The following is a 53,422-nucleotide window of genomic DNA, read 5'->3' on the forward strand; positions in this document are numbered from 1 at the left end:
TCATGGTGTGGTGGCTCTTGTGGCAGTGAAAAGCCCAGTCGCCCTCCTCATCGGCAAGGAACTCAACCTGACGCATCTGCCCCACCGCAATATCCGTGGTCACCTCCGGCCAGCGCGAGCCCACCGGCGTCGGCCCGCCATCGGTACCGGTCACCTCGAACTCGTGGCCATGCAGATGTATCGGGTGATTGGTCATGGTCAGGTTGCCGACGCGCAGGCGCACGCGGTCATTCTGGCGCACCACCAGCGGGTCGATACCGGGGAAGATGCGGCTGTTGAAGGTCCACAGATTGAAGTCGAGCATGGTCATGATCTTCGGCGTGGCTGCGCCGGGTTCGATGTCATAGGCGTTAAGCAGAAAGCAGAAATCCCGATCCACTTCGCTGATTAGCGGGTGGTGTTCCTTGGGATGAGTAACCCAAAAGCCCATCATGCCCATGGCCATCTGGGTCATCTCATCGGCATGCGGGTGGTACATAAAGGTGCCGGGGCGGCGCGCGACGAACTCGTAGACAAAGGTTTTGCCCACTGGAATAGCCGGCTGGGTCAGCCCGGCGACGCCGTCCATGCCATTGGGCAGACGTTGGCCGTGCCAGTGGATGCTGGTGTGCTCGGGCAGCTTGTTGGTGACGAAGATGCGCACCCGGTCGCCCTCCACCACCTCTATGGTCGGCCCCGGCGATTGGCCGTTATAGCCCCACAGATGAGCCTTGTAGCCAGGCGCCAGCTCGCGCACCACCGGCTCTGCGACCAGGTGGAACTCCTTGACCCCGTTGTTCATCCGCCACGGCAGGGTCCAGCCGTTGAGGGTGACCACCGGGTTATAGGGCCGGCCGTTCTGTGGTTGCAGCGGCGGCTGGGTATCGGCGCTGCCCTGGGACATCGCCTCCGGTATGCCGGCCAGGGATACCCGGCTGACCGCCGAGGTGGCGACAGCTGCAGTAATCGCGCTGGCACCGAGAAAGAAATCACGTCGTGAAACCATGGGAAAATATCCTTGATCAGTGCCCGGCGGGCTCGTCGGTGGCGGCCATAGCCGGTGTGCTTGCTGACAGACTGGGCGCGCCCAACAGGGCCATATCCAGATCCGCCTTGGCGACCCAGAAGTCGCGCTGCGCCTGCAGATAGCCGTCGACCGCGAGGATTTGTTTGCGTGCATCGGCCAGCAGCTCGAAGGTGCTGATAAACATGCCGTTGTACTGCAGGACATTTTCCTCGGCGATGCGTGCGCGCAGCGGCAGCACCTCGTCGCGGTAATGCCGGGCAATGTCATGGCTGGCCTGATAACCCAGGTAGGCCTCACGCACCTGGGAGCGCACATTGACCGCCGTGGCGGCGGCGCGATTGAGCATCTGCCGGTACTGCGCCTCGGCCTTGGCCACCTTGGCGCCACTCCAGTCGAACAGCGGCAACTCGACGCTGATCTCGTAACCGCGCTGAGTCGGCTCCTCATTGGAGCGGTTGTTCACCACGCCCAGTTCCAGCACGTTGATAAAGCGTGTGGTCTTGCTCAGCCCCAGGTTGCTGGCCAGTCGCTCGGCGTCCAGGCGCACAGCCTGGATATCCAGACGCTGAGCCATGGCCAAACGCTCGACATCCGGCAACTGCTCAGGCTTAGCCGGCAACTCGGGCAGGCGCTCGGGCAAGCGGAAATCGATCTGCTCGCCCCACAAGCCAAGCAGGCGGGTCAGTTGTTCGCGGCTCTGCACCCGGACCTGTTCGGCGCGGATCAGGTTCAGCCCTGCATCGGCATAGAAGCTCTGCTCCTGGGCCCGTTGCAGCGTGCTGTAGTTACCCACCGCCGCCAGCCGCCGGGCCAGCTCAGCCGATACTTCGGCCGCCTGCATCACCTGCTGCATATAAGCCAGGCTTTCCTGCGCCGCCACCGCGCGGTACCAGGCCTTGCGCGTCTGGCTGGCCAGCTCGAACAACGCCAGGTTGGTCTGCCGCTGCACCTGCTCGAAGCGCTTGGCCTCCATGCCGGAGGTCAGCGGCATGGCGATCAGCCGCGCCAGGTTGATATGCAGACCGCGCTCGTATTCCACCTCGCTGCCCTTCTCCAAACGCCCGAAGGAAAAGCCCGGATTGGGGATACGCCCAGCCTGCACACGCTCGGCTTCACTGATGCCCAGCGCATCGAAACTCGCCTGCAAGTCGCGGTTATTCAGCAAGGCAACCTGCACTGCTGCATCCACCGTCAGCGGCTCGGCCAGTAACTCGGCAACCCGATCGGCCACCTGACTGCGCTGCTCCGGGGTTTTCACCCAGGTCACCTGTTTGTCCAACTGCACCTGGCTGGCCTGCTCGACCTGAGTAAAACCACCATCCTGGCTAAAGCTGGCGCAGCCGCTCAGTAGAACAACCACTGCGCAAAGCCCGACGCCGCTCTTCATGCCACTCGATTTAGTGATGGCCATGATGCGGCTCCATTGGCTTGGTCGGCGGCTCGGCGGGCTGCTGAGCCGGGACTTCCTGGCTATAAGGCTCCTGTGGGTTCGGCTCTTGGGCATACGGTTCCTGGGCATAGGTGCGCCAGCCGCCGATCCGACCGACCAACTCATTGGCCTCGCGCCAGTTATGTAACGGTTGCTCGCTAAAGCCCTGGTAGGCCTTGAGCGGCGATTGGTAGTGCACAGCCGGCGTGGCGGCCTGGGCGTCCAGCGGGTCGGGCGACTCGGCCCAGCTGCCGGCAGGCAGCAGCCATGCCAGGCAGATAAACGCCTGCCGGCGGGCAAAGAGAAAACGCATCATCGAATAGTCTCGCGTGCAGCGGCGTTGCCTGCGCTGCGCAGGCAAACACCGACTAATAGCTAAATACGCGTTACGCGGGCCTGGGCAGCAACTGCGCCAGGTGCGTCAACGCACGGTTTGGCTTAGGCGAGAAACAGGCGTGGGGGTCTTTCGGGAGTTTCGGCGATAAAACCGACAAACTGATCCAGTCGCGCCAGGGACGGCTCGACCGCTTGCAGTGGGGAATTGCTGGCAACCACAGTGCTCAGGGCCACCGCACCAACACAAAAGGCGCAAAGGCTGCACAGGCTGTTATCGGCGGCAGACACGGACTTGCTCGAGTTGTCGCTGGCGTGATGCCCGCCATGGGCAGATGCCTCAGCAGGCTGAGCCATGACCATCGCGCCGGGATGATGCGCCGCCATTTGCGTATCAACCTGGGCCATCGCCCCGCTCTGCTGGGTTACCGCGCATAACTGCATGCTGATGGCCGCCATGCTCTGCGCCGGGAGGGCGAGCATTAGCATCCAGATCAAAGCGGTACGCAGGGTTTTACGCATGGTGCGAATTTTTCTTCAGCACGGTTGATGGGTCGGATTATCCACCCAATAGGCCATTTGTCCACACCCGAGCATGGGCAAAAGCCCCCGTAGCTGGCTATGATCGGAGCCCATGACCAGCACCCCACCCTTGCGCCAACCCTGCCCACCCGGCGCCTGCGATTGCGGGCGCGAGCAGCTGTTGCAGCAAGCAAACAGCGATGTGCGCATCCTGTTGCTCACCCGCAACGAGGAAAAGCGCCTGCTAGAACGCCTGGAAAACCTTGAAAGCCTGGCCGACCTGGAAAAGCTGCAGCGACGCATCTACGAGCAGCTCGGCGTGCGCGTCGTCGTCGCTCCCGGCTTTAATGAGGTGCGCAGCATGCGCGGCATTGCCATCCAGATCGCTGAACTGCCCGGGCTGTGCCGCAAAACCCGCCAGGCCATCCCCACCGCCATTCGCCGCGGATTGGAGAAACGCCCGCAGATCGCCTACGACCTGCTTAACGCACACGACCTGTTTCGCGATATTTAAGGCCAAGGTGATAGGGTCGTGAATTGGCAAAAAGGGCTAACCGCCGGCCGACCTTATGTGCCAAAAACCGCGCGGTTGACAGTCCGGTAAAAATCAGCAGAATCGCCGCCCCTTTTCCACGGATGGAAGTCCCTCGTGCAACGGATTGTGATTTTGGGCAATGCTGGCAGCGGCAAGTCCACTCTGGCGCGGGCCTTGGGCAAGCGCCTCGGCGTACCCGTCGTGCATCTCGACACCCTGTTCTGGGAGCCAGGCTGGGTCGAACCCGATGCGGCGCAGTTCCGTGAAGGGGTGCGTGATGCGCTCACAACGGATGCCTGGATCTGCGAAGGCAACTACGCCCGACGCACCTTCGACCTGCGCCTGCCCAACGCCGACCTGATCATCTGGCTTGATACACCAAGGCTGACCTGCCTGACGCGCGTTATCGTTCGTAGCGTATTGAACCGACCTCGCCCCGACCTGCCGGCTGGCTGTAGAGAGCAACTCGACCGGGCATTTCTGGACTTTCTTAAATTCGTCTGGCAGTTCGACCATGGCTACCGCCAAGGTATCGAGGCAGTGCGCATGGCCATAGGCCCGACGGTGACAACAGTGCATTTACGCGGCGGCCGAGAGATTGCCGCCTTCCTGGCTCAGTTGCCCGCAACACCTGCAACTCGGCACTGTTAGATCGATTGACGACCAGAAGAAAGGGATTATTACTCGTGGCAGAACACTTCATTCGCCCGCTCGCACTGTGCATTTTCCATCATCAGGGGAAAATACTGGTCAACCAATTCCACGATGCAGATGAGAACCGGATGCTCTTTCGCCCTATTGGTGGCGGCATTGAATTCGGCGAAAAGAGCCACGACGCCATCGTCCGCGAAGTGAAGGAAGAACTGGGCCGCTCGATCAGCGACATTCGCCTGATTGGCACGCTGGAAAGCATCTTCACCTACGCAGGCAAGCCAGGGCACGAGATTGTCCAAGTCTACGATGCAAGGTTTGACGACGCAGAGGTCTATGAACAACCTTGGCTAGACGGCCACGAAAGCGATGGCGCGCCGTTCAGAGCCGCGTGGCACTCCAGCGCCAGCTTCACCCCGGCATCACCGCTTGTACCTGAAGGGCTTTACGACCTGCTCAAGCGAGCATTTCTGTTGTGACGGCGCAAAGGTAGGCCGGGGCTGGCCGTATGCCAATTAAGGCTGTGTTGGCATGCGCCGCAATTTTCAAACTCAAGGATCAGGCAGATGGCATTCCTGGTAGAGAAAGCGCCCATTACTAAAGCCCTGATGGAGGCTGACTTGAAAGATGCTTGTGACCCCAACCTGCTTGCGACAAAAGCATGCCCTGTGGTTGTGCGGATGATTGACGGCATGGAGCACCTGCTGGTGTTCAAACATCCACTAGCGGGTTACCAACTGGTGAAGGGCACCATTGAATTGGCTGAGCGGCCTGCCCATGCAGCCGTGCGCGAGCTTGCTGAAGAATCGGGCATTTGTAATGCCCAGGCAGTAATGGATCTAGGCAATTGGAATGCCGGGCACGAGCAACAGATTTGGTCGTTTCAGCTTTGTGAGGTCGCAGAGTCGCTACCCCAGCAGTGGCGCTTCGACACACATGATGATGGCGGACATGTCTTTGAGTTCTTCTGGCATCCGTTGAGTGCTGGTTTTCCCACGCCTTGTCACACGCTGTTTCAGGCAGCCTGGGCACAGATCAGAAATCGGCTTTACGCCACGGACGCGGACACACATAGCCCTTACAGGTGCTAACAGCAGCTCATCGCTCCTCCTAAAAGCTGACCTGATTCACACCGAATACACCCACAACCTGCTGCACGATGAGAAGCACGTGCTACTTAGGCTGCTTCAAGCGTGGACAATTAGGGCAAAGCTCCACCCCTGGCAGCACGTAGCGGATGCAGCACAAACGTCGCTGGCGCCAGGGCCGTACCTGGCCGTCAGCGTGCTCGATATCGACATAGCGGATTGGCGCATATAGCGGGTTGCGCGAACCATCCGGGCGGTGTGCGGTGCTTAGCAGGTGCTGGCCGTCGAGCAATAACTGCGGCTGATCGCTGCGCTTTTGCAGTTGCCCAAGCCAAGCCTCGAAGTAGTTGCCGGCATTGCTCCAGAGTACCTTCGCCGAGACCCCGCTATGGGCGCAGAGCGCCTGAATAAACGGCTGCAGGTTGTCATCGAGCAGATGAGCAAAACGCTCGTAGGGATTCTGCGGCGGCGGCATCGGCTCGCACGGCCCAGGCAGCTTGAACACCAGCGGCAAGCCTTCGCCATCGACGATGATCGCCAGCTGTTCGAGCTGCAGCGGCATGCTTTTGTTCAGCAGCAGCGCCGCGCTGATCACCGGCGGAAACAGGCGCATAAAATACTGATTGGCCCAGATCGACGCCAAACCACGCTGGTCGGCCGTCGCGAATTGCGGACGGAAGCGCGCCATCAACGTACTCAGCATCTGCGGCTGAAGGAATTGCTCACCACTGATGGCCTCGCGCGGATCATCCGCCGCCACAAAAACATTGCGGTAACGCGCCAGATCGCCACTGAACAGCGTGGCCAGCTCGGACAACATCTCTCCTTCCACAGAGGTATCCGTTGAGGTCGCCGGAGCAACCGTTGCAGGCAAATTAGTCGCCTCAGCAGCAGCGTTCTTCTTGGGAAAATCCTTGGCGTGCAATGCCTTCACCCGTCAAAAAAACACCAATAGTAACGCTAACGATTAGCGTTTGCGAAATACTGATTCATTACTTAAGATGCAGCCCGCGCCCAATCTAGAGCGGTTATGCACATGGATGATGTAGGACACTCGAAAGCAGCCGTGCATCTGGCGATGCTGATAAACCTGCTTTCCATCGGCAGCCTGATGATGGTGATGCCCCTGGGTCCGGATCTGGTTCGTCACCTCGGCATGCAGGCCAGCCATGTCGGCTATATCAGTGGCGGCGCCACGCTCGCTTCGGCCCTGAGCATGGCTCTGGCGGCGCCCTGGCTGGATCGCCTGCAGCGAAAACAGGCGCTGGTAATCCTCCTGACCCTGCGCTTCGCCCTGCTGATGGCCTGCGCCCTGACCAGCAGCGCCGAACAGCTGATTCTGTTGTTTGTGCTCTCCGGCCTGGTTGCCGGGCCCATGGGCGCACTGCTGATGGCAAGCATGCTCGACATCATCCCGCCGGCCGAACGCGGGCGAAAACTCGCCTATATCGGCATGGGCTTTTCTCTGGCAGCCATTGTGGTGGTGCCCCTGGCTCTGGAGCTGGCGCTGCGCTGGAGTTGGCAAGCGCCCTTTATCGTGTTCGGCGGTGTGGGCCTGGCGCTGGCGTTGTCGTGTCACCTGCTGCTGCATATCCAGGTCAGCGCTTCGCGGCCCAGCGGCTCGGTGCTGCCGTTATTGAAATCGCCGCTGTGCCTGGGCGCTCTGGCGATCACCGCGCTGCAGATATTCGGCCACTTTCTGCTGGTGCCGCACTTCTCCAACTACTTCCAGTTCAACCTGAATTTTCCCCGCGAGCAGATCGGCTTGCTGTTTCTTTGCGGCGGCCTGGCCAGCCTGGCAGCCATGCGCCTGGGTGGTATCTGGATCGACCGTGGCCAGGCGCTGACGGTGATTCTGCTCAGCAGCTTCGGTCTAGCACTGACCACGCTGCTGGGTTTCGCCATACCGATTGGCCTGTCGATTTACCTGGTCTTCGTGCTGTTTATGGCCGCCAGTGCGGTGCGCACCAACAGCAGCATGACCATTGCCGCAGCGATCCCGCCGCCACACCAGCGCGCCGCCTTTATGGCGTTTCAGGGCACCGTCAGCAATGTCGCTGCTGGGCTCGGCAGCCTGTTTTCGGCGCTCTACCTGGGCACTGGCGCAGACAACCAGCTTCTGGGCTTCAACCAGTTGAGCGGCTTTTATGTGGTCGTCGGAATACTCACGGGGGTGGGTATGTGGTTGCTCCAACGCGGTATCCGGCGACGCGACGCCGCCAGCCACACCGCAGACATAACAACACAGGCGGGCTGAAACCGCCGATCACCAGTGATCAGCTGTAAACGAGTCAACACCTACTCAAATGGAACCTGTCATGTCTTTTGTCAGAAACATCAATCGCCGTCGCGCCATCTCGGTGGGCGTACTGGGCGGTCTGCTGCCTTTCGCGGCGCTGGCCGACAACAGCGTCACCCTGAAAGACAGCATCGTCACCGCCTCGCAAACGGCCCACAGCCAGTTGAGCGTTCCCGCCAGCGCCTCGGTCATCACCCGCGCTGAACTGGAGAAGATGCCGGTCTATGACCTGGCCGATGCGGTAAAGCGCCTGCCTGGCGTACATATCAACACCTCCTCGGCCTATGGCCGCAAGGAGATCAAGATTCGCGGCATGGATTCGGACTACACCCTGCTGCTGGTCAACGGCCGCCGCATCAACTCGCGTGACGCCCTGACCTCCAACTACGCCAACGACTTCGACCTGTCCTCGATCCCCATGGCAGCGGTTGAACGTATCGAAGTGATCCGCGGCCCGATGTCTTCGCTGTATGGCGCCGATGCTCTGGGCGGGGTGGTCAACGTGATCCTGCGTCAGCCCACCAACAGCACCGAAGCCGGCGTGGCCTACAGCTACGAGCACCCGACCAAGGGTGATAACGGCGACCGCCATATCAGCAGCGGCTACCTCAGCGGCGCGTTGATTGAGGACAAGCTGCTGGGCAATCTGATTGTCGAATCCACCGACCAGGCCGCCTGGCAAACCGACAAGCTCAGCCTCAAGGGCACCGACGCCACGGAAAAGCGCCAAGGCGCCAATGTCCTGGGCTCACTAAGCTGGTTGCTCGACGAGCAGCAGAGTATCGATCTGGATATCAGCCACCGCAAGGATGAGCGCAAGGCTCGTTGGAATAACGCGAGTGCCCCTGCTGCAACCCGCCTAACCACCAATGTGCAGGACATGGATCGCACCACGTTCGGCCTGGCCCATAACGGCAACTGGGACAGTTTCAACTCCCGCGTGCGCTACTACTACGAAAAGGTCGAGCTGACTGACGACTCGCAGATCATGACCAGGCTGCGCGGCCGCGTCGGCGAAGTGGAGCAGAACAACCACACGGTTGACGGGCAGATTTCCACCACCCTCGGCAGCCACCTGCTGACCGCTGGTAGCGAGCTGCGCCGTACCACTCTGGAGCATAACCAGAACCTCGGTAAGGAAACCGAAGTCGACCAGAAAGCCATCTACCTGCAGGACGAATTCTCCCTTGGCGCCCTCGATATCACCCTCGCCGGACGCTGGGATGACCACGAAGTATTCGGCGGTGCATTCAGCCCACGCCTCTACGGTGTCTACAACCTGACGGACAACTGGGTGCTCAAGGGCGGTGCAGGCAAGGCGTTTAAGGCTCCGGATATTACCCAGTCAGATGACACCTATAGCGTGCTGGCCTGCCAAGGCCGTTGCCAACTAGTTGGCAATCCAGACCTGAAACCCGAAACCTCGGTCAGCTACGAGCTGGGCACCCAGTATCAGAACGAGCGCCTCGAAGCCGGCATCATGTTCTTCAACAACGATGTTAAGGACATGATCACCAGCGACAGATGGAATCCACCGGCTGGCTACATGCCAAAAGTGATGACCTACAGCAACATCAGCAAAGCACGAATCCAGGGCTATGAACTGCAGGGCAGCTACGCTTTCACCGACGCCTTCGCCGCACGCCTCAATTACACCTACTCCGACGCCGAAAATCGCGACACAGGGAAAGAGTTGGATTACACCCCACAGCATGTCGGCAATATCGGTATCGACTGGCAGGCGCTACCAAAACTGGGCCTGAACCTCGACTACCAATACACCGGCAGCCAGATGCTGGTAGTGCCGGCAAAATCCGCCAGCTTCGAGTCAGGGGCGTACGCCACCCTGAGCCTGGGCACCAAGTTCCAGGCCACCAAGGAACTCGCGCTCAAGGCCGGGGTAAATAACCTGACCGATACCAAGCGCGATGATGTGGCGCAGTCCATCGACCATCTCCTGATGGGCCGCACGGTATTCGTCGGCTTTAGCTACGACCTGTAACACCCGTACCCCGGCGGCACCTGTCGCCGGGGTTACCCGAATTCTGTCCAGTAGAACCATGAGCCAACTAACCCACACGCTCCATATCCAGCAACGTCACGTCCTGCTCGCCGGCAGCCTGTTACTGCTCGGCCTGCTGGCACTATCCCTGGCCACCGGTGCCGGGCAATACGGCGCGGCGGATGTGCTTGGTTTTCTACTCGGCAGCCCCAGCAGCCTGGCCGATGACAAACTGGCCATGGTGGTTAACAGCCTGCGCCTGCCACGCACTCTCGCTGCACTGCTGGTCGGCGCAAGCCTGGCGTTGGCCGCCACCCTGCTGCAAAGCGCAACGCGCAACCCGCTGGCCGAACCCGGCCTGCTCGGGGTCAATGCCGGCGCGGTGCTCGGCCTGGTAATCGGACTGATCTACTTTGGCGTCGAGTCTACCCAGGGCTATTTGCTTTGGGCCGGTGCCGGAGCGCTGCTGGGCAACCTGCTGGTGCTCGGCATCGGCGTAATGCTTGGCCAGGCCAGCCCGCTCAAGCTGATCCTCGCCGGCATGGCGCTGGCCGCGGTATTTGGCGGCATCGCCAACTTTCTACTGCTCTCCACCCGGGTGGCGCTGGAGCAGTTTCGCTACTGGAACCTCGGCTCACTTTCGGCTTCCAAGCTGTCTGCCGTGATCACAGTCAGCCCGCTGGCGCTGCTCGGCTTGGTGCTCGCGGCCCTGCTTTGCCGGCAACTGACGCTGATGCAGATGGGCGACAGCCAGGCCCGCGCCCTAGGCATCTCGACCACTTGGGTGCGCGTTGGCGTATTGCTCGCCGCCACCCTGCTGACCGCCTGCGCCATCGCCCTGGCCGGGCCGATTGGCTTTGTCGGCTTTCTGGCTGCCTACAGCGCGCGTCTGCTGGAACCGGTAGCGCTGCTACGCCAGCTGCTGTTTTCCAGCCTGTTCGGCATGCTATTTCTGCTCGCCGCCGACATCCTCGCGCGCTGGCTGGTGCAACCCTACGAGCTGCCGGTCGGCACTCTCCTCGCTGCGCTAGGCGCGCCGGCCTTGATCGCCATCGTTCTGCGCGGCGGCTTCCGTTCTCTATTGGCGGTGAAATAAGCATGCCCAGCCATCAACCCTCCGGGCTCTGGCATCTGCGTCTGGGCCAACTGAACCTGCTGCTGCATCGGCGCACCTGGCTGCTCAGCCTGCTGGTGCTTACGGTGCTGTTGGCGCTGGTGATCATGGCCATCAGCCTCGGCTCCGGGCGTATGGGCGTGCTCGATGTACTGGCCACGCTAAGCGGCCAGGGCAGCAAGCTCAATGACATCATGGTGTTCAAGATCCGCATGCCACGGGTCGCCGCTGTGGTTGTCGCAGGACTCGCCATGGGCATGGCCGGCTGCCTGATCCAGACCCTGGTGCGCAACCGCCTGGCCACCCCGGATATGGTCGGCGTTAACGAAGGCGCATCGCTGGCAGTGATCGGTTTTGCTCTTTATTTGACTGTTGGCAGTTGGCCCTGGTGGGCCTCGCCGTTGGGTGCAGCGCTGGCTGCGGTGGCGCTGTTTGTGTTGTGCCGCCGGCCTGGCGAGCAGGGCTATCTGTTTATCGTCATCGGCATCGCGCTGTCGGAGCTGCTCGGCGCCATCGGTGACTTTATGATGGCCACGCAGCCGCTGGTGCACCTGGGCAGCATCTACCTGTGGACCATGGGCCACTTCGCCGGGGCCAGCTACCAGACGGTCGCGCCGATTGCGCTGATTCTGCTGGCGCTCTGCCCACTACTGGCCTGGCTTAACCGCCCACTGGCGCTGCTGCGCTTCGGTGAGGCCACCGCGCAGAACCTCGGCATCAAGGTCGCAGCATTGCAATTGACGGTGCTCGGCGTGGCGATTCTGGTGGCGGCGCTGGGCACCGCCATCGGCGGCCCGGTGATATTTATCGCCATGGCCGCGCCGATCATCGCCTCCTGGCTGGCCCGTGATCACCTTGCACCGATCTGGCTGGCAGCCTTGTGCGGCGCGGTACTGCTGGTGGGCAGCGACACCCTGGCACGTCTGTTGGCGCAGCCCGAAGAAATTCCCACCGGGATCATGACTCGACTGCTCGGCGGCGTTCTGCTGCTGATTCTGTTGCTTAAAGACCGCAAAGGCTCCGATTGATGACGCTGTTGTCCACGCCAATACCCCCGACCCGACCTGCGCAGTTGCGCGCGCACAACCTGAGCTTTGCCTACCAGGCCAAGCGCGTGCTGCAGGACGTCTCGTTCGAGCTGCCCAAGGGCAAGCTGATCGGCATTGTCGGGCCAAACGGCAGCGGCAAATCCACCCTGCTCAAGCTGCTGGCTCGGCAACTGCCATTGCAAGGCGGCCAGCTCGAACTCAACGGCATTCCGCTGCAACGCTACGCAATGAAAGCCCTGGCCCGCGAGCTGGCCTTTCTGCCGCAGCGCCCGGTGATGGCCGAAGGCATCCGCGTCGAGCAGCTGGTGCAATACGGCCGTCACCCGCACCAGGGCTGGTTCAACCAGTGGAGCGCGGAAGACGCCCGCCAGGTCGCCCGCGCCCGCGATGCCATGCAGCTGCAGGACATCTGGCAGCAAGTCGCTTCCTCGCTCTCCGGCGGCCAGGCCCAGCGCGCCTGGCTGGGCATGATCCTGGCGCAGAACACCGACCTGGTGCTGCTTGATGAGCCCACCAGCGCCCTGGATATCGGCCACCAGGCCGAGGTCATGGAAGCGGTGCTGAATATCGTCGGCGAGGGCCGCACCGTACTGATCGTGATTCACGACCTGGGCGTGGCCGCGCGCTATTGCGATGAAATCATCGCCCTCGATAACGGCCGTATCGCCGCCATGGGCCCGGCCCGTGAGGTGATCAACAAAGCCCTGGTCGACCAGCTCTACCACACCGACGTGGACATCCTCGCCGCGCCCGATGACGGCGCCCCGGTGGTGGTGCCGCGCCGACGCACGCCCGCTCACCCTGAACAGGACTAATCCGATGACTACTGTATTGCGCTGGAGCCTGCCCCTGCTGCTCGCCAGCCAGCTGTTAAGCGCGGCCGCCATGGCCGACACCCGCCAGATCGAAGATGCCTTCGGCAACCCGGTTACTGTGCCGAGCGCGCCGCAACGGGTAATTACCCTCAGTGAGCTGGATCTGGATGCGGCGCTGGCCCTGGGCATCACCCCGGTGGGCACGATTAACGGCCGTGGCCAGGCCGCGCCACCGCGTTATCTCGACAACCAAGCAGTAGCCGGGATCAAGGTAGTCGGTGATATCGACAACCCCAACCTGGAAACCCTGCTGGAGCTGGAACCCGACCTGATCCTCACCGGCCCGGTAAAACCCGAGCAACTGGCGATCCTCAATGAAATCGCCCCCACGGTGATCACCTTCGCCTGGGCCAAACCCTGGCAGGAGAGCCTGCAGCGTACCGCCAACGCGCTCAACCAAAGCGCTGCCGCCGATGCGCTGCTGGCACGCTACAACGCCCGCGCCGCCGAAGCCCGCGAACGCTTGAAGGCTCACCAGGGCGAGACCTTCAGCATCGTGCGCTGGAACCCCAAGGGCCCGTCCTACATGTTCAAGGACTCCTTCGCCAGCAGCGTGATCAGTGACCTAGGCCTGCTGCGCCCGAGCTACCAACAGGACCCCGGCCACACCCATTCCATGGCCCTGAGCCTGGAATCGCTGCAACTGCTGGACGCCGACTGGCTGGTAATCGGCACCCTGAGCACCAGCGGCGAAGCGGTGGAAGCCCTGCAACAGGCCGAGCAGACCCCAGCGTTCAAGCAACTGTCGGCAATCCAGGGCAAACGCTTCGGCGCAGTCGATGGTTCGCTATGGACCTCCCTCGGCGGCCCGCAGGCTGCCTTGCAGGTGATCGCCGATATCGAACAGCTGCTCGGCAAGTCCGATGCGCAGCCGCTCAAGAACTGAACGAATGTCTGTAGGTTGGCGCTGAGCGCAGCGAAGCCCAACACGCCATGACGTGTTGGGCTTCGTCGCGTTGCTCCTTAACCCAACCTACAACTATTCAGGAGCCGGCAGGCGCTTTCGATCCAGCTTGCCACTGGCGGTTTTCGGCAGGCTATCGAGCAGCAGAATACGCGCCGGAATCATGTAGTGCGGCAGCCGTTGTTGCAGCGCGCGGCGAATGGTCATACGGCCCAATCCAGCGCCTTCGCGCAGCTCCACGTACGCCACCAGGCAGGCGTCATCGCCGCTGCCATGCAAGCGCACCGCCGCGTCCTGCACGCCGTCGATACGCCGCAGACAGACTTCGATCTCGCCCAGTTCGATACGAAAGCCGCGTAGCTTGATCTGCTCGTCGCGCCGCCCCAGATAACGGTAGGCATCCTCGCCGACCCGCTGCACGCGGTCACCAGTGCGATACAGCCGGCGACCTTGCCAGGCAATAAAGCTCTGTGCGGTCAGATCCGCGCGCGCCCAGTAGCCGCTGGCCAGCGACGGCCCTTCGATACACAGCTCGCCCTCGCCGCCAATGGCCAAGGCTTCACCCGCCTCGTTCAGCACCCAGTGACGGTAGCCATCCAGGGACTGGCGCAGCAACACGCCCTGCTCGCCGAGCGGCAACTGCACCTGCGCCATCAGCGACCAAACGGTGGCCTCGGTGGGGCCATAGCAATTCCACAGTTGGCCAACCAATGGCACCAGACGCTCGGCCAAGGGCGCATCCAGTGCCTCGCCACCGCACAGCGCAGTCAGCCCAGCGCGTCCCGGCCAGCCGGCCTTGAGCAGCATGCGCCAGAACGCCGGAGTGGCCTGCAAGGTGTTGATTTCGGGATGTTCGGCCAAGAGCCTGAGCAGCGCGTCCGGATCTTTATGTGCCGAGTTGCCAACCACTTCCAGCGCACCGCCGGCCCACAGCGGGCCGAGCATTTCCAGCAGGGAAATATCGAAGGCCGGGGTGGTGATAAACAGCCAGCGGGTGGCGCTGCCCAACTGCAGCCTACGGCTAGCGGCGCTAAGGAAATTGGCCAGGGCGCGGCGGCTGATCACCACCCCCTTGGGCCGCCCGGTGGAGCCCGAGGTAAACATCATATAGGCCGGCAGTTGCTCATCCAGCGCCGGCCAACTCAACTCGCCTCCTTCACCGTCTCGCAGGTGCAGGCTCGGCATGGCAAAGCGGCCTTCACCCCCGGCATCCTGCAACACCAGCGCCAGTTCGGCGTCGTAGGCAATGCCCTGCAAGCGTTCAAGGGGGAACTCCGGGTCCAGCGGTACAAAGCACAGGCCGTTATGCAGACAGGCCAACGTCGCCGCCAACAGGTCAGCCGAGCGCTGCAGGTACAAACCGACCCGCGCGCCCGGCGGCACGCCCCGTGCTGTCAGTTGCGCAGCAATCGCCGCCGTGCGCACGGCCAGGCGTGCATAGCTGTAACGCTGGCCTGCCCAGCCCAACGCCATGGCATCCGCATGCTCGGCGAACACCTGCGCCAGGTGCGTGCCCAGCAGCGGCACGCCGAGGTTCTGTTGCATCACTGTCATGGCTGCACCGCCACGGCAAGCTCGGCCAGTTCACTCAGGTGCCGACGCAGACGCTGCAGCAACTGCTCGCTGAGATCGCCGCGCAGGCAGCCGATCTGCCGCAGGGTCAGGCGGCCATCGAAAATCCCGCCATGCAGGCTGATCAGCTCCGCCGAACGGTTGTCCGCCGCACTCGGCCGGCCCGGTGCGATGGGCAACGGCTGCCAGTCGCCCAGGCCACTGCGCGCACTGCCCAGGTAATTCAACGCCACGGGCGGCAACGGTAAGGGGTTGGGTTCCGCCAGGCTGGCGCGCAATGGCATATAACCGACGCCGTTATCCGGCACCTGGCGCAGCTGCTCGGCGCATTGCGCGATCAGCTGCGCCCAGTCCGCCTGATCATCCAGCACCAGCGGGTACATGCTGGTGAACCAGCCCAGGGTGCGGCTGACATCCAGGCTCGGGTCAATCGACTCGCGGCCATGGCCTTCCAGGAGAATCCACTGACGCTGGCCCAGGCCCATTTCGCTAAGCGTGCGGGTCAAGGCGGCCAGCAACAGGCTGCGCACCTCACAGGCAAATACCTGGGTGGCGTGCTGGCTAAGTTGCTGAGTTAGCGCCGGTTCCAGCTCAAGTAGATGCACCTGGGTCGGCTCGACGCTGATCCAGTCGGCCGGGATGCGATAGTCCATCGCCGCCATGCGCTCGCGCCAAAAGCGCAGTTGCGCGCCGGCTTGCAGCACATAAGCGAGCAGGCCCTGGCCCCATTGCCGATAGCTGCTGGTCTTGGCCGGCAGCGCTTCGCCACGGTGCAGGCGCGCCAAATCATCGGCAAGGATGCGCCAGGACACCGCATCGACCACCAGGTGGTGACAGGCGATAAACAGCCCGCGACCCTGCGGCAGGTTTTCCACCAGCGCCCAGCTCAGGCTACGCCCCAGCATCGGCTCGAAGTGGCTTTGCAGTTCGGTCAGTGCCGCTTGCAAACCGGCTTCGCCCAGTTCGGCGTAATCGAGGATTGCTGGCGCTGCCAGCGGCAGATTCTCCAGGTAACGCTGACTGGTCGGCGTCACCGCCAGGCGCAGGGCATCGTGATGCTGCAACAACTGCTGCAAATAACCGCGCAACTGCGTCACCGCAACGCCCGCAGGCAGGCGCAGCAATACGCCCTGGTTCCAGTGCCGCGGGGTGGCCAGGGGCTGCTCGAAGAACCAGCGCTGAATCGGCTGCAAGGGGAACTCGCCGGTCAGCACACCCTGTTCGGCCTGTACCGCGACCGCCTCACGCTTGCTGCCCAGCACCCGGCACAGGCGGCGTACGGTCTTGGCCTCGAACACTTCCTTGACCGAGCAGGGATAGCCGGCATCGCGCAGGCGCGTGGTCAGCTGGATACTCAGAATCGAATCGCCGCCCAGCTGGAAGAAGTCGCTCTGCACGCCGAGCGGCTGGTTCAGCACGGCCTGCCAGATGGCGAGGATCTCGACTTCGAGCGGGTTGGCCGGCGGCGTATGCTCGCCGCCAGCCGCCAGATCGATCTTCGGCAGCTGGCGCAGGTCGAGCTTGCCATTCGGCGTCAGCGGCATCTGCTCAAGCAGCACCAGGCTACTCGGCACCATATATTCCGGCAGGCGCTGCGCCACGTCATGCAGCACCGCCTCGACCGCCGGCTGAGCTGCACCGGGCTTGAGCGCCGCGTAGGCGACCAGGGCCTGGCGCTGGCCATCGCGCAGCACCAGTACCTTGACCTGTTGCAGCGCCGGGCAGCTAAGAGTCAGCTGGGTTTCGATCTCCCCCGGTTCAATGCGGTAGCCGCGCAGTTTGATCTGCTCATCCAGCCGGCCCAGGTATTCATAGTCACCATTGCCCAGCAGCCGCGCACGGTCGCCGCTGTGGTACAGGCGCAGGGTCACGCCAGCCACGCAGTGTTCGCGGAATGCCGCCGCCGTGCGCTGCGGCTGGTTCAAATAGCCGCGCGCCAGACCGAGGCCGGCCAGGCACAGTTCACCCGGTACGCCGACTGGGCAGAGGTTGCCCAGCTCATCAAGAATCAGCGCCTGCATGCCGTCGATGGGCGTACCTATGCTCAGACTGCTGCCTGGCAGCAAATGCTTGCACAGCGCAGTCACCGTAGCCTCGGTTGGCCCATACATATTGATCAAGCGCACGCGTCCGGCCCAGCGCTCGATCAACCCGGTCGGACAGGCCTCACCGCCGAAGCCGATGGCCTGCAAAGCCGGCAACTCGCGCTCGGGCAGGGTCGCGAGCAAGGCCGTGGGACAGATCATATGGCTGCTGGCGCTGCATTCGAGCTGTTCCAGCAGGCCTTCGTCCGAGTCGCCCCAAATCAGGCTCGCACCCTGGGTCAGCGGCAGTAGCGCACACATATTGCCGGCGTCGAAGGACAGCGACATGCAGTTGAACATGCGCGCCTCGCAGCCCAGTTGCAGGCGCTGGGCATGGTCCTGCAGCAGGTTGACCAGGCTGCCCTGCTCGACCATCACGCCCTTGGGTAAGCCGCTGGAGCCGGAGGTGTAGATCACCTGAGCGAGCTGCTGCGGATCGTGGCCGAGCGCCGGGGTGGTCGGTGGCATGCCGTCCAGCTGCGCCTGCAGGCTGGCATCCTGCAGATCGACCCAGCGCACGCCAGCATCCAATGCGAATGGCGGTTGGCCCTGGCCGACGATCAGCTCAATTCCGGCATCGCCAAGGATGTGTTGCAAGCGTTCACGCGGGTAGGCCGGGTCCAGCGGCACGTAGGCGGCGTTGATTTTCCAGATGGCCATGACCGCCACGGCGAAAGCATTCTCGCGGCGTGCCAGTACGCCCAGCAGCGCACCCGGACCGCAGCCCTGGCTGAGCAGCCAATGCGCCAGGCGATTGGCCCGCGCATCCAGCTCGGCATAGCTTATCGCCTGCTCGCCCACACCCAGCGCCGAGCGCTGCGGATGCAGCCGCGCCATGTCCTCGAACAAGCCCAGTGCCGTGCGCCGATTGGGGTATTCACGAGGCAACGCGGACAGGCGCGCGGCGGTTTGCTGCACCAGTGGCTGATCGAGCAGCGGCAGCGCCCAGATATCCATCTCGGGTTGTTCGACCACAGCGTCCAGCAGCAACAACAGGCGTTCGGCATAACGTTCGACCGTGGCGTGCTCGAACAGCGCCGTGGCGTACAGCCAGTCAACCCGCACCGAGTCCATCAATTCGGTGACCTTGACCGAGATATCGGTCTTGGCCGGCAGCACCGGCGAGGTTTCCTCGACCGCCTGGCAACCGGGAATCAGGTCGTTGAAATCGACCCGCGCCTGGTATACCAGCATGATCTGGAAAATCGGGTTGATCGCCGTATGGCGATCCATGCCCAGCGCTTCGCTAAGCGCCTCGAAGCGGTAAAGCTGGTGGTCGAAGGCCTCCAGATCATCCTTGCGGCAAGCCTGCAGGTAATCGCTAAAACTCTGCCGTTCAGGCAACTGGGTGCGCAGCACCAGGGTGTTGACGAAAAAGCCCACCAGCCCTTCGATATCCGGGCGCTCGCGGTAGGCCAGCGGCGTGCCGATAACGATGTCGCGCTCGCCACTGTGGCGCGCCAGCAGCAGCGCGAACAGCGCATGCAGGCCGATAAAGGGCGAAGTATTGTGGCGCTGGCAGAGCTGTTTGAAACGCGCCCACAGCGCGTTGTCGATAGTCGAGAACACCAGCTCGCCGCCACTGGCCTGATGTGCCGGGCGCGGTTTATCCAGCGGCAGGCTGTGCACATCGGCAATACCGCGCAGGCGCTCGACCCAGAACGGTTTGAACTGCTCGTGATAGTCACGAAACAGCGGCGAATTGAACCAGCTGGCGTAGTCGATGTAGTTCAGCGCCGGCGCTTGCCAGTTCAATGGCTGGCGATTCTGGAAGGCCAGAAACGCGGTTTTGAGGTCAGCAAACATGTTCTTCACCGACCAGCCGTCGGAGATGATGTGGTGCTGGGTGATCAGCAGCACATGCTCACGCGCGCCGAGGCGTAGCAGGTGCACACGGGTCAGCTCGCCCGTGGTGAGGTCGAAGGGCCGATTGATCTCCTCGCGCACCCTTTGCGCCACCTGCGCCTCGCGGCCTTGTGGCTCAAGGGCGGACAAATCCTCAACGTCCAATTGCAGCGGCCGCTGCGGCAAAATCTGCTGTTCGCCACGGCCCTGGGCATTGCGCACAAAGCGCGTGCGCAGGCTGGCGTGGCGCTGCGCCAGCGCATCGAAGGCAAACGCCAGCGCCGGCACATCCAGCTCGCCGGTCAGGCGGAAATACACCGGCATGTTGTACAGGTGCGAGCTTTCCTCGTACTGCTCGATAAACCACAAACCGCTCTGCGACGACGACAGCGGGCCGCTCTCGGCGTGCTGCGCCTGGATCGGTGCGGCAAAGGCGTTGGCGGCAGCTAGGCAGGTGACGATGGCGTCGCGGTTAGCGCGGATCAGCTGGCCCAACTCTGGGGTGATGGCGTCCTTGCTCGACTGGGAAACCAGCTGGCCCTGAGCATTCAGACTCAGCTGCACGCCCTGGCGGGCCAGCTGGTTCAGCAGGCCGATGATATTAGTGCTCATGTGCGTCCTCTCAGTCAGTCAGGCTTGCGCCGCCGTCGACCACTATGTCTTGCAGGGTGATGTGGCTGGCCAGGCTGGAGGCCAGGAACAGCACAACGCTGGCGACCTCTTCCGGGGTGGCGATTTTCTGCAGCGGGATGCCCAGCTTGAACTGCTCGGGAAAGCCGGCGATGGTGCGCGCCGGCGCGTCACTGCTGTGCCACATGCCGCGCTGCATCGGTGTGTCAGTGGAGCCCGGCGACACGAGGTTGCAGCGCACACCATGGGTCGCCAGCTCCAGGCCGGCGGTGCGGATCAGACTGCTCAGCGCCGCCTTGGACGCGCTGTAGGCAGCCATCTGCATGCGCGGCACATGCGCCGCGTTACTGCTCACCGCCACCACTGCGCCACGCCGCCAGGCCTTGAAGCGTGGCATCAGCTGACGCAGCAGGTAGAACGGCCCGGAGACATTCACCCGCAGGCAGGCGTCCCAGTCCTCCAGTGCCAGCTCCTCAATCGGTGCCAGACGCAGCACGCCGGCAACACTGGCCAGCACATCGATCACCCCGTGGGCCCCCAGCAGCTCAAAGCAGGCCTGCTGCACCGCCTGGGCATCGCCAATATCCAGCACATAGCGGGTAAAGCCGTAATTCTGCTCGGGGAAGCTCAAATCGAAGCCGATCACCTGCCCGCCCAACTGGGCAAACCCCTCCGCCACGCTGCGGCCAATGCCCTGGCCGGCACCGGTGACCCAGATGGTCTGACCGCTGAAATCCATTTGTCTGTTGATTTGCATGACGCTTCCTTACCAAACCTGTTCCACCTGCGCCTCGCTCTGCAGCACGCGGCTGTCGAGGAAGTGGCAGAAGTCCGCCAGCCGCGGGTGATCGAAAACATCGGAGACCTTCACCGCCGTGCCGAACTCACTGGCCAGGCGGTTGACGATCTGGATGGTCTGCAGCGACTGCCCGCCCAGCTCGAAGAAATTGTCGGCGGCCTGAATCGAACTGACGCCGAGAATCTGCTGCCAGATGCTGCGCACCCGTTGCTGGGTCTCATCGTCCAGCGCCTGCTCGCGTGAGCCTTGCAGGTACTCCGTCTGCAGGCGCTTGCGGTCGAGCTTGTTGGTCGCGGTGCGCGGCAACGCCGGGTAGTGCCGGTAGTCGGTCGGCACCATGGCCGCCGGCAGCAGCTTGGCCAGCTCCTGGCGAATGCCGCGCACGTCGTCACGCGGACCACTGATAAAGGCCACCAGCCGGCGCAGCCCGCTGCCCAGTTCCAGGCCCTGCACGCAAGCCTCATCGACGCCGCTCAAGGCCAGCAGACGCGACTCGACTTCGCCGGGCTGGATGCGATAGCCGCTGATCTTGAATTCGTTATCCAGACGGCCGAGGTAAACCAGACGGCCTTCCTCTATCCGCACCCGGTCACCAGTGCGGTAGACCGGCGTCTGTTGCGCGCCGATCAGCAAGCTGGCAAAGGCTTGCGAATCGCTGCCCAGGTAGCCATTGGCCAATTGCGCGCCGCACAGCACCAGCTCGCCCTCCTCGGCCGGACGTTTGCCACGGCCCAGCACCAGCGCCGTGACAGCGGCCAGCGGCTGACCAATCGGCAGGCTATCGCCGCCCGGCGCAACGCCTTGCAGATCGCAGGTGCTCGCCACCACCGTGGTTTCGGTCGGGCCATATGTATTGATCAGGCGAATCGCTGGCGGGGCCATGCGCTGCCAGGCCGTCAGTTGTTCGGGATAGACCGCCTCGCCGCCGATGATGACGCTCTTCAACCCACCCGGCACCTGTACCAGGCCGGCGCGCAGAGCCACTACCCACTCGTTCCAGAACGCGGTCGGCAGATCGAGCACGCTGATTGCCAGTTGCTCGAGACCCTCGACAAAAGCGCTGATCGACTCCAGCAGCGCATCAGTACGCAGCACCAGCGTCGCGCCGGCGCTGAGGCTGACAAATACCTCCTCAATGCTGGCGTCGAAGTTGAACGGGGCGAACTGCAGCATGCGGTCCGAGGCATCCACGCCATAGCGCAGGCGCGCCGCCTGAATAAAGTGGTCCAGCGCGCGGTGGCTGATTTCCACACCCTTGGGCGTGCCGGTAGAGCCGGAGGTGAACATCAGGTAGGCCGCTGCCTCGCCCTGACGCGGCGCGCAGAGGCGCTTGGCGCTGTGCAGCACGCCAGCCAGTTCGATTGGGCCGCTGTAGCTATCGGCCAGGCGATGGCGGAACGCCGCCTCGGTGACCACCAGGGCCAGCTGCGCGGTGGTGCAGATCAGCCGCTGGCGTTCGCCAGGCTGCTCCGGATCGAGCGGTACATACACCGCCCCGGCCAGCAGCACGCCGAGCTGCACGACAATCGCCTCAAGGCTGCGACTGAGCATCGCCCCGACCCGCTCGCCCGGCTGTACGCCACGTTCACTCAAGGCGGCGGCGATGGTTTCGGCCTGCGCCTGCAATTCACCGTAACTGAGTCGGCGCTCGCCCTGGCACAGCGCCAGGTGCTGCGGCTGCCGTTCGGCCTGAGCGCGAATGGCCAACAGCACGCAACCGACCTCGGCCATTACGGCCTGCTCGGCGGTCGGCGCGCTCAGCAAATGTTGCGCGCGGTACTGCGCGCTCCAGGCGCTCAGCAACTGATCACGCGGCTGTTGCGGGGCCTGCAACCAGGCGGCCAGCAGGCTGAACAATTCCTCCTGCAGCGCGCGTACCTGCGCCTGGCTGTAGCACGCCGGGTTGGCGTCGTAATCCAGCAGCGGCAAACCGTTAGCCCCCAGGTGCACTTCCAGGGTCAGGTCTTCCACCGGGCCGGCGCTCAGGCTTATGGTCCGCGCCGGACAGTCACCGAAGGTCTGCGGCCGGTCGAACGGCATGATATTGATCAGCGGGCCGAACAGGCGCTGCTCGCCGCCAACCCGACCGAGGTCGCGACGCAGTGACTCGTAGCGGTAGTGCTGATGCTTGCGGCTGCTGCGGCGCAGCTTGCCGATGCTCTGCGCAGCTTCGAGCAGGTTGACCTGATCACTCAGATCGAGGCACAGCGGTGCGATGTTCATCTGCATGCAGGGCACGTTGAAGGAGGCCGAACCCATGCGGTTCATCACCATCAGACCGAACACCTGGGCGGCGCTGCCACTGACCTGGCGCAACTGCGCCGACAGTGCGGCCAGCAGCAAGTCTGGCCAGCCGAGCTTGTTGGCCTCGGCCAGTTGATTAAGGGCCTGCCACAGCGCCGGCGGAAACACTGCCGAATGACGAAGGAAGGTCGCCGAAATCGGCGCGACACGCTCGCTAAAGCTGACTGCCTCGGGCAGCGCACCCAGCTGTTCACACCAGTAGTCGCGGGCTGCAGCCGTGCGGCCCTGGCTTTCGCGCTCGGCGTCTTCCGCAAGTACTGCGGCGTAGTCGCCGAACTCGCAAGGCGCGGCTGGTTCACCGCGCGTTGCCGCGCCATACAGCTCGGCAACGCGCTGATAGAGCAGGTTGCTGCCATAACCATCGAGGGCGATGTGGTGAATGCAGCCGTAGAGAAAATCCGCCTGCTCGCCCTGCAACAGGGTGAAGCGGCATGGCTGCTCGCGTTCCAGATCGAACGGCTGGCGAATCTCGGCCATGCCCCACTGCTGCACCCAGGCCTGGGCATCGACGCCGACCGGTATTTGCACCTGCGCCACACTGAGCGGCAGTTCGGCAGGGTTGAACCACAGCTGCTCGCCATCGACCACGAAATGCCCGGACAGCGCTTCGCACTCACTGACCGCCTGGCGCAGCGCGGCGATCAGCGGTGCCGCCTGGATCTTGCCGGCGAAGGCGATGCATTCGGCGGTGTTGAACATGGCGCGGTCTTCATTCAGCACATAGCCGTGCCACAGGCCCTGTTGGGCGACTCCCAAGCGCCTCATGCGGCACCGCCGTGTTGTTCGATCAGGCTCCACCAGCCGTTCAGCGTCGGCGTCTTGGCCAGGTCGGTAAAGCTCAGTTCCAGACCTTGCGCGCGCCACTCACTGAGCAGCGCCATCACCTGGATCGAGTCCAGGCCATAGTCGAGCAGGTTCTCGTCGGGATCGAAGGGTTCGTCCAGTTCATCCAGCAGACTCAGCAGGCGCGCCTGCAAGGCGGCGCGGGTCAACGCCGGAGCGCCCGCGCGGCCCAAGTTGAGCACATCGGCGCAGCGAATCACCTGGCCGCAGCGGGTCGCCACATAATTCAGCGCCATCTGGTGGTCGGCCTGGTTAAAGTCGGCTACGCCATCGGCCAGCAGGAACGGCTGAATGTCGCGCATAAAAGCGTCGCAAGCGGTCATCAGGCAGCCGATATGGGCGTAGATGCCGCCGATGATCAGTTGGTCGCGCCCCAGTTCCTTGAGCATGTGCTCCAGCGGCGAGCGCTGAAAGGCGCTGTAGCGCCACTTCACCAGCACCGTATCGTCGGGCTCCGGGGCCAGCCCGACGATGATCGCCTGGCGCTCGGGGTGCTGGGTAATGCCCGGCCCCCACATGTCGTTGAGCAAAGCCCGCTCGGCGTCGCTTTGCACGCCGGGCTGGGCGGTGTAGACCACTGGAATGCCCAAGGCCTTGCACTGCGCACGCACCGCTGCCAGACATTCGACCAAGGCCTGAACGAAGGCGCTGTCGGCCTCCCAGAAGTCGGCGAAGTACGCCTGCATATCGTGAATCAACAACACCGCGCGGGCCGGATCAAGCGTCCACTTGACCTTGTTGGGCGTCCATTCGCTGGGGATGCTGTAGGGCTGCAGAGCCGGGATAGCCATGAGGGGATTTCCTTATTCAGTAGGAGCTAATTCAGTAGGAGCCAGATGCGCCGCAATACGCTGGCGCAGACGGGTCTTGTCGACCTTGCCGACGGCGGTCATGGGCAGCCTGTCGAGGTGTTCGAAACGGTCGGGCAGCTTGTAGTCGGCCAGGCCCAGGCCACGTAGAAACTTGCGCAAGGCGATGCTCTTGAGCGCCGGGTCACGGCTGACCACAAAGGCGCAACTCTTCTCGCCCAGCGACGTGTCGGGCATCGCCACCAGCGCTGCATGGGTGATTGCCGGGTGCGCCATCAGCAGGTTTTCCACTTCTTCGGCGGCGATCTTCTCGCCACCGCGATTGATCTGGTCCTTGATCCGCCCGACCACCTCCAGATAGCCATCGGCGCGCAGTCGCACCAGATCGCCAGAACGGTAGAAACCCTCGGCATCGAAGGCCTGGGCGTTGTGTTCGGGGCTCTGGAAATAACCGCGAATGGTGTACGGGCCACGGGTCAGCAGCGCGCCGATCTCACCGACCGCCACCGGGTTGCCGGCGCGGTCGAGCACGCGCACTTCATCCGCTGGGCTCATCGGGCAACCCTGAGTGCCATAGACGTGCGCCTCGTCATCATCGAGACGGGTGTAATTGACCAGCCCCTCGGCCATGCCGAACACCTGCTGCAGGCGACAACCCAGTTCGCTGCCGATGCGCTGTGCCTGCGCCTCCGGCAAGCGCGCGCCACCGACCTGCAACAGTTGCAGGCTGGCCAGTTCTGCCGCTCTCCCGCTAGCGGCCTGCAACCACAGCGACAGTGCCGGCGGCACCAAGGCGCTGACATTCACTTGGTGGCGGGCGATTAGCGGGAAGCAGGTCGCCGGCCCCGGATCGGCCGCCAGCACCACGCAACCGCCGGCATGCAATACCCCCAGCGCGCCAGGCGAGCTCAAGGCAAAGTTGTGCGCGGCCGGCAGCGCGCAGAGATAGCGGGTGTGGCGGTCGAACGCGCAGATTTCCACGCTGCGGCGCACGCTATAGGCGTAATCGTCATGAGTGCGCGGAATCAGTTTCGGCGTGCCGGTGCTGCCTCCGGAAAGCTGGAAGAACGCCACCTGATCGGCTGGCGTCGGCGCATAGGCGCGCAGCGCGGCAGTCGGCCGCAACCAGGCGCTCAGCGAACGCGCAGGGTCGGCATCACCATCGAGCAGCAGCGTATCTAGCTCAGGGATAACGACCTGCAATTCGTCGAGGAAACTATCATCGACAAACAGCGGATGCTGGCGACTGCCGATAAACAGCCGCGGGCGGATCTGTCCGGCGTAGGCCAGTAGCTCCAGGCGGCTATGGCTGAACAGCGCGTTGACCGGGGCAATACCCGCCTTGAGCAGGGCAAAGAAGACGATATAGAACTCAGCTTGATTACCCAGCTGGACCAACGCCCGATCACCCGGAGCGAAGCCCTGATTGGCCAGGCGCTGAGCCAGATGAGCGGCCTGCGCAGCCACGTCGGCATAGCTCAGCTGGCGATCACCACAGATCAGCGCTATAGCCTCGGGCTGCGTTTGCACCTGAGCTTCAAGCAGTTGCGTCAGCGGCTCACCGCGCCAGTAGCCGGCCTGGCGATAGCGCGCGGCAAATTCCGCCGGCCAGGGCGTGAACGGCACCAGACTCATAGTGCCTCCCGTTCCAGACCGAAGGCCGAGAGCATGGTGCCGAGCTTGTTGCCGGTCTCCAGCCACTCCGATTCCGGACAGGACGCGGTAACCAGCCCCGCGCCGGCAAACAGACTGACCCGCGTGTGTTCGACGATGCCGCAGCGGATCACCACCGCCCATTCGCCGTTGCCATCGGCATCACTCCAACCGACGATGCCGCCAAATACGCCGCGATCAAACGGTTCCAGTTCGGCGATCAGGCGCTTGGCCGCCGCCGTCGGGAAGCCGCACAGCGCCGGCGTCGGATGCAGACGACAGGCCAGGCTCAGCGCCGATGCAGGCGTATCCAGCTCGCCAGCGATCTGCGTCGACAAATGCCAGAGCCGCGCGGTTTTCAACAACGAAGGTGCATCGGCTACGTTCAGACTGCGGCACAGCGGGCGCAATTGGCGATCCAGCTCCTGGATTACCAGACGATGCTCGTACAGGTCCTTGGTCGATTGCAGTAGCGTCTGCGCTACCAACGCATCAGCAGCTGGGTCAGCCAGGCGCTTGGCTGAGCCGGCCAGTGGATTGGAGGTAAAGTGCCGACCGTGTTGACGCAGCAACAGCTCGGGGCTGGCGCCGATCAGCACGCCGCCATCCGGCAAATCCATGGAAAAGTGGTAAGCCTCGGGGTTCTGCTGGCGCAGCCCCTGGAACACCGTGGCGGCGCAGGGTGCGTTGTCGAACTCCAGCTGCAATAGCCGCGACAGCACCACCTTGCTCACCTGGCCGCCACGCAACACTTCAACCGCTCGGCCGACAGCTTGTTTGAAACCAGCCTGATCTGGCTGCTCGGTACATTGGCGGGCCTTGCCGCAGGGTAAACCGCAAACCCTGGTCGGCGGTGCGACTGGCAACAGGCGCGAAACGTGGCGCGGGACAAACAAACTGGACGGCTGCTGCTTGTCGAAGGGAATCACCCCGACCACCAGCGGCTGATTCAAACCCGCGGCCTTGGCCTGGGCAAAGGCCGCTGCTACTGCCCGTTCAACGCCGTGACCATCCTCACCTGCCGGTGTTTCGATGGCCTGGAAACAACCGCTGGCCTCAACCCCGCCCTCGGGGGAATAGAACCTATAAGTGGGTGCATAGATATCACTCCACGGGGAGCCCCCACGAGCGACACGCGTCAATGCATTCACTCCAACCTCCATATTTAACGCTAATACGAACAATTAGCATTTACATAAAAAGGCAAAGCTAACCACTCGCAGAAGTTGCGTCAATTTATTTCTAAGGCTCTAGCCCGAGGGTTACTGAGACAAAACGGTGGGATTTGCAGCCATCCGCAGCGAATCTGCAGCCCCTATGCGGCTTTGGCCAACAAGTGCAGCGATCCCGTCTGGGTGAATAAGCGGAGTGATTTAGCCAATCTGCCAACGACATCGCAGCACTGACACCGGGCGGGAACCTCTACTTGCCCCGCCCTGCCAGGATGCGCGTTGCGCCCTGGGTTTTCTGGCAGTACCAAAACACCCGGCTGACCCCACGGGTGATCGCCACGTAGGCCAGGCGCAGACTTTCATCCTGCATGGCCTGGTCGTAGCTGTTGCTGAAGAAGCCGGAGTAGGCATACAGCGCATTGCGCAGCGGATGCGGTTCGGGAGGGTGGCAGTCGTCGAGGATGATTGCCACTTCGGCCTGCAGGCCCTTGGCGCGATGAATGGTGTAGGCCTTGACCGGAAGTTTCTTGCCCAGCTGCGCGGTGATGGCCTGCAGCGGTTCGTTGCGCCGGCTGAGCAGCAGTACGGCATTGCGTTCACGGCTGTTGCGCTCGGCCGCATAGGCGCACTGCTCGCTGATCTGTTTAAGCAGCTCCGGCAGGCGCGCCTTGCTGTCGAAACGCTGGATCAGGCGCACACCATGATCGCCCGGCTGGGTGGCCTTGATCGCCTGACTGGCCTTTGCCTGTTTATGTTGCACGCCGCCCAGCAGCGCTTCGGCGTCGCGGATAATCGGCTCAGTCGAACGGTAGTTGTTGGCCAGGGCCAGCACCGCGCTGCGCTTGGCTTTGCCTTTACCAGGAAAGTGTCGATCAAAGTCGATAAACAGCTCCGGCGAGCTGCCGCGCCAACCGTAGATCGACTGCCAGTCATCGCCGATGGCCATCAAGCTGACGGTTGTGCCTTGCCCGGCCAGCGTACGCTGCACGGCCTGCAGCCACTGGACGATCTGCGGTGAGATGTCCTGAAATTCGTCGATCAGCAGATGGCTGAAGGGCGCCAGCAACTGCACCGAAACGCCCTGCCCGCCAGCGCTCAACCGCGCCGTCAGCTGGGCAAAGGCACCATTAAAGGTCATCAGTCCCTGCGTCTGCAGAGAACGCTCGAAGTACGGCCAGAACAGCAGCAGCGCTTCGCTAAATTCACGTACAGCAGTCGGGCCCGTCAGTATCTGCGGCTGCAGCGCTGACACCTCAATACCGATGCTCTCGGCAAACCCGGCCTGAGCGTAGAACGCCTCATACAGCGGCGCAGCACTGAACTCGCCTGCCAGCTTGTAGGCATCCAATGGCGCCTTGGGCAGGCGCTTACCCGTATCGGCTGGCGGCGGCAACTGCAGCAGGCTGTGCACCTTTTGCCGAAACGCCGGCTGCTCGGCATAGCACTGCTGATAGGCCTGTTTGAGCAGACGCTGCTGGGCCGGTCGCAGCCGTGCGGCGCTCAGAGGGTTATCCAGTTCGCGGCTCGCCGCCTGCGGGTCATCCAGCTGTTCGAACCAGCGCGGGTTATCCAGCACGCTCTTGGCCACGCTGCCCATAGCCGAGTGGAAGGTGCGCACGCACTGGCGTGCCTGCACGGCATCGAAGGGATAGTTGAAGAAGCCCAACACCTTGAGCAGCTGTTCGCGCAGCTCGGCACAGGAGGCATTGGTAAAGGAAATCACCGTCAGTTGCTCGGGCTTGATGCGCAGGTGACAGAGCATAAACACCACCCGCAGCACCAACGTGGTGGACTTGCCCGAGCCGGCACCGGCGAAGATGCGCGTCAGCGGATGATTACTAAGAATCATCGCCCACTGCTCAGCCGATGGCGCGCTAAGCAAACCGGCCGTCACCGCTCGCGCCACCTGTTCGCGCATGGCCTGGCTCTGCGTAGCCTCGACCGCCAGCATGGCTGGTCCGTAAATGCCTTGGATACGCGGTTTACTCGCCGCGCGGCGCGGTTTAGCCGGCAGCTTCGCACTAGCAGATTGGCCCTTGGCAGGCGCTTTTTTCGCCCGAGGTGCAGGCTTGTTTAGCGGCGCAGCCGCTTCACGCTCGGCGCGCAGATAGGCAGTGGTATGGGGGAAGTAGCGCGCCAGGGCGGCGGACAACAGCCGCTTGTAGCGCTGAACAGCAGATGGCATTCGCGACCCAGTCGAATAGATAGATCGTTGAATGATAAGTGCTTTTTACAGGGAACTGGCGACTGAGCGGTGAGAAATCGCAGCGCCTCTCACCGCTCATTTCACCCAGCGGGTGTCAGTCGAGCATGCCGATATAGCGCGGGTGGCTGGCAACCCGCGCCAGCCAGGTGCGGATGGCCGGATAGGGGGTCAGGTCGAAGCCGCCTTCGTCCGCCACGTGGGTGTAGGCATACAGCGCGATATCGGCAATCGAGAAGTTCTCCCCGACCAGATACGGCGTGCGCTGCAGCTGCTTCTCCATCACCTTGAGCGCTTTGTGCCCGCGCACATGGCACTCCTCGTACTCACTGCGGCGCGCTTCAGGCAGGCCCTGATAGAGCTGGATAAAACGCGCCACCGCGACGTAAGGCTCGTGGCTGTATTGCTCGAAGAACTGCCACTGCAGCACCTGGGTGCGCAGGCGCGGCTCGGTGGGCAGAAACGCGCTGCCATCGGCGAGGAAGTTGAGGATGGCATTGGACTCCCACAGACAGGTGCCGTCTTCCAGCTCCAGCACCGGGATCTTGCCGTTGGGGTTCTTGGCCAGGAAGGCGTCGCTCTGGGTCTCGCCCTTGAGGATATCGATCGGTATCCACTCATAGGGCTGATCCAGCAGGTGCAACATCAGCTTGATCTTGTAGCAGTTGCCCGAGCGGTAATCGCCATAAACCTTGTACATATCGCCCTCCTCCTAACCTGCTTGAACGTGTGGACTAGCTTGCTTGCGCCTGACGAATCACCTCGGCCAGGCGTTTGAGGCCTTCGCTCAAACGCTCGGGTGCGACGTGGCTGAAGTTAAGTCGCAAATGGCCCGGATGAGCGTCCGGGTCGATAAAGAAGGGTTCGCCCGGCATAAACGCCACGTTCTGCGCCAGCGCCGGTGCCAGCAGCGTGCGAGTGTCCAGCGGCTGCTTGAGGGTCAACCAGAAGAACAGCCCGCCCTGGGGAATCTGCCAGTCGGCCAGGTCGCTGAAATGCTCTTCCAGCACCGCCTGCATGGCATCTCGACGGATGCGGTAGAAGTCGCGCAGCTCGGCCAAGTGGCCACGGTACTTCTCGCTGCCCAGCCACTGCAGCGCCTGCCACTGACCAATGCGGTTGGTGTGCAGGTCGGCCGACTGCTTGAGGCGCAGCAAATAGGGGAACAGATCCGGGGTGGCAATCAGATAGCCAACGCGCAGGCCTGGCAGCAGGGTTTTCGACACGGTGCCGGTGTAGATCCAGCTGGCCTTCTGCAGGCGGCTGACAATCGGCGTGGCGCTGCCAGCATCGAACACCAGCTCACGATAGGGTTCGTCTTCGATCAGGGTCACGCCAAACTCGTCGAGCAGCGCCGCCACGGCGTCGCGCTTGGCTTCGCTGTAGCGCACCGCCGACGGATTCTGGAATGTTGGGATCAGGTAGGCGAAAGCCGGTTTATGGTTTTCCAGACGCTGACGCAAGGCCTCGATCTGCGGGCCATCGGTTTCCTGCGGCACGGCGATGCAATCGGCACCGAACAGCTGGAAGGCCTGCAGCGCGGCGAGGTAGGTCGGCGCTTCAAGCAGCACTTCGGTGCCCGGATCGATAAACAGCTTGCTGGCCAGATCCAGCGTTTGCTGCGAGCCGCTGACGATCAGCACCTGGCTGGCATCGCAGGGCACGCCAAGGGCACGGGCTTCGGCGGCAATCGCCTCACGCAGCGCCGGCTCGCCTTCGCTCATGCCGTATTGACCCATGCTCACCGGCATCTCAGCCCATTCGACCTTCGGCAACATGGGTTCGGCCGGCAGGCCGCCAGCAAATGACATGACTTCCGGACGCTGCGCCGCGGCGAGGATTTCACGGATCAGGGAGCTTTTCAGGCGGGCAACACGTTCGGAGAAGGCCATGGATATCACCGGTAGCAAAGGCAAATAAAAATAGGTCAAACTGTTTGACCGAAATTCTGTTTGCCTGAAACTACGACGACCACCGCAGATACGTCAATAGGCTTGACCTTAATGCTGGATCTCAAAAGCACAATCACTCAGCAAACCGCCATGGAAGCCTTCTTCTTCGGCTACCAGGCCTTCACCGCCAAAGCCGATGAAATGCTCGCACGTCGCGGGCTGTCGCGGGTGCACCACCGCATTCTGTTCTTTATCGCCAAATACCCCGGCCTGAGCATAAAAGAGCTGTTGGGCTATCTGGATGTGAGCAAGCAGGCGCTGAATACTCCGCTGCGCCAGTTGCTGGAAATGGATCTGGTGCAAAGCCTGACCGCCGAAGACGACAAGCGCAAACGCCTGCTTGGCTTTACTCCTGAAGGCGCCAAGCTGGAACAGGCGCTGCGCCGCGAACAGGCCCGGTTGCTACAGCGGACCTTCGGCGAAGTGGGTGATGACGCGGTGCAGGGCTGGCTCAAGGTCAACCAGGCGCTGGCGGGGCGCTAAAACCACACGCTTAGCCCTGGGTAGCCCGGATGCAATCCGGGGCGCATGTCAGGCCGCTTGAGTGGTCCCGGATTGCATCCGGGCTACGGACTGTACTGCCGCACCGGCAAAACTGTGCCGGTATTATCCAAAAACACGTTCAAACTGTTACGCCCATTACCCGCCTCGCTGTACCGCGACGCCCTGCCCCACGCCCCTTAGGCTGAGCAGCACTGTCCCTGAGTGCTGCGCCATGACCACCGAATTGCTGCTCGCCTTTATCGCCTTTGCCTTTGTTACCTCGGTGACGCCGGGCCCGAACAATATGATGCTGCTCGCCAGCGGTGTGAACTTCGGCCTGCGCCGCAGCCTGCCGCATATGTTCGGCATCAGCCTGGGCTTTATGCTGCTGGTGGCGTCGGTCGGCCTCGGCCTAGGGCAGCTGTTCGAGCACGTGCCGCTGCTCTACAGCGTGCTGCGCTATCTGGGCGCGGCCTACCTGCTGTACCTGGCCTGGAAAATCGCCAATTCCGGTGCACCGGACAACCAGGCCACGGCCAGCGGCAAACCGTTCAGTTTTCTGCAAGCGGCGGCCTTCCAATGGGTCAACCCGAAAGCCTGGATCATGGCCATTGGCGCCATCACCACCTATACACCGCAAGAGAACTTCGTGGTCAATGTGCTGCTGATCGCCGCGCTGTTCGCCCTGGTCAATTGCCCCAGCGTCGGCCTGTGGACGGTCGCCGGTAGCCTGCTGCGCAACTGGCTGAGCAACGCCAGAGCGCTGCGCATCTTCAATATCGGCATGGCCTTACTGCTGGTAGCCTCGCTGTACCCCATCTTCGCCGACACCGGACTGCTCTGATGCACGACCTGCCGCAAACCCGCCTACGGCCGCTGGCCGACACCTCGACTTCGGCGGTAGTCGCCGGGTTTATCGCCATGCTCACCGGCTATACCAGCTCGCTGGTGCTGATGTTCCAGGCTGGCCAGGCCGCAGGGCTGACCAACGGGCAGATTTCATCGTGGATCTGGGCGCTGTCGATTGGCATGGCGATCTGCTGCATCGGCCTGTCGCTGCGTTATCGCGCGCCGATCATGATCGCCTGGTCCACTCCTGGCGCCGCCCTGCTGATCACCAGCCTGCCTGGCGTGCCCTATAGCGAAGCGATTGGCGCCTATATCTTCGCCTCGGCGCTGATTGTGCTGATCGGCCTGACCGGCACCTTCGACCGCCTGATGCGCCGCATCCCCGCTTCCATCGCTGCCGCGCTGCTGGCTGGCGTGCTGTTCAAGATTGGCCTGGAAATCTGCGTGGCAGCAGAACAGCAGCCGGTGCTGGTGGTGGCCATGCTGCTCGCCTATCTGCTGGGCAAACGCCTGCTGCCGCGCTATGCGGTGCTCGCGGCGCTGATTGTCGGCAGCGTACTGGCCGGAGTCTTCGGCCTGCTCAATTTTGAACACTTCGAGCTGCAACTGGCGGTGCCGGAATGGACCACACCGAGCTTCTCCCTGGCCGCGGCCATCAGCATCGGCATCCCGCTGTTTATCGTCGCCATGGCCTCGCAGAACCTGCCGGGCATGACGGTGCTGCGCGCCAATGGCTATGACGTGCCGGCCAGCCCGTTGCTGACCACCACCGGACTGACGTCGATGCTGCTGGCGCCATTTGGCAGCCACGGCATCCATATGGCGGCCATCAGCGCAGCGATCTGCGCCGGCCCGGAAGCCCACGAAGACCCGAAAAAACGCTACACCGCCGCCATCTGGTGTGGGGTGTTCTACGGCATCGCCGGCATCTTCGGCGCCACCCTGGCCGCGCTGTTTGCCGCACTGCCAAAAGCGCTGATTCTGTCCATCGCCGCGCTTGCGCTATTTGCCTCGATCATCGGCGGCCTGACCCAAGCCATGAGCGAGCCGAAAGAGCGTGAAGCGGCGCTGATCACCTTTCTGGTGACCGCCTCAGGCATGACCCTGTTCTCTGTGGGCTCGGCGTTCTGGGGGATTGTTGCCGGTTTGCTGACCCTGGCGATTCTTAACTGGGGCAAGCGGGACGCTTGATTGATGGGTATCGCTGCGCTCAACCCATCCTATGGGCTGCTCTGTAGGAGGCGCTTCAGCGGCGAGCTTTTATCGCGGCTAAAGCCCCTCCCACAAAGCCTCTGCGCAACTCCACATAGCACCCAAATATAAAAAACGGGCTTATGCATAACGCATAAGCCCGTTTTTGTTACAGCCGCTGTACTTAGCCGCGCTGACGCTTCGGCAGCACATCCTTGAGCTTGGCGTGCATGCCGCGCAGGGTTTTCTCGGTGCTTTCCCAATCGATGCAGGCATCGGTGATGGACACGCCGTACTTGAGCTGGCTGAGGTCCTTGGGAATCGACTGGTTGCCCCAGCCCAGGTGGCTTTCCACCATCAGGCCGACGATCGACTGGTTACCTTCAAGGATCTGGTTGGCCACGTTGTCCATCACCAGCGGTTGCAAGGCCGGGTCTTTGTTGGAGTTGGCGTGGCTGCAATCGACCATGATGTTCGGGCGAATGCCGGCCTTGGTCAGTTCCTGCTCACAAACGGCAACGCTCACCGAATCGTAGTTCGGCTTGCCGTTGCCACCGCGCAGCACCACGTGGCCGTAGGCATTGCCTTTGGTGGTGACGATGGACACGCCACCTTCCTGGTTGATACCGAGGAAACGGTGTGGGCTGGAGACCGACTGCAGGGCGTTGATCGCCACCGTCAGGCCGCCATCAGTGCCGTTCTTGAAGCCCACGGACGAGGACAGGCCAGAAGCCATTTCGCGGTGGGTTTGCGATTCGGTGGTGCGCGCGCCGATGGCCGACCAGCTGATCAGGTCCTGCAGGTACTGCGGGGAGATCGGGTCGAGGGCTTCGGTGGCAGTCGGCAGGCCCATTTCAGCCAGGTCACGCAGCAACTGGCGACCGATATGCAGGCCATCCTGAATCTTGAACGAGTCATCCATAAACGGATCGTTGATCAGGCCTTTCCAGCCGACGGTGGTACGCGGCTTCTCGAAATACACCCGCATAACCAGATACAGACTGTCCGATACCTCGGCAGCCAGCGCCTTGAGGCGCTCGGCATACTCGTGGGCAGCCTTGATATCGTGGATCGAGCACGGCCCGACCACCACGAACAGGCGATGATCCTTGCCATCGAGAATATTGCGGATTACCTCACGACCACTGGCAACCGTGCGCAACGCAGCATCGGTCAGCGGAATTTCACGCTTGAGCTGTGCGGGGGTTATCAGGGTTTCGTTGGAGGCAACGTTCAGGTCATCAATCGGTAAATCAGCCATCGTGCTATTCATCAGTCAGAGTCATCAGGTCACGGGTGCCGGCCGCCAGCGATCCCCGTGTGGCGGAGCACAGCAATATGAGCACAGCGGGGAAGCCGAACCTTAGCGCGTATAGGCCTGGCTCGACAATGGGCTTGGCGGCTTAAGCCGCGCCGATGGGAGGATTCGACTAATTCAGGCTAGCGCGGGAGAACTCGGCGGCATGCTGGCTGATCCACTCCTGCGCGACCACCTCGACCGGCAGGCTGCAGCCCAGTTCCTGCTCGCGCTGATGGCGATAATGCTCGATCTGGCAGACCTGCTCGACCATACGCGCGCGAAACAGCGTGTCCTCATCGACAAAGGCGATACCCACCAGGTATTTGCCCTCCTGCTTGCGGCACCAGGCCACCAGGCCCGGATAGCGCGCGTGCTCGCCGAACAGCGGAATACGCAATTCGATGGCCGTACCACGGCGAAAAGCGCGGTTGGAGTTGCAAGCCACACCACCGAGGCTGATATTGTTGAGCCGCTCTTTGGGTACAAATGCCTGTTTGCGCAGCACTAATTCAACCGGCATATCACTGGGATGACGCAGAAAGTGACGCATCTATGACTACCTCGGATGCCATCAATTTGATACCACACTGGCCAGTATAGTGACTGAACTGGAACTGACCGATTTAGATGCAGATCGCCATCTACTCGACTTGCCTGGCACTTCACTGCTGATATTTACCAGCATAGGTTGTGCCAGTTGCCGTTGGGCGCGGCGTGAGCTGCCTAATTTGCCCCTGCCGATACAGCGCCTGGCCTGGGTCGACGCGGCCAACAGTGGCGGTTTAGTGACACGTTATGAGGTATTTCATCTACCCGCGTTATTCGTGGTTCAGGATGGCCAATTTTATGGCGCATTGCAGAGCAGCCTGCAGCCCGCCGCACTTATTCAGGCGCTGGACACTGCGCTGTCGCGCCCCGCAGAGGACTTACCCTGATGACCCCAACTCCCCGTATCGGCATTATCGGCTCCGGCGCCATTGGCGGCTTTTATGGCCTGATGCTGGCCCGCGCCGGCTTTGATGTGCACTTTCTGCTGCGCAGCGAATTTGCCGCAGTCGCCAGCCAGGGCCTGCAGGTCAATAGCGCCCTGCACGGTAACCTGCACCTGCAACCGGTGCAGGCGTACCAGTCGGTTGCCGATATGCCGCCCTGCGATTGGTTGCTGATTGGCGCCAAAACCACCAGCAACGCCGAACTGGCCCCGCTGATCAGCCAGGCCGCCGCCCCCGGCGCCAAGGTGGTGCTGATGCAGAACGGCCTGGCCGTAGAAGACGAGCTGCGCCCGCTGCTGCCGGACTCGCTGCACCTGCTGGGCGGCCTTTGCTACATCTGCGCCCATCGCAGCGCACCGGGGGTGGTCGAGCACCAGGCGCTGGGCAGCGTCAACCTGGGCTATCACTCGGGTCCTGCGAACGATGCCGAGAGTCGTCAGCAGATCCTCGAACAAGGCAGCGCGCTGTTTCAGGCAGCAGGGCTGGACTCCACCGCCATGGCCGAACTGAACCAGGCGCGCTGGCAGAAATTGGTGTGGAACGTGCCCTACAACGGCCTGGCCGTGCTGCTCAACAGCGCCACCACGGCATTGATGGGCAACGCCGACAGCCGTACGCTGATCGAAGCGATCATGCAGGAAGTGGTGGATGCCGCCGGTGCCTGTGGCTATCAGTTGCCTGCCGGGTTTGCCGGCAAGCTGCTGGCGGCCACTGATCGCATGCCCGATTACCTGCCGAGCATGTACCACGACTTTGCCCTGCAGCGCCCACTGGAGCTGCATGCCATCTACGCCGCGCCGTTGGCCGCTGCGGCCCAGGCAGGCTGCGCTATGCCGCGCACCGAGATGCTGTATCAGACCCTGCGGTTCCTCGAACAACGCGCGCAATAGGACACAGCCATGAGCAAGGGATTAGGCGACAAACTGGTACTGGCGATCTCCTCGCGGGCGCTGTTCGACCTGCGCGACAGCCACCAGATCTATGAAAGCCAAGGCGTCGAGGCCTATCGCCAGTACCAGATCGAGCATGAGGACGAGATCCTCCCGCCTGGTGATGCCTTTCCCTTGGTGGAAAAACTCCTGGCGCTTAACACGACCCTCCAGCAGCAGCGGGTCGAGGTGATTCTGGTTTCGCGCAACAGTGCCGACACCGGTCTGCGCGCGTTCAATTCAATCCAGCACTACGGCCTGGGCATCTCCCGCGCGGCCTTTGTCGGCGGGCGCAGCCCCGACCCTTATCTGGCCGCATTCGGTTGTCATCTGTTTCTCTCCACCCACGCCGAAGATGTGCGCAGCGCGCTGCGCGCCGGCTTTGGTGCGGCGACCATTCTCTCCGGCGGTGCTCGGCGGGCAGCCAGCAATGAGCTGCGCATTGCCTTCGACGGCGACGCCGTGCTGTTTTCCGATGAATCCGAGCGGGTCTATCAACAGGCCGGCCTGGAAGCCTTCCAGAGTCACGAACGCCAGTCAGCCCGCGAGCTGCTCGGCGGCGGCCCGTTCAAACCGTTCCTCGCCGCCCTGCACCGTCTGCAACAGGAGTTTCCCGAAGAGCAGTGCCCGATTCGCACCGCATTGGTTACCGCGCGCTCGGCGCCAGCCCACGAGCGGGTGATTCGCACACTGCGCGAGTGGAATATCCGCCTGGATGAGTCGTTCTTCCTCGGCGGCCTGGAAAAAGCCGCGATTCTGGAAACCTTCGGCGCCGACGTATTCTTCGACGACCAGACCGGCCACTGCGAAAAAGCCAACAAAGTGGTGCCCACCGGTCATGTACCGCACGGCATCAGCAACGAACCACAACTCTAGTCCCCGCGCGAAGGCGCTCAACCGCCCTCGTCGCTCAGCTCCCTACCTCCCTGCGTATATAACCATTCGTCCTCAAAACCTCGGCTTTCTTTGACTTGTCGATGGCACTGCTAAGCTCAGATCAGGCCCGCCCGTCAGGCAGTCAAGGAGGCCGCATGATTCGCTCGATTCTCTATGCCACTGATCTAGGCCTATACGCCCCCTACATCCTGCAGCATGCACTAGCACTGACTCGTTCCTTCAATGCCAGCCTGTATGTGGTGCACGCGGTGGAGCCCATGGGCCTGTTTGCCGAGTCGGTGTTGCAAACCTACCTGGATGAAGAGCGCCTCAAGGACCTGCGTACCAACGGCCTGAGCACGGTAATGGCAAGTATCGAGCAACGGGTGCTGGAAGGCTTTCGCGATGAGATCGGCGAGGCCCTGCATGACCTTGAACTGATCAAGGCCGTGCGCGTAGTACAGGGTGACCCGCCGCTGGTGATACTCGATGAAGCGCAGCAACTCGGCGTGGATTTGCTGGTCCTAGGAAGCCACAGCCACGGCACGGATATGGACATTCCGCTGGGGCGCACCGCGTCGCGATTGGTGCAGTTGTCTGAAGTACCGGTGTATCTGGTGCCAATGCTGCAGCATCGCAGCCGCAGTGAACCCTAAAGAAAGGCTACATTTTTAAATATTTGGTCTAGATTTAATGCTCTAATCATCATTATGGTTATATAAAACGCCGGTAACCTGAACGGCTGTCTTTTTGCTTTGAGGGATTTTTATGAAGCTTCAGCAACTGCGCTACATCTGGGAAGTCGCGCATCACGACCTCAACGTTTCTGCCACGGCGCAAAGCCTTTACACCTCGCAGCCCGGCATCAGCAAACAGATCCGCCTACTTGAAGACGAGCTGGGGGTTGAAGTATTCGCCCGCAGCGGCAAGCACCTGACCCGCATCACCCCGGCAGGCGAGCGCATCATCAACACCGCCGGGGAAATCCTGCGCAAGGTCGAAAGCATCAAGCAGATCGCCCAGGAATTCTCCAATGAGAAGAAAGGCACCCTGTCGATTGCCACCACGCACACCCAGGCGCGCTATGCCCTGCCGCCGGTGATCAGCGCCTTTATCAAGCAATACCCGGACGTGGCCCTGCACATGCACCAGGGCACACCGATGCAGATCGCCGAAATGGCCGCCGACGGCACTGTGGATTTCGCCATCGCCACCGAAGGTCTGGAGCTGTTCAACGACCTGATCATGATGCCCTGCTACCGCTGGAACCGCTGCGTGGTGGTGCCCCAGGGTCACCCGCTGACCAAGCTGCCGAAGCTGACCCTGGAAGCCCTGGCCGAATACGCCATCGTCACCTACGTGTTCGGCTTTACCGGCCGCTCCAAACTCGACGAAGCCTTCAGCCATCGCGGCCTGACGCCAAAAGTGGTGTTTACCGCCGCCGACGCCGACGTGATCAAAACCTACGTACGCCTGGGTCTGGGCGTGGGCATCGTGGCCAAGATGGCCGTCGATCCAAAACTCGATCCGGACCTGGTGGTGCTGGATGCCGGCGAGCTGTTCGAAGCCAGCGTGACCAAGATCGGCTTCCGTCGCGGCACCTTCCTGCGCGGTTTTATGTGCGACTTTATCGAGAAGTTCGCCCCGCACCTGACCCGCGACATGATGGCCAAAGCCGTGCAATGCCACAGCAAGGTCGAGTTGGAAGAGCTGTTTGAAGGCGTTGAACTGCCGCTGCACTAAACCGGCAGCAGAATAAAAAGCCCGTCCAATTGACGGGCTTTTTTATGGCCTACCATCCATGGCGGCCACCCTGCGGGCCGTCGCTACGCGACGTTAAAATGACTCCCGGTCATTTTTTATACTCGGCCATACCTATTCAGTGGCTTTCAATTCTTTGCCATGGGCGAAGTTCACCCACCAGCCAAAGGCCGCCGCAGTAAAGAACATGATGATGCTGTAGATCGCCGCAGGGATCGACATGGTCGCGTTATTCAGCAGCATCGGGCTCAATGCCAGGGCAATCGCCAGGGTGCCGTTGTGGATACCGATTTCCATGCCGATGGCAATCGACTGGCGCAGGCTCAGCTTGCACAGGCGCGGCACCCAGTAGCCCACCGCCAGGCTGATCAAATTGAACGCCAGCGCCGCACCGCCGACCAGCGGTGCGTAGTCGACAAAAGTCTGCCAATCCTTGACCACCGCCAGAATGATGATGATCAGCAGAAACAGCGCGGAGATGATTTTTACCGGCTTTTCCATACGTGCGGCAAAGCCAGGAAAGCGGCTGCGTATCCAGATGCCAATCGCCACCGGGCCGAGCACGATGACAAACACCTGCACCACCTTGGTGAACTGCAACGGCAACGCCTGATCGCCTTCCATAAAGTAGGCCAGCGACAGGTTGACGATCAGCGGCATGGTCAGCACCGCAATCACCGAATTGACCGCCGTCAGGGTGATATTCAGCGCCACATCACCATGGGCCAGGTGGCTATACAGGTTGGCCGTGGTGCCGCCCGGCGAGGCGGCCAGCAGCATCAAACCAACAGCCAGTGCCGGGGCCAGACCAAAGGCCTTGGCCAGGAAGAAACACACCAGCGGCAGCAGCAACAGCTGGCAGCTCAAGCCGATCAGCACCGGCTTGGGAAACTTCACCACCCGGGCAAAATCCGCCAGGGTCAGCGACAAGCCCAGGCCAAGCATGATGATGCCCAGGGCGATAGGCAGGAACAGGGTCAATAACGGGTCAGCTGTCACGGCTTGCTTACTCCTTGATCAAAGCGCTGGGCGATCTTGAACAGCGGCGTAGAACACTGCAGTGACTTTAGTGGCCAATCGTGTGAAAGAAATGGCGAGGTATAAAAAAAGCGCCACGATGGACGCTTTTTTATCGCTGAAGGAAATCAGATAGCGGTGGCGCCACCATCTACCGCCAGCGCCTGGCCGGTGGTGAACGCCGCGTTATCGCAGCACAAGTACAGCACTGCGGTGGCGATTTCCTCGACCTTGCCGATACGCCCGACCGGATGCATAGCAGCGGCGAACTCACCCTTCTTCGGGTCGGCTTCATAGGCGCGGCGGAACATATCGGTGTCGATCACCGCCGGGCACACCGCGTTAACCCGCACTTTCTTCTTCGCGTATTCGACGGCCGCCGATTTGGTCAGGCCGATCACCGCGTGCTTGGACGCAGCATAGATGCTCATCTTCGGCGCAGCGCCCAGACCGGCGACCGAAGCAGTATTGACGATGGCACCGCCGCCCTGGGCCAGCAGCAACGGAATCTGGTGCTTCATGCACAGCCACACGCCTTTGACGTTGACGCCCATGATGGCGTCGAACTCACTTTCGCTGCCCTCGGCCAGCTTGCCCTTCTCGATCTCGATGCCGGCGTTGTTGAAGGCATAGTCCAGACGGCCATAGGCACCCAGTGTGCGCTCCATCAGTACCTTGACCTCGGCATCGCGGGTCACGTCGCAGCGCACAAACAGCGCATCGCCGCCAGCTTCGCGGATCAGCGCAACTGTCGCCTCGCCGCCCGCCACATCGACATCAGACACCACCACCTGCAGGCCTTCGTTGGCGAATGCCAGTGCCGTGGCGCGACCAATACCAGCAGCACCACCGGTGACCAGGGCAACCCGGCCGGAAAAGCTAAAGCTCATGTGCGTGTCCTCGCAAGGATTAAAAACTGCCGCGAGTCTAATCAGCTCCATGATTCCAAGGCAGCACTATCAAACTGCTGGTGATGCCCCCATCCAAATGAGTGATTAACACCCCAGGGCACCCATCACTCGAATGGATTAACAGCCATTCGTCCCATGGGCAAATCTTGCCCATGGCGCCACTACGGGCTATCAACAGTCTTTCCGCTCAATGAGTACCTGCCATGACTGCCCCACTCAATCGTCAGTTCCTGCTTGCCCAACGCCCGGTCGGCCTGCCCAGCCGCGAAACTTTCAGCTATGTGGAAAACAGCGTCGGTGAACCCGGCCCCGGGCAAATTCTGGTGAAGAACGCCTACCTGTCGCTGGACCCGGCCATGCGCGGCTGGATGAACGATGCCAAGTCCTATATTCCGCCGGTTGGCATTGGCGAAGTGATGCGCGCACTCGGTGTGGGTGAAGTGATCGCCTCGCAGCACCCGGACTTTGCCGTGGGCGACCATGTAAACGGCGCGCTCGGCGTGCAGGATTATTTCCTCGGTGAGCCCAAGGGCTTCTACAAGGTCGACCCCAAGCGCGCGCCGCTGCCGCTGTATCTGTCGGCGCTGGGCATGACCGGCATGACCGCCTACTTCGCCCTGCTTGATGTCGGCGCGCCGCAAGCCGGTGAAACCGTGGTGATATCCGGCGCCGCCGGCGCGGTCGGCAGCATTGCCGGGCAGATCGCCAAGCTCAAAGGCTGCCGTGTGGTCGGCATTGCCGGTGGCGCGGACAAGTGCAAGTTCCTGATCGATGAACTGGGCTTCGACGGCGCCATCGACTACAAGAACGAAGACGTGATCGCCGGCCTCAAGCGCGAATGCCCAAAAGGCGTGGACGTGTATTTCGACAACGTTGGCGGCGACATTCTCGATGCCGTGCTCACCCGCCTGGCCTTCAAGGCGCGGGTGATCATCTGCGGCGCGATCAGCCAGTACAACAACAAGCAAGCCGTCAAAGGCCCGTCCAACTACCTCAACCTGCTGGTCAACAGCGCGCGCATGGAAGGCATGGTGGTGATGACCTATGCCCCGCGTTTTGCCGAAGCAGCGGCAGAGATGGGCGGCTGGCTGGCCAGCGGCAAGCTGAAATCCAAGGAAGATATCGTCAGCGGCCTGCAGACTTTCCCGGAAACCCTGCTCAAGCTGTTCAGTGGCGAAAACTTGGGCAAGCTGGTGCTTAAGGTCGACTAAGCGCCAGATTCCAGTTTGGGTGGGAGGGGCTTTAGCCGCGACTCTATCGCGGCTAAAGCGGAACGCCGCCCGGCCCCTCCCACAGGCTCAGTTTGTAGCCCGGATGCAATCCGGGGAGATTTATTGCCTGCCACACCGCTCCCGGATTACATCCGGGCTACGCCGCAGCACTCTCTAACGCGTCCTGTTTAATCGGCTGCCAGCGGCGCAGCAGCATATACAGGGTCGGGATCACAAACAGAGTGAAGAAGGTGCCGACCAGCAGGCCGCCGACAATCACCATGCCGATCTGCTGACGGCTTTCCGCCCCTGCCCCAGTGGCAATCGCCAAGGGCAGCGAACCCAGCACCATCGCCCCAGTGGTCATCAGAATCGGTCGTAGGCGCTGCACCGACGCCTCAATCACCGCACCACGCAGCTCATGGCCCTGCCGCAACAGCACATTGGCGAATTCGACGATCAGGATGCCGTGCTTGGTAATCAAGCCGATCAGCGTCACCAGACCGATCTGCGAGTAGATATTCAAGGTGCCGCCGAATAACGTCAGCGCCAACAAAGCCCCAGCCATCGACAGCGGCACGCTGAACAGGATGATCAACGGGTCGGTAAAGCTCTCAAACTGCGCTGCCAGCACCAGGAAAATAAACGCCAATGCAAGCGCGAAGATCAGCGCAATACCGGCGCTGGACTCTTTGAAGTCCCGTGAGGTGCCGGTGTAGTCGTATTGGGTTTCGGCCGGGAACACCGTGCGCGCGGTATTTTCCAGATGCGCCAGTGCTTCGCCCAGGGTGTAGCCGCTGCCAACGTTGGCGCTCACCGTCACCGCACGCAACTGGTTGAAGTGGTTAAGCTCGCGCGGCGCCACGGTCTCGCGCACCTCGATCAGGTTGGACAGCTGCACCATGCTGTCATCGCGGCCGCGCACATAGACGCGGTCAAGATCCTGCGGGTTGCTGCGATCAACACCCTGCAACTGCACCATCACGTCGTACTGCTCGCCGTTCTGCTTGAAGCGCGTCACCTGGCGGCTGCCGAACAGGCTTTCCAGGCTGCGGCCGATGGTCGCCACATCGGTCCCCACCGCCACGGCCTGCTCACGGTTGACCGCCACCTTGAGTTGCGGCGCGTTGAGTTTGAGGTCGCTGTCCAGGCTTTCCAGCCCTGGGTAATCACGCAGCGCGTTGAGCAACTCGTCGACATAAACCTGCAGCTCGCTGTACTCCATCGACGAGCGAATCACGAAGTTGACCGGCTGATTACGTGCACTCTGCCCCAGCGGCGGCCGGTTGACCGGGAAGGCGCGCACCCCGGCAATATCCTGCAACTTGGGTAGCAGCTCGTTGCGAATCTCAAACTGGCTGCGCGAACGCTCGGCCCAGTCTTCCAGCTTCATAAAGGAAATGCCCTGGGCCACAGTCGGGAAACCGGCAATCACCATATAGCGGTTGGTCTCGGCGATGCTGGCGTAAGCGGCTTCGATCTCGCGGGCATAACGCCCGGTGTAGCCGATGGTGGCGCCATCCGGGCCATTGAACACACCGATAATAGTGCCGGTGTCTTCGGTGGGCGCCAGCTCCGATTTGAGCCCTGCAAACAGCAGCACGCAGGCCACGATGGTCAGCACCAGCACACCCACCACCAGCACCCAGGCACTCAGCGCCCTGGCCAGCAGATGTTTGTAGCTGTAGGTCAGGCCGTTGAGAAAATCTTCGATCAGGTTATACAGGCGGTTATGCCGCTCGCCGACCTGATGCGGCTTGAGCAGCAGCGCGCACATCATTGGCGTCAGGGTCAGGGCGACAAAACCGGACACCAGCACCGCGCCGGCCAGGGTCCAGGCGAATTCGGTAAACAGCTTGCCGGTGGTGCCCTGCATAAAGCCGATAGGCGCGAAAACCGCAGCCAGGGTCAGGGTCATGGCGATCACCGCAAAGGCAATCTCGCGACTGCCTTTGAGCGCCGCCTGCAGCGGCTGCATGCCCTCCTCGATATGCCGATGAATGTTTTCCAGCATAACGATGGCATCGTCCACCACCAGGCCGATGGCCAGCACCATGGCCAACAGCGTCAGGGTATTGATGGTGAAGCCCATCAACGACATCAAGGCAAATGCGCCGATCAGTGATACCGGAATGGTTACCAGCGGAATAATGGTGGCGCGTAGCGAACGCAGGAAGATAAAGATGATCAGGATGACCAGCCCCACCGCTTCCCAGATGGTGACGAAGACGTTGTTGATCGACTCGCGGATAAACTGCGAGTTGTCGTTGGCCACCGCCATTTCCATGCCTTCCGGCAACAGCGAGCGGATATCCGGCATCGCCTCAGCCAGGCCATCGGAGATGTCCAGCGGGTTGGCCGTGGCCTGCTTGATCATGCCCATCGATACCGCAGGTTTACCCTTGTAACGGACGATGCTGCGTTCGTCCTTGGCGCCGATTTCGGCATAGCCGACATCGGCAAGGCGCAATAGGTAGCCGCGCGAGTCATCCAGAATCAGTTGGTTGAACTGCTCCGGGGTATTCATGTCGGTTTCCGAGAGCACGGTAAATTCGCGCTGCTGCGATTCGATACGCCCGGCGGGGATCTCGACATTCTGCCGGCGCAGGGCGTCTTCCACGTCCTGCACGGTGAGGTTGTGCGCGGCGAGTTTCTCCGGGTCCAGCCAGATGCGCATGGCAAAGGTGCGCGCGCCGCGAATCTGCACTTCGGAGACGCCGGGGATGGTCTGCAGGCGATCCTTGATCACCCGCTCCAGCACATCGGTGATCTCCATGGCGCTGTAGCGCTCGCTGTAGAAGGCGATCCAGATCACCGGCTGGGCGTCGGCCTCGACCTTCTGCACAATGGGCTCGGCGACTTCATCCGGCAGCAGGCCACGCACACGGCCCAGACGGTCGCGTACATCGTTGGCGGCTTCATCGGAGTTGCTGCCCAGGCGAAACTGCGCGGTGATCTGGGTGTTTTCCGAGCGGCTGATGGAGCTGACGAAATCCAGACCGTCGATGCCCGAAAGCACATCCTCGATCGGTTGGGCGACCTGGGACTCCATGATCTCCGGGCTGGCGCCCGGATAGGTGACGTTGACCGTGACAATCGGCACATCGATATTCGGGTACTCGCGCACGGCCAGACGGTCATAGGCCATCAAGCCAAGCAGCACCACAATCAACGACAGTACGGTGGCAAATACCGGCCGACGGATGCAGATATCCGACAGGGTCATGGCGCTTGCTCCACCACCTTGGTGCGTACCGACGCGCCGGCACGGACCTTCTGCCAACCGGCGCTGATCAGGGTTTCATCACCCTGCAGGCCTTCCAGCACTTCAACTTTGCCAGCCAGGCGTTTACCCAGTTTGACCTCACGCAACTCGACCTTGCCATCGACCACCAGGTTAACCAGCAGCTTGTCGCCCACCGGCATGATGGCTTCTTCCGGAATCACCAGGGCATTCGGCCGCTCGGCGAGAATCACCGAGACCCGCACGAACTGCCCAGGGCTCAGGCGGCCATCGCTGTTGCTGATGTGTGCACGAATCGCCTGGCTGCGCCCGGCTTCGTCGAGACGCGGGTTGATGGCGAATATCTCACCGGTGAAGCGCTCGCCCGGATAGGCATCCAGGCTGATTTCGATCACCTGCTTGAGACGAATCTGGCTGACGGCTTTTTGCGGAATGCGGAAATCCACCTTGAGCGGATCGAGCACTTCCAGGTTGACGATGTCCTGCCCTTCGCTGAGGTAATCGCCGGGACTGACCACCCGCAAACCCAACACCCCATCGTAGGGCGCGAGGATGCGCGTCTTGTCCAGCCGTGCTTGCGACAGCGCCAGACTGGCCCGCGAGGCCTGCTGCTGGGCACTGGCCTCATCCAGGGCTTGGGCGTTACTGGCACCGCGCTTGAACAGCATCTGCGCGCGCTCGAAGTTTTTTTCCGCCAGGTTCAGGTTGGCCCGCGCCTGGGCCAGCTCGGCGCGGCTGATCGAATCATCCAGACTGACCAGCAGCGCACCCGCTTCGACGCGCTGACCTTCACGAAAATGCAACTGCGCCACTCGCCCGGCGATTTCCGGGCGGATCATCACCGACTCGTCAGGGCGTAGCGAACCAAAGGTCACCAGCTCGTCGCGCACCAGGCTTCGCTCAGCCTTGACCACCTCGACCAGCGGCCCTTCATTGGCCTGCCCTTGCACACTGAAAAGCGAACACAACAGCACAACTGTACCGAGCAGAGCGGGTGGCCGGGCAAACATATACAACCCCTAATTCTTTGTAGAGGCTGAGTCTAACGGCCGAGCCGCGCAGATCAGCCGTTAAAAATGTTTCCCGATGTTGGTTATCGGCTACTGACGCATCCCCCGGCCACTGACCAGCAAACGAATGCACACGCCATACAGCACGGCGGTGGCGACCAGCATAAAGCCGATGGCCACACCGATGCGGATATCGGAAACGCCGAGAATGCCATAACGGAAGGCGTTGACCATATGCAGCACCGGGTTGGCCAGGGACACCGTCTGCCAGAACTGCGGCAGCAAGGTGATCGAATAGAACACCCCGCCCAGGTAGGTCAAAGGCGTCAGCACGAAGGTCGGGATGATCGAAATGTCATCGAAGTTGCGCGCGAACACGGCGTTGATAAAACCGCCCAGGGAGAAGATGGTCGCGGTCAACAGCACCACCAGCACGGTCACGCCGAGGTGATGCACCTGCAGGTGGGTGAAGAACAGCGACAGCAAGGTCACGATAAAACCCACCGCCAAGCCGCGCAGCACGCCGCCGACCACATAGCCGGTGAGGATGATATGCGGCGAAACCGGCGAGACCATCAGCTCCTCGATAGAGCGCTGGAACTTGCTGCCGAAGAAGCTCGACACCACGTTGCCGTAGGAGTTGGTGATCACCGACATCATGATCAGCCCCGGCACGATGTACTCCATATAGGTGAAGCCACCCATGTCGCCGATCTGGCTACCAATCAGGTTGCCGAAGATCACGAAGTACAGAACCATGGTGATCGCCGGCGGTAGCAGGGTCTGCGGCCAGATGCGGGTAAAGCGGCGGATCTCGCGGTAAACGATGGTGCGCAGCGCCACAATGTTGGCGGTGAATTCGGAGTTCAGATACGCCGTGCTCATACCGCCACCTTCGCCAGATTCTTCTCGACCAGGGAGACGAACAGCTCCTCCAGGCGGTTGGTTTTATTGCGCAAGCTGAGCACCTCGACATTCTGTAGAGCCAGTTGACGGAACAGTTCGGTAATGCCCTGGGCCTTGTCCACCTGCACTTCCAGGGTATGTCCGTCGAGCAACTGCGCCGGGTAGCCGATCAGTTGTGGCGCAACCAGCAGCGACTCTTTGAGGTCGAGCAGGAAGGTCTCTACATGCAGCTTCTTCAGCAGGTCCTTCATGCTGGTGTTCTCGACAATCCGCCCGTGGTCGATGATGCCGATGTTGCGGCACAGCTGTTCGGCCTCTTCCAGGTAGTGGGTGGTCAGGATAATGGTGATGCCCTGCTCGTTCAGCTCGGTGAGAAAGCTCCACATCGAGCGGCGCAGTTCGATATCGACCCCAGCGGTCGGCTCATCGAGAATCAGCAGACGCGGCTGATGCACCAAGGCACGAGCGATCATCAGGCGGCGTTTCATCCCACCGGACAGCTCGCGCGATGGCACATTATGCTTGCCCCACAAGCCGAGCTGATTGAGGTACTGCTCGGCGCGCTCCTTGGCGATTTTCGCCGGGATACCGTAGTAGCCGGCCTGGGTTACGACAATGTCGAAAGCCTTCTCGAACTGGTTGAAGTTGAACTCCTGCGGCACCACACCCAGGCAGCGTTTAAGCGCCGAGGGTTGCTTGTCCAGGTCGTGACCGAACACATTTACTGTGCCGCTGCTTTTGGTTACCAGGGTGGAAAGAATGCCGATGGTGGTGGATTTACCGGCACCGTTGGGGCCGAGCAAGGCGAAGAAATCGCCTTCAGCCACGTCCAGGTCGATGCCGTGCAGCGCCTGGAAGCCGTTGCCATAGGTCTTGGTCAACTGGCGAATGGACAGAGCAGTACTCATAAAAATGCGCACACCTGATCAGATAAAAAGAAATTCGAGAGGGGCTGCGCCACGCAGCGCGAAGTGGCCCAAGTCTAGCGCCTGGAACCTCACCACCACAGTATCTTTGCGCAAAACTGCCGCCCCCACGGCTGGGCAGCAGCCTACCAGCGCCAGGCGCAGATTAAACCCGGCAGTTTCCGATGGTGCTTATCAGCCCTGTCGATACATCAGCCGGGCACGACCTCGGCGGCGAAGTCGCCACTGATCGGTAGCGCCTCCTCGGTAAACAGATGCGGGTAGCAAGCGGCCAGATGGCCGAAGAACAGCTGCTCCGGCACGTCGGCAAATTGGCCGTGGTCGTGTAGGTATTCCATATAACGCTCGCCCTGTTGGTTGAACGGGTGAAATACGCTGTCGCTCAGGCCATCGAACTCCAGTGGCGCCACCTTGAATACCCGGCACAGCGCCAGGTTGAACGCCGGCGTGGCCTTGACCCAGCGGCCCTCAAGGTACAACTCGGTGTAGCCGTGCATGGCGAATACTTCACTGCGCAGCATCTCCAGCAGCCGTGGAGTGGCCAAATGGTTGCGCACATCGGCCAGGCCGATACGCGCGGGGATGCCGCAATGGCGGGCGCAGGCGGCGAGCAAAGTGGCCTTGGGCACGCAGTAACTTTCCCCTGCCTGCAATGCGTGACTGGCTTTCAAGGTGTCGGCGTCGCGGCTGAATACATAGGGGTTGTAGCGAATTTCATCACGCACCGCGTAGTACAGGCTGACGGCCTGTTTGCGCGGATCGCGACTGGTGCCGCGAAACTTTTCTGCGAACTCCACCAGCGCTGGGTGGTCACTATCGATGAAGCGGCCGGGCTCGAGGTATTCACGCATCAGGGTTTCTCATGATTGAAAGCCAATGACTGAGAAACCAGTCTAGCGATGCGAGTCCGGCCAATGTCACGACGATTCGGCCAAGCTCACCGCTCTTGTCGCCATCAATGACGACTACGCTCGTGATGGTGCGTACAAACGCATTGTCATCATGGAGGATTCTGCATGCTCGCTCTCTGGTTACTCGCCCTGCTGCTTGGCACGGCCTTTCTCGCTCACCGCCGCACCGCGCCCCTGCCCGCCCTGGGCATAGTGGCCGGTTTTTTGATTCTAATGGGCGTGTTCAGCCATGCACCGGTCTGGCTGATGGGCCTGTTCTGGTTGCTACTGCTAGCAGTGGCCTTGCCTCTGCTGCTGCCGCAACAACGCCGTAGTCTGTTCACTGCACCGCTGTTTGCCTGGTTCAAGCGCGTGCTGCCGCCGATGTCGGCCACCGAACGCGATGCCATCGAAGCCGGCACAGTGTGGTGGGATGGCGAGTTGTTCAGCGGCCGCCCGGACTGGGACACCCTGCTCGCCTACCCCAAGGCGCAGCTCACCGAGGAAGAACAGGCGTTTATCGACGGCCCAACCGAAGCACTCTGCGCCATGGTCAGCGACTGGCAGATTGGCCAGCAGATGGACCTGCCTGCCGAGGCCTGGGCACATATCAAGAGCCATGGTTTCTTCGCCCTGATCATCCCCAAGCAATACGGCGGCAAGGGCTTTTCCGCCTACGCCCACTCCCAGGTGGCAATGAAGCTGGCCACCCGCTCCGGCGACCTGGCCTCCACCGTGATGGTGCCCAACTCCCTGGGCCCGGCCGAACTGCTGCTGCACTACGGCACCGACGCCCAACGTGACCATTACCTGCCGCGCCTGGCGCGCGGTGAAGACATCCCCTGCTTCGCCCTCACCGGCCCCCTGGCCGGCTCCGACGCCGGCGCCATGCCGGACACCGGAATCATCTGCAAAGGCCAGTGGCAGGGCGAGGAAGTTATCGGTCTGCGCCTGAACTGGGAAAAGCGCTACATCACCCTCGGCCCGGTCGCCACCCTGCTCGGCCTGGCCTTCAAGGCCTATGACCCCGAGCACCTGCTGGGCGAAGAGGAAGACCTCGGTATCAGCCTAGCCCTGGTGCCCACCGACACGCCCGGCGTCGAAATCGGCCGTCGCCACCTGCCCCTCGGCGCCGCCTTTATGAACGGCCCGAACTCCGGCAAGGATGTGTTTATCCCGCTGGAGTACCTGATCGGCGGCCAGGAAATGCTCGGCAAAGGCTGGATGATGCTGATGAACTGCCTGTCCGTGGGCCGCTCCATCTCACTGCCGGCAGTCGGCACGGGCGCGGCCAAGTTCACCAGCCTGACCACCGGCCAGTACAGCCAGGTGCGCGAACAGTTCAACGTGCCGCTGTCGGCCTTCGAGGGCATTCAGGAAGCCCTCGCTCGTATCGGCGGCAACGCCTGGCTGATGGACAGCGCGCGCATCCTCACGGCCAATGCGGTGGATCTGGGCGAGAAGCCTTCGGTGCTCTCGGCCATCCTCAAATACCACCTGACCGAACGCGGCCGCGAGTGCATCAGCCACGCCATGGACGTGCACGGCGGCAAGGGCATCGTCATGGGCCCGAACAACTACCTGGCGCGCTCCTGGCAAGGTGCGCCGATCTTTATCACCGTGGAGGGGGCCAATATCCTCTCGCGCAACCTGATGATCTTTGGGCAGGGCGCGATTCGCTGCCACCCCTACGTACTCAAGGAAATGGCCCTGGCCAGCCGCGAAGACCAGGACCAGGCGCTGCAGGAGTTCGACGAACTGCTGCTGCAACATATCGGCTTTGCCGTGAGCAACGCCGCCAGCAGCCTGCTGCTCAGCCTCGGCTTTGGCGTTTTCAGCCAGGTGCCCGGCGACCGTATCAGCCGCCCTTATTTCCGCGCGCTCAACCGCCTGGCAGCGTCCTTCGCCCTGCTCGCCGACACCAGCATGATGCTGCTCGGCGGCGAACTGAAACGCCGCGAACGCCTGTCCGCGCGCCTCGGTGATGTACTCAGCCACCTGTACCTGGCCTCGGCGGCGCTCAAGCGCTACCACGACCTCGGTTATCCCGAGCATTCGCAGCCCATGCTGCGCTGGGCCGTGGAAGAAAGCCTGGGCAAGGCCGAACAGGCGCTAGAAGAGCTGCTCAGCAACTTCCCCAGCAAACTGCTCGGCTGCGCCCTGCGCTTGCTGGTATTGCCGCTGGGCCGCCGACATAAAGGCCCAAGCGATGAACTGGACGCCGAAGTGGCCGGCATTATCGGGCGTAACAGCGGCGATCCGGCGCTGGAGGAGCTGCTCGAAGGCTGCTACCGCCCACAAGCCGAACAGGACCCGGTGGGCGCCCTGCAATATGCGATGAACCTGCTGCAGGACGTACAAGGCCTGCAGAAAAAACTGCACAAGGCCATCAAAGCCGGCCAGGTAGAGGAACTGCCAGGACAAAGCCTGATCGATGCTGCGCTGGCTGCCGGCGTACTCAGCGCAGATGAGGCGCACAGCCTGCATCAGGCCGAAGCCGCGCGCCGGGTAGTCATTGATGTCGATGACTTCGCCAAGGAAGAGCTGACCTTGGGTGCGGGTAAAGTCCGCTAAACCGACAGGACAGCGGGCGACGCGAGCCTTATACTTGCGCGCCCGTTTTACCTACAGGATTGCCCCATGGCCAACACCCACATCGACCATCACCTCGCCCTGCTGCAGCACCTGCGCACCATCCTGGTCGCCCTGGGCGAAGCCGAGCAGATTCTCGATGACAGCCACGCCATGTATCTGGAGCGCTACGACGAATTGCTCAGCGACCTGCCGAGCGATCCGGAAGCCAGCCTCTACCTGGGCCAGGACCTGATCAGCCAGATCTTCCAGCGCTACCCGCAAATCGCCCACCTAGTACCACGCGACCTGCTGTGGTTCTTCGGCGGCTACTGCCTGCATTTCATGCCCGACGAAGAAATCGAGATGTACCAGACCCTCGAAGAACGTCGCTTTTACGCCGAAGAAAACGACGAACCCTTCGACTGGAACCAGGAAAAACAGCTGCTAGCGATGCCTGCCCAGGGCGGTAGGCACTAAGCCGCAACCAGAAGCAAAAAGCCCGCACGGCATAACCGGCGGGCTTTTTTTGTAGCCACTAAAAACAGCAGAAACAAAAACGCCGCTCAGTGAGCGGCGTTTTTGATGCTTTCTACCGAAAGAAAATGGAGCGGGAAACGAGACTCGAACTCGCGACCCCGACCTTGGCAAGGTCGTGCTCTACCAACTGAGCTATTCCCGC

General features: G+C 62.1%; 45 protein-coding genes and 1 tRNA gene. 21 read left to right on the forward strand and 25 right to left on the reverse strand.

Going from position 1 to position 53,422, the window contains the following annotated elements:
* The 4 genes from Q8M42_RS16085 to Q8M42_RS16100 form a co-directional block, all read right to left on the reverse strand.
* A partial coding sequence (locus tag Q8M42_RS16085) for a multicopper oxidase family protein (RefSeq protein ID WP_305284810.1) occupies nt 1-985 on the reverse strand: 985 nt, incomplete at its 3' end.
* Nucleotides 986-1,001: 16 nt separating this feature from the next.
* Nucleotides 1,002-2,417, reverse strand: coding sequence for a TolC family protein (locus tag Q8M42_RS16090; protein ID WP_304868623.1), 1,416 nt, complete (start codon nt 2,415-2,417; stop codon nt 1,002-1,004).
* Nucleotides 2,404-2,751, reverse strand: a complete 348-nt coding sequence (locus Q8M42_RS16095; RefSeq protein ID WP_304868625.1) for a hypothetical protein — start codon at nt 2,749-2,751, stop codon at nt 2,404-2,406. Before Q8M42_RS16095 ends, Q8M42_RS16090 begins: the two co-directional genes overlap by 14 nt.
* Before the next feature lie 122 nt (nt 2,752-2,873).
* Complete coding sequence (locus Q8M42_RS16100; protein ID WP_304868627.1) at nt 2,874-3,290, reverse strand: hypothetical protein; 417 nt, start codon at nt 3,288-3,290, stop codon at nt 2,874-2,876.
* Between the two features lie 112 nt (nt 3,291-3,402).
* Between Q8M42_RS16100 and Q8M42_RS16105 the strand changes: the two genes are divergently transcribed.
* From Q8M42_RS16105 to Q8M42_RS16120, 4 genes are all read left to right on the forward strand, one after another.
* Nucleotides 3,403-3,804, forward strand: coding sequence for a hypothetical protein (locus tag Q8M42_RS16105; RefSeq protein ID WP_304868629.1), 402 nt, complete (start codon nt 3,403-3,405; stop codon nt 3,802-3,804).
* Between the two features lie 135 nt (nt 3,805-3,939).
* Nucleotides 3,940-4,476, forward strand: coding sequence for an AAA family ATPase (locus Q8M42_RS16110; RefSeq protein WP_304868631.1), 537 nt, complete (start codon nt 3,940-3,942; stop codon nt 4,474-4,476).
* A gap of 35 nt (nt 4,477-4,511) precedes the next feature.
* Nucleotides 4,512-4,955: an NUDIX hydrolase gene (locus Q8M42_RS16115; RefSeq protein WP_304868633.1), complete on the forward strand. Its 444-nt coding sequence runs from the start codon at nt 4,512-4,514 to the stop codon at nt 4,953-4,955.
* 87 nt (nt 4,956-5,042) lie between these two features.
* On the forward strand, nt 5,043-5,567 hold the full coding sequence (locus tag Q8M42_RS16120) for an NUDIX domain-containing protein (protein ID WP_304868635.1): 525 nt from the start codon (nt 5,043-5,045) through the stop codon (nt 5,565-5,567).
* Nucleotides 5,568-5,649: 82 nt separating this feature from the next.
* Here the strand turns inward: Q8M42_RS16120 and fhuF are convergent, their stop codons facing one another.
* Complete coding sequence (fhuF, locus tag Q8M42_RS16125) at nt 5,650-6,384, reverse strand: siderophore-iron reductase FhuF (protein ID WP_304868637.1); 735 nt, start codon at nt 6,382-6,384, stop codon at nt 5,650-5,652.
* A gap of 216 nt (nt 6,385-6,600) precedes the next feature.
* Here fhuF and Q8M42_RS16130 point away from each other — a divergent pair, with 216 nt between their 5' ends.
* From Q8M42_RS16130 to Q8M42_RS16155, 6 genes are all read left to right on the forward strand, one after another.
* Nucleotides 6,601-7,821, forward strand: coding sequence for an MFS transporter (locus Q8M42_RS16130; RefSeq protein ID WP_304868639.1), 1,221 nt, complete (start codon nt 6,601-6,603; stop codon nt 7,819-7,821).
* A gap of 61 nt (nt 7,822-7,882) precedes the next feature.
* Complete coding sequence (locus tag Q8M42_RS16135) at nt 7,883-9,865, forward strand: TonB-dependent siderophore receptor (RefSeq protein WP_304868641.1); 1,983 nt, start codon at nt 7,883-7,885, stop codon at nt 9,863-9,865.
* A 58-nt stretch (nt 9,866-9,923) separates the two neighbouring features.
* Complete coding sequence (locus Q8M42_RS16140) at nt 9,924-10,961, forward strand: iron ABC transporter permease (protein ID WP_304868643.1); 1,038 nt, start codon at nt 9,924-9,926, stop codon at nt 10,959-10,961.
* 2 nt (nt 10,962-10,963) lie between these two features.
* Nucleotides 10,964-12,007: an iron chelate uptake ABC transporter family permease subunit gene (locus Q8M42_RS16145; protein ID WP_304868645.1), complete on the forward strand. Its 1,044-nt coding sequence runs from the start codon at nt 10,964-10,966 to the stop codon at nt 12,005-12,007.
* Complete coding sequence (locus tag Q8M42_RS16150) at nt 12,007-12,843, forward strand: ABC transporter ATP-binding protein (RefSeq protein WP_304868646.1); 837 nt, start codon at nt 12,007-12,009, stop codon at nt 12,841-12,843. Before Q8M42_RS16145 ends, Q8M42_RS16150 begins: the two co-directional genes overlap by 1 nt.
* A gap of 4 nt (nt 12,844-12,847) precedes the next feature.
* Complete coding sequence (locus Q8M42_RS16155) at nt 12,848-13,789, forward strand: iron-siderophore ABC transporter substrate-binding protein (protein ID WP_304868648.1); 942 nt, start codon at nt 12,848-12,850, stop codon at nt 13,787-13,789.
* 93 nt (nt 13,790-13,882) lie between these two features.
* On the opposite strand, the gene Q8M42_RS16160 is transcribed toward Q8M42_RS16155, so the two are convergent.
* From Q8M42_RS16160 to Q8M42_RS16205, 10 genes are all read right to left on the reverse strand, one after another.
* Nucleotides 13,883-15,361 carry an amino acid adenylation domain-containing protein gene (locus Q8M42_RS16160; RefSeq protein WP_304868650.1) on the reverse strand — a complete coding sequence of 493 codons (1,479 nt, stop codon included), beginning with the start codon at nt 15,359-15,361 and terminating at the stop codon, nt 13,883-13,885.
* Nucleotides 15,358-19,920, reverse strand: a complete 4,563-nt coding sequence (locus tag Q8M42_RS16165) for a non-ribosomal peptide synthetase (protein WP_304868652.1) — start codon at nt 19,918-19,920, stop codon at nt 15,358-15,360. The genes Q8M42_RS16160 and Q8M42_RS16165 overlap by 4 nt, the downstream gene beginning before the upstream one ends.
* A gap of 10 nt (nt 19,921-19,930) precedes the next feature.
* Complete coding sequence (gene dhbA / locus Q8M42_RS16170) at nt 19,931-20,695, reverse strand: 2,3-dihydro-2,3-dihydroxybenzoate dehydrogenase (protein ID WP_370692732.1); 765 nt, start codon at nt 20,693-20,695, stop codon at nt 19,931-19,933.
* A 9-nt stretch (nt 20,696-20,704) separates the two neighbouring features.
* Nucleotides 20,705-23,806 carry an amino acid adenylation domain-containing protein gene (locus Q8M42_RS16175; protein WP_304868654.1) on the reverse strand — a complete coding sequence of 1,034 codons (3,102 nt, stop codon included), beginning with the start codon at nt 23,804-23,806 and terminating at the stop codon, nt 20,705-20,707.
* Nucleotides 23,803-24,675, reverse strand: coding sequence for an isochorismatase family protein (locus Q8M42_RS16180; RefSeq protein WP_304868656.1), 873 nt, complete (start codon nt 24,673-24,675; stop codon nt 23,803-23,805). Before Q8M42_RS16180 ends, Q8M42_RS16175 begins: the two co-directional genes overlap by 4 nt.
* A 12-nt stretch (nt 24,676-24,687) precedes the next feature.
* Nucleotides 24,688-26,328 carry a (2,3-dihydroxybenzoyl)adenylate synthase gene (locus Q8M42_RS16185; RefSeq protein WP_304868658.1) on the reverse strand — a complete coding sequence of 547 codons (1,641 nt, stop codon included), beginning with the start codon at nt 26,326-26,328 and terminating at the stop codon, nt 24,688-24,690.
* Nucleotides 26,325-27,497, reverse strand: coding sequence for an isochorismate synthase MenF (locus Q8M42_RS16190; protein WP_304868660.1), 1,173 nt, complete (start codon nt 27,495-27,497; stop codon nt 26,325-26,327). The genes Q8M42_RS16185 and Q8M42_RS16190 overlap by 4 nt, the downstream gene beginning before the upstream one ends.
* A 271-nt stretch (nt 27,498-27,768) precedes the next feature.
* The gene (locus tag Q8M42_RS16195; RefSeq protein ID WP_304868662.1) at nt 27,769-29,703 is read right to left on the reverse strand and encodes a DEAD/DEAH box helicase; all 1,935 of its coding nucleotides are present in this window, start codon (nt 29,701-29,703) and stop codon (nt 27,769-27,771) included.
* Nucleotides 29,704-29,818: 115 nt separating this feature from the next.
* The gene (locus tag Q8M42_RS16200) at nt 29,819-30,421 is read right to left on the reverse strand and encodes a glutathione S-transferase family protein (protein WP_304868664.1); all 603 of its coding nucleotides are present in this window, start codon (nt 30,419-30,421) and stop codon (nt 29,819-29,821) included.
* Between the two features lie 34 nt (nt 30,422-30,455).
* Nucleotides 30,456-31,613 carry a PLP-dependent aminotransferase family protein gene (locus tag Q8M42_RS16205; protein ID WP_304868666.1) on the reverse strand — a complete coding sequence of 386 codons (1,158 nt, stop codon included), beginning with the start codon at nt 31,611-31,613 and terminating at the stop codon, nt 30,456-30,458.
* Nucleotides 31,614-31,724: 111 nt separating this feature from the next.
* Here Q8M42_RS16205 and Q8M42_RS16210 point away from each other — a divergent pair, with 111 nt between their 5' ends.
* The 3 genes from Q8M42_RS16210 to Q8M42_RS16220 all read left to right on the forward strand — a co-directional run bounded on the left by Q8M42_RS16210 (nt 31,725) and on the right by Q8M42_RS16220 (nt 34,196).
* Entirely contained in the window at nt 31,725-32,156 is a 432-nt protein-coding gene (locus tag Q8M42_RS16210) for a MarR family winged helix-turn-helix transcriptional regulator (RefSeq protein ID WP_304868668.1), read from the forward strand.
* A 232-nt stretch (nt 32,157-32,388) separates the two neighbouring features.
* Nucleotides 32,389-33,000 (forward strand): LysE family translocator, encoded by a 612-nt coding sequence (locus Q8M42_RS16215; protein WP_304868669.1) that lies wholly within the window; start codon nt 32,389-32,391, stop codon nt 32,998-33,000.
* Nucleotides 33,000-34,196: a benzoate/H(+) symporter BenE family transporter gene (locus Q8M42_RS16220; RefSeq protein WP_304868671.1), complete on the forward strand. Its 1,197-nt coding sequence runs from the start codon at nt 33,000-33,002 to the stop codon at nt 34,194-34,196. The genes Q8M42_RS16215 and Q8M42_RS16220 overlap by 1 nt, the downstream gene beginning before the upstream one ends.
* Before the next feature lie 184 nt (nt 34,197-34,380).
* Here the strand turns inward: Q8M42_RS16220 and Q8M42_RS16225 are convergent, their stop codons facing one another.
* Entirely contained in the window at nt 34,381-35,457 is a 1,077-nt protein-coding gene (locus Q8M42_RS16225; RefSeq protein WP_167141038.1) for a 3-deoxy-7-phosphoheptulonate synthase, read from the reverse strand.
* 169 nt (nt 35,458-35,626) lie between these two features.
* Nucleotides 35,627-36,046, reverse strand: coding sequence for a PilZ domain-containing protein (locus tag Q8M42_RS16230; protein WP_275961496.1), 420 nt, complete (start codon nt 36,044-36,046; stop codon nt 35,627-35,629).
* A gap of 58 nt (nt 36,047-36,104) precedes the next feature.
* On the opposite strand from Q8M42_RS16230, the gene Q8M42_RS16235 reads away from it, so the two are divergent.
* The 5 genes from Q8M42_RS16235 (at nt 36,105) to cysB (ending at nt 40,036) form a co-directional block, all read left to right on the forward strand.
* On the forward strand, nt 36,105-36,431 hold the full coding sequence (locus Q8M42_RS16235) for a thioredoxin (protein WP_304869120.1): 327 nt from the start codon (nt 36,105-36,107) through the stop codon (nt 36,429-36,431).
* Nucleotides 36,431-37,378 (forward strand): putative 2-dehydropantoate 2-reductase, encoded by a 948-nt coding sequence (locus tag Q8M42_RS16240; RefSeq protein WP_304868674.1) that lies wholly within the window; start codon nt 36,431-36,433, stop codon nt 37,376-37,378. The genes Q8M42_RS16235 and Q8M42_RS16240 overlap by 1 nt, the downstream gene beginning before the upstream one ends.
* Before the next feature lie 9 nt (nt 37,379-37,387).
* A complete protein-coding gene (locus Q8M42_RS16245) occupies nt 37,388-38,293 on the forward strand; it encodes a 5'-nucleotidase (RefSeq protein WP_304868676.1) in 906 nt (301 codons plus the stop codon).
* Nucleotides 38,294-38,448: 155 nt separating this feature from the next.
* Complete coding sequence (locus Q8M42_RS16250) at nt 38,449-38,949, forward strand: universal stress protein (protein ID WP_304868678.1); 501 nt, start codon at nt 38,449-38,451, stop codon at nt 38,947-38,949.
* A 112-nt stretch (nt 38,950-39,061) separates the two neighbouring features.
* Nucleotides 39,062-40,036 carry an HTH-type transcriptional regulator CysB gene (cysB, locus tag Q8M42_RS16255; protein WP_160014598.1) on the forward strand — a complete coding sequence of 325 codons (975 nt, stop codon included), beginning with the start codon at nt 39,062-39,064 and terminating at the stop codon, nt 40,034-40,036.
* Between the two features lie 132 nt (nt 40,037-40,168).
* Here the strand turns inward: cysB and Q8M42_RS16260 are convergent, their stop codons facing one another.
* A complete protein-coding gene (locus tag Q8M42_RS16260) occupies nt 40,169-41,053 on the reverse strand; it encodes a bile acid:sodium symporter family protein (RefSeq protein WP_304868680.1) in 885 nt (294 codons plus the stop codon).
* A 146-nt stretch (nt 41,054-41,199) separates the two neighbouring features.
* Nucleotides 41,200-41,961, reverse strand: a complete 762-nt coding sequence (locus tag Q8M42_RS16265) for an SDR family oxidoreductase (RefSeq protein WP_304868682.1) — start codon at nt 41,959-41,961, stop codon at nt 41,200-41,202.
* 224 nt (nt 41,962-42,185) lie between these two features.
* On the opposite strand from Q8M42_RS16265, the gene Q8M42_RS16270 reads away from it, so the two are divergent.
* Entirely contained in the window at nt 42,186-43,193 is a 1,008-nt protein-coding gene (locus tag Q8M42_RS16270) for an NADP-dependent oxidoreductase (RefSeq protein ID WP_304868684.1), read from the forward strand.
* A 157-nt stretch (nt 43,194-43,350) separates the two neighbouring features.
* On the opposite strand, the gene Q8M42_RS16275 is transcribed toward Q8M42_RS16270, so the two are convergent.
* From Q8M42_RS16275 to Q8M42_RS16295, 5 genes are all read right to left on the reverse strand, one after another.
* Nucleotides 43,351-46,419 (reverse strand): efflux RND transporter permease subunit, encoded by a 3,069-nt coding sequence (locus Q8M42_RS16275; protein WP_304868686.1) that lies wholly within the window; start codon nt 46,417-46,419, stop codon nt 43,351-43,353.
* Entirely contained in the window at nt 46,416-47,447 is a 1,032-nt protein-coding gene (locus Q8M42_RS16280) for an efflux RND transporter periplasmic adaptor subunit (RefSeq protein ID WP_304868688.1), read from the reverse strand. The genes Q8M42_RS16275 and Q8M42_RS16280 overlap by 4 nt, the downstream gene beginning before the upstream one ends.
* A gap of 90 nt (nt 47,448-47,537) precedes the next feature.
* Nucleotides 47,538-48,317 carry an ABC transporter permease gene (locus tag Q8M42_RS16285; protein WP_304869121.1) on the reverse strand — a complete coding sequence of 260 codons (780 nt, stop codon included), beginning with the start codon at nt 48,315-48,317 and terminating at the stop codon, nt 47,538-47,540.
* 11 nt (nt 48,318-48,328) lie between these two features.
* Nucleotides 48,329-49,261: an ABC transporter ATP-binding protein gene (locus Q8M42_RS16290; protein ID WP_275961486.1), complete on the reverse strand. Its 933-nt coding sequence runs from the start codon at nt 49,259-49,261 to the stop codon at nt 48,329-48,331.
* A gap of 209 nt (nt 49,262-49,470) precedes the next feature.
* Nucleotides 49,471-50,130, reverse strand: coding sequence for a transglutaminase family protein (locus Q8M42_RS16295; protein WP_304868691.1), 660 nt, complete (start codon nt 50,128-50,130; stop codon nt 49,471-49,473).
* A gap of 165 nt (nt 50,131-50,295) precedes the next feature.
* Here Q8M42_RS16295 and Q8M42_RS16300 point away from each other — a divergent pair, with 165 nt between their 5' ends.
* A complete protein-coding gene (locus tag Q8M42_RS16300; RefSeq protein ID WP_304868693.1) occupies nt 50,296-52,743 on the forward strand; it encodes an acyl-CoA dehydrogenase in 2,448 nt (815 codons plus the stop codon).
* Nucleotides 52,744-52,809: 66 nt separating this feature from the next.
* The gene (locus tag Q8M42_RS16305) at nt 52,810-53,220 is read left to right on the forward strand and encodes a PA2817 family protein (RefSeq protein WP_305284839.1); all 411 of its coding nucleotides are present in this window, start codon (nt 52,810-52,812) and stop codon (nt 53,218-53,220) included.
* A 126-nt stretch (nt 53,221-53,346) separates the two neighbouring features.
* Here Q8M42_RS16305 and Q8M42_RS16310 read toward each other — a convergent pair.
* Nucleotides 53,347-53,422: transfer RNA gene (locus Q8M42_RS16310), tRNA-Gly, on the reverse strand.

The organism is Pseudomonas sp., assembly GCF_030684895.1.
Taxonomy (GTDB): Bacteria; Pseudomonadota; Gammaproteobacteria; order Pseudomonadales; family Pseudomonadaceae; genus Aquipseudomonas.

Coding starts and splice junctions, on each gene's coding strand:
- Q8M42_RS16305 (WP_305284839.1), top strand. CDS start 52,810: ATGGCCAACACCCACATCGACCATCACCTCGCCCTGCTGCAGCACCTG.
- fhuF (WP_304868637.1), bottom strand. CDS start 6,384: ATGTTGTCCGAGCTGGCCACGCTGTTCAGTGGCGATCTGGCGCGTTAC.
- Q8M42_RS16300 (WP_304868693.1), top strand. CDS start 50,296: ATGCTCGCTCTCTGGTTACTCGCCCTGCTGCTTGGCACGGCCTTTCTC.
- Q8M42_RS16155 (WP_304868648.1), top strand. CDS start 12,848: ATGACTACTGTATTGCGCTGGAGCCTGCCCCTGCTGCTCGCCAGCCAG.
- Q8M42_RS16230 (WP_275961496.1), bottom strand. CDS start 36,046: ATGCGTCACTTTCTGCGTCATCCCAGTGATATGCCGGTTGAATTAGTG.
- Q8M42_RS16145 (WP_304868645.1), top strand. CDS start 10,964: ATGCCCAGCCATCAACCCTCCGGGCTCTGGCATCTGCGTCTGGGCCAA.
- dhbA (WP_370692732.1), bottom strand. CDS start 20,695: ATGCAAATCAACAGACAAATGGATTTCAGCGGTCAGACCATCTGGGTC.
- Q8M42_RS16250 (WP_304868678.1), top strand. CDS start 38,449: ATGATTCGCTCGATTCTCTATGCCACTGATCTAGGCCTATACGCCCCC.
- Q8M42_RS16100 (WP_304868627.1), bottom strand. CDS start 3,290: ATGCGTAAAACCCTGCGTACCGCTTTGATCTGGATGCTAATGCTCGCC.
- Q8M42_RS16215 (WP_304868669.1), top strand. CDS start 32,389: ATGACCACCGAATTGCTGCTCGCCTTTATCGCCTTTGCCTTTGTTACC.
- Q8M42_RS16130 (WP_304868639.1), top strand. CDS start 6,601: ATGGATGATGTAGGACACTCGAAAGCAGCCGTGCATCTGGCGATGCTG.
- Q8M42_RS16165 (WP_304868652.1), bottom strand. CDS start 19,920: ATGAGCACTAATATCATCGGCCTGCTGAACCAGCTGGCCCGCCAGGGC.
- Q8M42_RS16245 (WP_304868676.1), top strand. CDS start 37,388: ATGAGCAAGGGATTAGGCGACAAACTGGTACTGGCGATCTCCTCGCGG.
- Q8M42_RS16140 (WP_304868643.1), top strand. CDS start 9,924: ATGAGCCAACTAACCCACACGCTCCATATCCAGCAACGTCACGTCCTG.
- Q8M42_RS16200 (WP_304868664.1), bottom strand. CDS start 30,421: ATGTACAAGGTTTATGGCGATTACCGCTCGGGCAACTGCTACAAGATC.
- Q8M42_RS16090 (WP_304868623.1), bottom strand. CDS start 2,417: ATGGCCATCACTAAATCGAGTGGCATGAAGAGCGGCGTCGGGCTTTGC.
- Q8M42_RS16150 (WP_304868646.1), top strand. CDS start 12,007: ATGACGCTGTTGTCCACGCCAATACCCCCGACCCGACCTGCGCAGTTG.
- Q8M42_RS16120 (WP_304868635.1), top strand. CDS start 5,043: ATGGCATTCCTGGTAGAGAAAGCGCCCATTACTAAAGCCCTGATGGAG.
- Q8M42_RS16175 (WP_304868654.1), bottom strand. CDS start 23,806: ATGAGGCGCTTGGGAGTCGCCCAACAGGGCCTGTGGCACGGCTATGTG.
- Q8M42_RS16225 (WP_167141038.1), bottom strand. CDS start 35,457: ATGGCTGATTTACCGATTGATGACCTGAACGTTGCCTCCAACGAAACC.
- Q8M42_RS16280 (WP_304868688.1), bottom strand. CDS start 47,447: ATGTTTGCCCGGCCACCCGCTCTGCTCGGTACAGTTGTGCTGTTGTGT.
- Q8M42_RS16185 (WP_304868658.1), bottom strand. CDS start 26,328: ATGAGTCTGGTGCCGTTCACGCCCTGGCCGGCGGAATTTGCCGCGCGC.
- Q8M42_RS16160 (WP_304868650.1), bottom strand. CDS start 15,361: ATGACAGTGATGCAACAGAACCTCGGCGTGCCGCTGCTGGGCACGCAC.
- Q8M42_RS16210 (WP_304868668.1), top strand. CDS start 31,725: ATGCTGGATCTCAAAAGCACAATCACTCAGCAAACCGCCATGGAAGCC.
- Q8M42_RS16275 (WP_304868686.1), bottom strand. CDS start 46,419: ATGACCCTGTCGGATATCTGCATCCGTCGGCCGGTATTTGCCACCGTA.
- cysB (WP_160014598.1), top strand. CDS start 39,062: ATGAAGCTTCAGCAACTGCGCTACATCTGGGAAGTCGCGCATCACGAC.
- Q8M42_RS16095 (WP_304868625.1), bottom strand. CDS start 2,751: ATGATGCGTTTTCTCTTTGCCCGCCGGCAGGCGTTTATCTGCCTGGCA.
- Q8M42_RS16220 (WP_304868671.1), top strand. CDS start 33,000: ATGCACGACCTGCCGCAAACCCGCCTACGGCCGCTGGCCGACACCTCG.
- Q8M42_RS16270 (WP_304868684.1), top strand. CDS start 42,186: ATGACTGCCCCACTCAATCGTCAGTTCCTGCTTGCCCAACGCCCGGTC.
- Q8M42_RS16195 (WP_304868662.1), bottom strand. CDS start 29,703: ATGCCATCTGCTGTTCAGCGCTACAAGCGGCTGTTGTCCGCCGCCCTG.
- Q8M42_RS16240 (WP_304868674.1), top strand. CDS start 36,431: ATGACCCCAACTCCCCGTATCGGCATTATCGGCTCCGGCGCCATTGGC.
- Q8M42_RS16135 (WP_304868641.1), top strand. CDS start 7,883: ATGTCTTTTGTCAGAAACATCAATCGCCGTCGCGCCATCTCGGTGGGC.
- Q8M42_RS16205 (WP_304868666.1), bottom strand. CDS start 31,613: ATGGCCTTCTCCGAACGTGTTGCCCGCCTGAAAAGCTCCCTGATCCGT.
- Q8M42_RS16290 (WP_275961486.1), bottom strand. CDS start 49,261: ATGAGTACTGCTCTGTCCATTCGCCAGTTGACCAAGACCTATGGCAAC.
- Q8M42_RS16265 (WP_304868682.1), bottom strand. CDS start 41,961: ATGAGCTTTAGCTTTTCCGGCCGGGTTGCCCTGGTCACCGGTGGTGCT.
- Q8M42_RS16295 (WP_304868691.1), bottom strand. CDS start 50,130: ATGCGTGAATACCTCGAGCCCGGCCGCTTCATCGATAGTGACCACCCA.
- Q8M42_RS16105 (WP_304868629.1), top strand. CDS start 3,403: ATGACCAGCACCCCACCCTTGCGCCAACCCTGCCCACCCGGCGCCTGC.
- Q8M42_RS16180 (WP_304868656.1), bottom strand. CDS start 24,675: ATGGCTATCCCGGCTCTGCAGCCCTACAGCATCCCCAGCGAATGGACG.